General features: G+C 40.7%; 45 protein-coding genes, 2 tRNA genes, 1 other RNA gene and 1 pseudogene (2 of these 49 running past the window's edge). 21 read left to right on the forward strand and 28 right to left on the reverse strand.

Translation table 11 applies throughout. The features are described 5' to 3' along the window. The 5 genes in view from DRF63_RS04230 to DRF63_RS04250 are tightly spaced (at most 13 nt apart) and all read right to left on the reverse strand, a layout consistent with a single transcriptional unit that may run on beyond the window. On the reverse strand, positions 1 to 572 hold the 5' portion of the coding sequence (locus DRF63_RS04230; protein WP_005597236.1) for a peptide ABC transporter ATP-binding protein. It extends 466 nt beyond the left edge of the window; 572 of the gene's 1,038 nt are visible here — the first part of the coding sequence; it begins with the start codon at positions 570 to 572; its stop codon lies off the left edge, out of view. 13 nt (positions 573 to 585) lie between these two features. Continuing rightward, on the reverse strand, positions 586 to 1,473 hold the full coding sequence (locus DRF63_RS04235; protein ID WP_005597240.1) for an ABC transporter permease subunit: 888 nt from the start codon (positions 1,471 to 1,473) through the stop codon (positions 586 to 588). After that, positions 1,463 to 2,425, reverse strand: coding sequence for an ABC transporter permease (locus DRF63_RS04240; RefSeq protein ID WP_005597242.1), 963 nt, complete (start codon positions 2,423 to 2,425; stop codon positions 1,463 to 1,465). The genes DRF63_RS04235 and DRF63_RS04240 overlap by 11 nt, the downstream gene beginning before the upstream one ends. Beyond that, positions 2,425 to 4,122, reverse strand: a complete 1,698-nt coding sequence (locus tag DRF63_RS04245) for an ABC transporter substrate-binding protein (RefSeq protein WP_005597244.1) — start codon at positions 4,120 to 4,122, stop codon at positions 2,425 to 2,427. Before DRF63_RS04245 ends, DRF63_RS04240 begins: the two co-directional genes overlap by 1 nt. 9 nt (positions 4,123 to 4,131) lie before the next feature. After that, entirely contained in the window at positions 4,132 to 5,280 is a 1,149-nt protein-coding gene (locus tag DRF63_RS04250; RefSeq protein WP_005597253.1) for a sigma 54-interacting transcriptional regulator, read from the reverse strand. A gap of 204 nt (positions 5,281 to 5,484) precedes the next feature. On the opposite strand from DRF63_RS04250, the gene lpcA reads away from it, so the two are divergent. Then, a complete protein-coding gene (gene lpcA, locus DRF63_RS04255) occupies positions 5,485 to 6,069 on the forward strand; it encodes a D-sedoheptulose 7-phosphate isomerase (RefSeq protein WP_005597254.1) in 585 nt (194 codons plus the stop codon). 232 nt (positions 6,070 to 6,301) lie between these two features. Here lpcA and pckA read toward each other — a convergent pair whose 3' ends face one another. Then, entirely contained in the window at positions 6,302 to 7,912 is a 1,611-nt protein-coding gene (gene pckA / locus DRF63_RS04260; protein ID WP_005597255.1) for a phosphoenolpyruvate carboxykinase (ATP), read from the reverse strand. A gap of 272 nt (positions 7,913 to 8,184) precedes the next feature. On the opposite strand from pckA, the gene ftsB reads away from it, so the two are divergent. From ftsB to ffs, 4 genes are all read left to right on the forward strand, one after another. Beyond that, positions 8,185 to 8,463, forward strand: coding sequence for a cell division protein FtsB (ftsB, locus tag DRF63_RS04265; protein ID WP_005597256.1), 279 nt, complete (start codon positions 8,185 to 8,187; stop codon positions 8,461 to 8,463). A 15-nt stretch (positions 8,464 to 8,478) separates the two neighbouring features. Next, positions 8,479 to 9,165 (forward strand): 2-C-methyl-D-erythritol 4-phosphate cytidylyltransferase, encoded by a 687-nt coding sequence (gene ispD, locus DRF63_RS04270; protein WP_005597257.1) that lies wholly within the window; start codon positions 8,479 to 8,481, stop codon positions 9,163 to 9,165. Continuing rightward, a complete protein-coding gene (gene ispF, locus DRF63_RS04275) occupies positions 9,162 to 9,638 on the forward strand; it encodes a 2-C-methyl-D-erythritol 2,4-cyclodiphosphate synthase (protein WP_005597258.1) in 477 nt (158 codons plus the stop codon). The genes ispD and ispF overlap by 4 nt, the downstream gene beginning before the upstream one ends. Before the next feature lie 402 nt (positions 9,639 to 10,040). Further along, positions 10,041 to 10,138, forward strand: an RNA gene (gene ffs, locus DRF63_RS04280) — signal recognition particle sRNA small type. Between the two features lie 159 nt (positions 10,139 to 10,297). On the opposite strand, the gene DRF63_RS04285 is transcribed toward ffs, so the two are convergent. Continuing rightward, a complete protein-coding gene (locus tag DRF63_RS04285; RefSeq protein ID WP_005597259.1) occupies positions 10,298 to 12,274 on the reverse strand; it encodes an LTA synthase family protein in 1,977 nt (658 codons plus the stop codon). A 37-nt stretch (positions 12,275 to 12,311) separates the two neighbouring features. Further along, the gene (locus DRF63_RS04290) at positions 12,312 to 13,100 is read right to left on the reverse strand and encodes an MOSC domain-containing protein (protein ID WP_005597260.1); all 789 of its coding nucleotides are present in this window, start codon (positions 13,098 to 13,100) and stop codon (positions 12,312 to 12,314) included. Between the two features lie 144 nt (positions 13,101 to 13,244). Here DRF63_RS04290 and xseB point away from each other — a divergent pair, with 144 nt between their 5' ends. Further along, positions 13,245 to 13,469 (forward strand): exodeoxyribonuclease VII small subunit, encoded by a 225-nt coding sequence (gene xseB / locus DRF63_RS04295; RefSeq protein WP_005597261.1) that lies wholly within the window; start codon positions 13,245 to 13,247, stop codon positions 13,467 to 13,469. An 8-nt stretch (positions 13,470 to 13,477) separates the two neighbouring features. Next, entirely contained in the window at positions 13,478 to 14,371 is an 894-nt protein-coding gene (gene ispA, locus DRF63_RS04300; protein WP_005597262.1) for a (2E,6E)-farnesyl diphosphate synthase, read from the forward strand. 83 nt (positions 14,372 to 14,454) lie between these two features. On the opposite strand, the gene DRF63_RS04305 is transcribed toward ispA, so the two are convergent. The 3 genes from DRF63_RS04305 to rng form a co-directional block, all read right to left on the reverse strand. Continuing rightward, entirely contained in the window at positions 14,455 to 14,799 is a 345-nt protein-coding gene (locus tag DRF63_RS04305; protein ID WP_005597263.1) for a DMT family protein, read from the reverse strand. Positions 14,800 to 14,899: 100 nt separating this feature from the next. Next, positions 14,900 to 16,402, reverse strand: coding sequence for a lysine--tRNA ligase (gene lysS, locus DRF63_RS04310; protein ID WP_005597264.1), 1,503 nt, complete (start codon positions 16,400 to 16,402; stop codon positions 14,900 to 14,902). A gap of 134 nt (positions 16,403 to 16,536) precedes the next feature. Continuing rightward, on the reverse strand, positions 16,537 to 18,012 hold the full coding sequence (gene rng, locus DRF63_RS04315) for a ribonuclease G (protein WP_005597266.1): 1,476 nt from the start codon (positions 18,010 to 18,012) through the stop codon (positions 16,537 to 16,539). A gap of 229 nt (positions 18,013 to 18,241) precedes the next feature. On the opposite strand from rng, the gene ycaO reads away from it, so the two are divergent. After that, positions 18,242 to 20,005 carry a 30S ribosomal protein S12 methylthiotransferase accessory factor YcaO gene (gene ycaO / locus DRF63_RS04320; RefSeq protein ID WP_005597268.1) on the forward strand — a complete coding sequence of 588 codons (1,764 nt, stop codon included), beginning with the start codon at positions 18,242 to 18,244 and terminating at the stop codon, positions 20,003 to 20,005. Between the two features lie 32 nt (positions 20,006 to 20,037). Here the strand turns inward: ycaO and DRF63_RS04325 are convergent. Further along, positions 20,038 to 22,649, reverse strand: a pseudogene (locus tag DRF63_RS04325) (restriction endonuclease). A gap of 138 nt (positions 22,650 to 22,787) precedes the next feature. After that, a complete protein-coding gene (locus DRF63_RS04330) occupies positions 22,788 to 24,632 on the reverse strand; it encodes a site-specific DNA-methyltransferase (RefSeq protein ID WP_005597274.1) in 1,845 nt (614 codons plus the stop codon). Positions 24,633 to 24,841: 209 nt separating this feature from the next. On the opposite strand from DRF63_RS04330, the gene cmoB reads away from it, so the two are divergent. Further along, a complete protein-coding gene (gene cmoB, locus DRF63_RS04335; RefSeq protein ID WP_005597275.1) occupies positions 24,842 to 25,804 on the forward strand; it encodes a tRNA 5-methoxyuridine(34)/uridine 5-oxyacetic acid(34) synthase CmoB in 963 nt (320 codons plus the stop codon). Between the two features lie 145 nt (positions 25,805 to 25,949). Beyond that, entirely contained in the window at positions 25,950 to 26,285 is a 336-nt protein-coding gene (locus tag DRF63_RS04340) for a hypothetical protein (RefSeq protein ID WP_009875481.1), read from the forward strand. A gap of 66 nt (positions 26,286 to 26,351) precedes the next feature. On the opposite strand, the gene mltA is transcribed toward DRF63_RS04340, so the two are convergent. Beyond that, entirely contained in the window at positions 26,352 to 27,449 is a 1,098-nt protein-coding gene (mltA, locus tag DRF63_RS04345) for a murein transglycosylase A (RefSeq protein WP_005597277.1), read from the reverse strand. A 204-nt stretch (positions 27,450 to 27,653) separates the two neighbouring features. Here mltA and DRF63_RS04350 point away from each other — a divergent pair. The 3 genes from DRF63_RS04350 (at position 27,654) to DRF63_RS04360 (ending at position 29,653) form a co-directional block, all read left to right on the forward strand. After that, positions 27,654 to 27,730, forward strand: a tRNA-Met gene (locus tag DRF63_RS04350). 34 nt (positions 27,731 to 27,764) lie between these two features. Next, a complete protein-coding gene (gene xseA / locus DRF63_RS04355) occupies positions 27,765 to 29,318 on the forward strand; it encodes an exodeoxyribonuclease VII large subunit (protein WP_005597278.1) in 1,554 nt (517 codons plus the stop codon). A 249-nt stretch (positions 29,319 to 29,567) separates the two neighbouring features. Beyond that, a tRNA-Leu gene (locus DRF63_RS04360) sits at positions 29,568 to 29,653 on the forward strand. A gap of 40 nt (positions 29,654 to 29,693) precedes the next feature. Here the strand turns inward: DRF63_RS04360 and uraH are convergent. Then, positions 29,694 to 30,107 carry a hydroxyisourate hydrolase gene (gene uraH / locus DRF63_RS04365; protein WP_005597279.1) on the reverse strand — a complete coding sequence of 138 codons (414 nt, stop codon included), beginning with the start codon at positions 30,105 to 30,107 and terminating at the stop codon, positions 29,694 to 29,696. A gap of 198 nt (positions 30,108 to 30,305) precedes the next feature. Between uraH and purR the strand changes: the two genes are divergently transcribed. Then, entirely contained in the window at positions 30,306 to 31,316 is a 1,011-nt protein-coding gene (gene purR, locus DRF63_RS04370; RefSeq protein WP_005597280.1) for an HTH-type transcriptional repressor PurR, read from the forward strand. A gap of 22 nt (positions 31,317 to 31,338) precedes the next feature. Next, entirely contained in the window at positions 31,339 to 31,941 is a 603-nt protein-coding gene (locus DRF63_RS04375) for a DedA family protein (RefSeq protein ID WP_005597281.1), read from the forward strand. A 99-nt stretch (positions 31,942 to 32,040) separates the two neighbouring features. Here the strand turns inward: DRF63_RS04375 and gyrB are convergent, their stop codons facing one another. From gyrB to envC, 11 genes are all read right to left on the reverse strand, one after another. Further along, on the reverse strand, positions 32,041 to 34,473 hold the full coding sequence (gene gyrB / locus DRF63_RS04380; RefSeq protein WP_005597283.1) for a DNA topoisomerase (ATP-hydrolyzing) subunit B: 2,433 nt from the start codon (positions 34,471 to 34,473) through the stop codon (positions 32,041 to 32,043). A 211-nt stretch (positions 34,474 to 34,684) separates the two neighbouring features. Beyond that, positions 34,685 to 35,566 (reverse strand): 4-hydroxybenzoate octaprenyltransferase, encoded by an 882-nt coding sequence (gene ubiA / locus DRF63_RS04385; protein WP_005597285.1) that lies wholly within the window; start codon positions 35,564 to 35,566, stop codon positions 34,685 to 34,687. After that, a complete protein-coding gene (locus tag DRF63_RS04390; RefSeq protein WP_005597287.1) occupies positions 35,566 to 36,327 on the reverse strand; it encodes a DeoR/GlpR family transcriptional regulator in 762 nt (253 codons plus the stop codon). Before DRF63_RS04390 ends, ubiA begins: the two co-directional genes overlap by 1 nt. 67 nt (positions 36,328 to 36,394) lie before the next feature. After that, the gene (gene purB / locus DRF63_RS04395; protein WP_012262977.1) at positions 36,395 to 37,762 is read right to left on the reverse strand and encodes an adenylosuccinate lyase; all 1,368 of its coding nucleotides are present in this window, start codon (positions 37,760 to 37,762) and stop codon (positions 36,395 to 36,397) included. 56 nt (positions 37,763 to 37,818) lie between these two features. Next, entirely contained in the window at positions 37,819 to 38,451 is a 633-nt protein-coding gene (gene hflD, locus DRF63_RS04400) for a high frequency lysogenization protein HflD (RefSeq protein WP_005597292.1), read from the reverse strand. A gap of 164 nt (positions 38,452 to 38,615) precedes the next feature. Beyond that, positions 38,616 to 40,283, reverse strand: coding sequence for a heme ABC transporter ATP-binding protein/permease CydC (cydC, locus tag DRF63_RS04405; protein WP_005597294.1), 1,668 nt, complete (start codon positions 40,281 to 40,283; stop codon positions 38,616 to 38,618). A 10-nt stretch (positions 40,284 to 40,293) separates the two neighbouring features. Then, positions 40,294 to 42,036, reverse strand: a complete 1,743-nt coding sequence (gene cydD / locus DRF63_RS04410) for a heme ABC transporter permease/ATP-binding protein CydD (protein ID WP_005597296.1) — start codon at positions 42,034 to 42,036, stop codon at positions 40,294 to 40,296. 159 nt (positions 42,037 to 42,195) lie between these two features. After that, positions 42,196 to 46,155 (reverse strand): autotransporter assembly complex protein TamB, encoded by a 3,960-nt coding sequence (tamB, locus tag DRF63_RS04415; RefSeq protein WP_005597300.1) that lies wholly within the window; start codon positions 46,153 to 46,155, stop codon positions 42,196 to 42,198. Positions 46,156 to 46,215: 60 nt separating this feature from the next. Beyond that, the gene (gene tamA, locus DRF63_RS04420) at positions 46,216 to 48,042 is read right to left on the reverse strand and encodes an autotransporter assembly complex protein TamA (RefSeq protein WP_005597302.1); all 1,827 of its coding nucleotides are present in this window, start codon (positions 48,040 to 48,042) and stop codon (positions 46,216 to 46,218) included. A 15-nt stretch (positions 48,043 to 48,057) separates the two neighbouring features. Next, a complete protein-coding gene (locus DRF63_RS04425) occupies positions 48,058 to 48,906 on the reverse strand; it encodes a divergent polysaccharide deacetylase family protein (protein ID WP_005597304.1) in 849 nt (282 codons plus the stop codon). Then, positions 48,906 to 50,114 (reverse strand): murein hydrolase activator EnvC, encoded by a 1,209-nt coding sequence (gene envC / locus DRF63_RS04430; RefSeq protein ID WP_005597305.1) that lies wholly within the window; start codon positions 50,112 to 50,114, stop codon positions 48,906 to 48,908. The genes DRF63_RS04425 and envC overlap by 1 nt, the downstream gene beginning before the upstream one ends. Positions 50,115 to 50,283: 169 nt before the next feature. Between envC and DRF63_RS04435 the strand changes: the two genes are divergently transcribed. Beyond that, on the forward strand, positions 50,284 to 50,967 hold the full coding sequence (locus DRF63_RS04435) for a 2,3-diphosphoglycerate-dependent phosphoglycerate mutase (protein WP_005597307.1): 684 nt from the start codon (positions 50,284 to 50,286) through the stop codon (positions 50,965 to 50,967). An 83-nt stretch (positions 50,968 to 51,050) separates the two neighbouring features. Here DRF63_RS04435 and DRF63_RS04440 read toward each other — a convergent pair whose 3' ends face one another. Then, positions 51,051 to 51,686 (reverse strand): LysE/ArgO family amino acid transporter, encoded by a 636-nt coding sequence (locus DRF63_RS04440; protein ID WP_005620726.1) that lies wholly within the window; start codon positions 51,684 to 51,686, stop codon positions 51,051 to 51,053. Between the two features lie 117 nt (positions 51,687 to 51,803). Here DRF63_RS04440 and udk point away from each other — a divergent pair, with 117 nt between their 5' ends. Both udk and dcd read left to right on the forward strand, forming a co-directional pair. After that, entirely contained in the window at positions 51,804 to 52,457 is a 654-nt protein-coding gene (gene udk / locus DRF63_RS04445; protein ID WP_005597310.1) for a uridine kinase, read from the forward strand. 8 nt (positions 52,458 to 52,465) lie between these two features. Then, positions 52,466 to 53,050: a dCTP deaminase gene (gene dcd / locus DRF63_RS04450; protein ID WP_005597311.1), complete on the forward strand. Its 585-nt coding sequence runs from the start codon at positions 52,466 to 52,468 to the stop codon at positions 53,048 to 53,050. Between the two features lie 68 nt (positions 53,051 to 53,118). On the opposite strand, the gene DRF63_RS04455 is transcribed toward dcd, so the two are convergent. Next, positions 53,119 to 53,673, reverse strand: a complete 555-nt coding sequence (locus tag DRF63_RS04455) for a TetR/AcrR family transcriptional regulator (protein WP_005597312.1) — start codon at positions 53,671 to 53,673, stop codon at positions 53,119 to 53,121. A gap of 140 nt (positions 53,674 to 53,813) precedes the next feature. On the opposite strand from DRF63_RS04455, the gene DRF63_RS04460 reads away from it, so the two are divergent. The 3 genes in view from DRF63_RS04460 to DRF63_RS04470 are tightly spaced (at most 3 nt apart) and all read left to right on the forward strand, a layout consistent with a single transcriptional unit that may run on beyond the window. Next, positions 53,814 to 54,875 (forward strand): HlyD family secretion protein, encoded by a 1,062-nt coding sequence (locus DRF63_RS04460; protein WP_005597313.1) that lies wholly within the window; start codon positions 53,814 to 53,816, stop codon positions 54,873 to 54,875. Between the two features lie 3 nt (positions 54,876 to 54,878). Continuing rightward, positions 54,879 to 57,620 carry a ribosome-associated ATPase/putative transporter RbbA gene (rbbA, locus tag DRF63_RS04465; protein ID WP_005597314.1) on the forward strand — a complete coding sequence of 914 codons (2,742 nt, stop codon included), beginning with the start codon at positions 54,879 to 54,881 and terminating at the stop codon, positions 57,618 to 57,620. A gap of 1 nt (position 57,621) precedes the next feature. Further along, a protein-coding gene (locus tag DRF63_RS04470; protein WP_005597315.1) for an ABC transporter permease crosses the window boundary here: on the forward strand, positions 57,622 to 57,671 show its beginning. It continues 1,075 nt past the right edge of the window; only the first 50 of its 1,125 coding nucleotides appear in the window; it begins with the start codon at positions 57,622 to 57,624; its stop codon lies off the right edge, out of view.

Consider the following 57,671-nt stretch of genomic DNA (forward strand, 5'->3'; position numbering starts at 1 on the left):
TGCGTGGTCGCTTCCAGCGTGTGTGTAGGTTCGTCCGCAACCAATAAACGGGGCTGATTTGCTACCGCCATAGCAATAATCACTTTTTGCGCCTCGCCTTCGGTAATATCGAACGGATAGCTTTGCATCATTGTCTTATGATCGCGAATCCCGACTCGGTGCAATAATTCAATCGCTTTCTTTTTCTTCCAACCGAACCATTGCCACCACTTACCTTTAAAATTAATCGTTTGCATAAGTTGGGTGCCGATCGTCTTACTCGGGTCTAAACCGGACAGCGGATTTTGGAAAATCATAGAAATATGTTCGCTAACCAATTTACGTCTTTCCGTCGGAGTCAGTTTTAACAATTCAATATCATTAAAACGAAAACGGTCGGCGGTCACAATCCATTCGTCTTTCATTACGCCGCAAATCACTTTAGCGATTAAACTTTTTCCCGAGCCGGACTCACCGACTAATCCGCAGATTTCGCCTTCGTCTAAAGTCAGATTTATATTATCAACCATTCTGACTCTGCCGTTCGGCGTGTCAATTTCAATACTTAAATGGCGAATATCTAATAGAGCCATACTTTATTCCATGTTAATAACGGTATTTTTCTAATACGCGACTAATGCTATTACCTAACATACTAATAATCAGAATCACAAAAATAGTTGCCATACCCGGTAGAATAACCGTCCACGGCGCAATATAAATCAATTCTACCGAATCTTTAATCATCGTCCCCCATTCCGGCGTCGGGCTTTTAGCCCCTAATTCAATAAAACTCAGTGCATTGATGTCCAAGACCGCAATCACGAAAATATGAGAAATTTCTTTTACCGCAACCGGCGTAACGTTCGGTAACACCACTTCTTTCATTAAATCCCAACGTGATGCGCCGTCTAAACGCAAGGTAATCACATATTCTCTCTTCAACTCTTGCCGTACCGCTTGATAAATTTTGTGAATAAAATGCGGCAGCATCGCTAAAAATATGGCTAACATTGCATTGATTAAACTGGCTTCCATTAAGGTCGCGATCACAATCGCAATAATTAGGATCGGAATAAATAAAAAGGTATCGAATAAATGCCCTAGGAAAGAAAATGATTTTCGACTTGTTCCGGCAAAAATACCGATTACGCTGCCTATTACCGCTACCGCCGCACTAATAATTAATGCGGAACCGACCGTATAGTAAAAACCATAAAGAATCCGGCTGAAAATATCTCGACCTAAATCGTCCGTGCCAAAGAAAAAGCTAATTTGCCCGTTATCGTCCCAAGAGGGCGGCATCAATTCTTTTCCGATAAATTGCGTATCCGCTTGATAAGGCGCAATGACATAACCGAAAAAGACTAAAAAAAGCAAAAAGGCAAACAAATATATACTTGCTAAAGCGACTTTATCTTGACGCAGTTGCAACAAGAATTGTTTCAAGTAATCCGACTCTCTAAATTGTTCCGGTTCTTCTTTATTTAACATACCAATCCTTTTTCTGATACGGATCTAAAAGTGTCGTAATGATACTGACCAGCACATCAATACTTAAGATGAATAAACCGATGGCGACCACTCCGGCCGAGATCGCATTATAATCTTGTACTGACAGCGCATTGATTAACCACAAGCCGATACCGCCCCAGCTAAATATATTTTCAACCAACATAGAGAATGCAAAAATCAAGGTTAAATTATGCGCAATCATGGGAATGAGTGCCGGTAACGTGTTAGGCAAAATATGTCTTACCCATACTTTATAAGGCGACCAGCCCCGTGTTTGTGCGACTCGAATATAATTTTGTTTCATCACATACTCGGCGCGTTGATGGGTAAAGCGAATCACCTCTAATGTCGCAGGTACGGCTAAAATTAAGGTCGGTAACGCTAAGTGATGTAACATACTTTGCATCATTTTCAATTTATAGGGAGAATCCGCCAAGAAAATATCTAATAAACGGAAGCCCGTTAAAGAGGATATTTCATAAATCGGATGTAGCTCCCCGACGGCGGAAATTGCCCATTGATTATTCGAAGCATAATAAAGTACAACGATGGCAAGCCAAAAAACCGGGATCGCTAAACTTAACGAACCTAAAATAGCGAGCGTTTTTCCGAGCAAGTTCTCCCGAAATACGGCGGAAATAAATCCTAACGGCAAACCTAAAACAAGCGATAAAATCAATACCGCCAAACAAAGCGAAACGGTGGCGGGAAAGACATTTAAAATCTGATTGGCTATCGGCTCACCGTTCGTATAGCTAATGCCGAAATCACCTTGTAGTAAGCCTCGAATATAACTGAAATAAGCTTCTATTCCCTGTAAATCGACAAAATGATTCAAAGGATCGCGTAGTAAGATGTTATAGCTAATTAGTGTCAGCAAAATCAGCGTGATCGCTGTTAAAAATAATTTGCGAATAAATGCCAATAACATTATTTCTTCTCTTTATGTTTGAGTTTTAGTTCCGATAAATGCACTTGCCCGAAAGGACTGACTTTCGCATTTTCGATTTTAGGATTTACAAATAAAATTCGATTACTATTTACTAACGGCAAAATCGGTAATTCCCGTTCTAATAGGCTTTGCATTAATTTATAAATCACGATTTTAACATAGGGCTGTTCACTCAATCTCGCCAATTCCAACCAACGATCGAATTCTTGGTTGCACCAATTGGCTAAATTCGTCACCTCATAACGAGATCGGCAAGATAAAATAGGCGATAAAAACGCATTCGGGTCTAAATTATTGGCAAGCCATCCGGTCAGAATCAAATCATAATCCGCCTGCCCGTCTTCCGATAATTGCACGACATCCGTACGACTGACGGTACGAATCTCAACATCAATCCCCACGTTTTCCAAGTCCGCCCGAATCAATTCCGCCATTTTTAACGGATGTAAATTATAAACCCGCTTTTCATCCAATACCCATAATTTCAAGCGGTCCGTTTTTTCTCTTTTTTTACTATGCTCTTGCGTCGTATGATCTTGATAACGTTGTTGATTCGAATAAGGGAATAAGACGTTTGGCAATACGTTATTCGCAACATTGGCGGCACCGTAAAATAACGTGTCGGCAATTCGTTTGCGATTAATTGCACCGGCGATACGGCGACGTAACGCTATCTCTTTCATAGCCGGCTTTTGCATATTAAACGCCAAAAACGCAAGATTAGCTCCCGGGCTTTCAATAATTTCATTATGAGGAACGATCGTTCTTTGGCTCGGCTTCGGCAAAGCGACTACATCACACTCACCGTTTAAATATTTTGCCATACGCCCCGTATCATTACTGGACACATCCACCACCATATTTTCAATATTGGCTTTTTTGCCCCAATATTTAGGATGCGGTTTTAAACGCACATATTCATTCTGTACATAATTGCTCAGTTGATAAACACCGGTTCCAACCGGTAATAAATCTAGTTGTGCGAGGTTTTCATCCGCATTTAATTGTAAAGCATATTCTTTCGATAAAATAACCGCATATTGGCTTGCCAAATGCGCTAAAACGGATTGATCGGGCGAAACCAAATGAATCTTGACCGTATAGTCGTTTACTGCCGAAATACGCTCGATTTTATTTTTTAAGGCGATGCTTTCAAAATAAGGATAATGCGCCAAATTCGCTTTAAATTGATAAGCATAATACTGATTCTGATGGAATGCTTCTCTCTGACCGTCTTCATTAAAATCCAAAGCGGGAAGCTCTTCGACATTCCCGATCATTCTGTTCAATGAAAAAACCACGTCTTCCGCATTAAACGGACGAGTCGGCGTAAACCATTCCGTAGCATGAAAGGCGACTTTACGACGTAATTTTAAGGTAATGACTTTTCCGTCTTCGCTAATCTGATAACTTTCGACCAGTTTCGGTTTTAAGGAATTTGTCGCTGCGTCAAACTCGAACAACTTATCGTAAATTTGTTCCGTCACCACATTCATATTGGTGCCGACGTCCGCTTTTTGCGGATTAAAGCTGAAACCGGATACGCTGGTACAATAAATCAAGCTGTTATCCAATAACGCTTGCGGAATACGAGGCGCACTATAAGCGGTCGGAATCATCGCTAAAATTGCAAAAAAGCGGATAAAACCGACCGCTTGTCGCATACAAGAAACCATAGTCTTTCCTTATTTCCCAATGCCGTATGCACGTAACTTATTTGCAACCGCCGTATGAGAAACGCCTAAACGTTGGGCCAATTTTCTCGTACTCGGGTATTCATTATATAATTTACGTAACAATGAAGCCTCAAAGCGATTAACCAACTCGTCTAACGTCACATTCTCATCGACTTGAAAATCATCCGATTGGCCGACTTGATCCGGTAAGTTCAGATCTTTTACCGCTAGGCGATAACTATGAGAAAGCGTACAAGCGCGATAAACGGCATTATATAACTCTCGCAAATTACCCGGCCAGCGATACGCTTGCAACGCCTGTAAAAACTCATCGTCATATTCCAATTTACTGATACCTAACTGCTGACTGATACGCGTAATAAAATGATCCGCCAATAACGGTAAATCACCGTGACGTTCTCGTAACGGCGGTAATTCTAAGCTAAGTACGTTTAAACGGTGGTAGAGATCTTCCCGAACTTTTCCTTCCGAGACCAATAACGCCAACGGTTTTTGAGAGGTACAAATAACGCGTACATCCACTTTAATTTCTTGATCTTCACCGACACGACGAAAACAACCGTCATTTAAGAAACGTAACAGTTTCGCCTGCATTTCAAGCGAAAGTTCCGCAATCGAATCCAATAATACCGTACCGCCGTTAGCATATTCAAAGAAACCGATATTCTCTTTACCGTTACCGCGATGCCCGAACATTTCCGATTCCGCCTCATCAGCAGGCAACCCCGCACAATTTACCGCAATAAATTTATGCTCTCGACGCGTACTAAGTTCATGACAAGCCTTAGCAAAAACATCTTTTCCCGTCCCTGTTTCCCCTTGAATCAATAACGGAGCACTTAACATCGCAAATTTTTTAGCTTGCTCGACAACCGCCCGCATTTTGGGGCTTTCGGCAATAATATGATCAAAACAGTTTTGGGAAGAATCGCTGAATTCCGCATACTCAACACCTTCAAGCGGTCGAATTTGTTCAAGAATTTGCGATTGTTGGACGATATTTAACGGTGAAAACGCTATTTGAAGACCTAATTTGGTAAATTCAATATGGCGAACAGGCTGCTTTTGCACACCTAATAAATGTAGCGCTTGTTCTGCAACTGTGAATTTTTCCGTACATTTAATTGATAACAGCATGATCTTTTACCTTAATTCAAGATGATAAATTTTGCTTCATCATACTCTGAAAACATCTTTTTGGAAACTTTTGTTTACATTCGTTAATGTAAATATTATTCATTCTCTTGTTTACTTTAAGGTAACAATCTCATACACTTTCGAACGCATCGAACCATATCGATGGTAAATTAACCATTCTATGATTAAGTTAAGGATTTTCTTATGTATTTAGCACAAATAAAAGCAGAACTCCAAGAAGCGGCCGACGTTTTAGACAAGTTTATGTCTGACGAAAAAAATATCCAATTAATCCAAGATGCCGCATTATTAATTTCTAATAGTTTTAAACAAGGCGGAAAAGTACTGTCATGCGGTAACGGCGGTTCACACTGTGATGCGATGCACTTTGCCGAAGAATTAACAGGACGTTATCGTGAAAATCGCCCGGGTTATCCGGCGATCGCTATTTCGGACGTTAGCCATTTAAGTTGCGTAAGTAATGATTTCGGTTACGAATACGTATTCTCTCGTTATCTTGAAGCGGTAGGTCAAAAAGGCGATGTACTTTTCGGCTTATCAACTTCCGGTAACTCTAAAAACGTACTTAATGCAATTAAAGTCGCTAAAGAAAAAGGTATGAAAGTGATTGCGATGACGGGTAAAGACGGCGGACAAATGGCAGGGTTAGCAGACGTCGAGATTCGTGTTCCGCACTTCCGTTATGCTGACCGTACCCAAGAAATTCATATCAAAGTCATTCATATCCTGATGATGTTAATTGAATTTGAAATGGCAAAACAAGCGTAATATCCAATACCAAAAAGCTATTTTTAATTAATCTATTTAAGGGCTGATATCGTTTTCCGATTCAGCTCTTTTTTATATTTTTTATTTTCTTTATGATTTGAAAACTTGGCTAAATTTAGCCATAAAAAAATCTGCACCTTCATAAGTTGGGATATAAATCCTACTTTTAGGTGCAGATTATTATCGGCTATTAGCCTTGTTAAATATTACTCAATAAATGAAGATGTCGGCACTAAAGTTTCGGACCTGCCGCAACTAACGCTTTACCTTCATCATTTGTAGTATATTTTTCAAAGTTCTTCACAAAACGACCCGCTAAATCTTCCGCTTTAGTTTGCCATTGCGCTTTATCCGCATAAGTATCGCGAGGGTCAAGGATCGCAGGATCTACGTTCGGTAATGCGGTCGGAATCGCTAAATTGAAAATCGGTAATTCTTTTGTTTCCGCTTTTTCAATTGAACCGTCTAAAATCGCATCGATAATACCGCGAGTATCTTTAATCGAAATACGTTTACCCGAACCGTTCCAACCGGTATTTACTAAGTATGCTTGCGAACCGGCATCTTCCATACGTTTAACTAATACTTCCGCATATTTGGTCGGGTGAAGTGATAAGAATGCCGCACCGAAACACGCTGAGAAAGTCGGTGTAGGCTCGGTAATGCCACGTTCGGTACCCGCTAATTTAGCGGTAAAACCGGATAAGAAGTAATATTTGGTTTGTTCCGGCGTTAATTTAGAAACTGGAGGTAACACGCCGAACGCATCTGCGGTTAAGAAAATCACTTTTTTCGCATGACCCGCTTTTGAAACCGGCTCAACGATATTATCGATATGATGGATCGGATAAGATACGCGCGTATTTTCAGTTTTTGAACCGTCCGCAAAATCAACCGAACCGTCTTCACGCACCACAACGTTTTCTAATAACGCATCACGACGGATTGCACGATAGATATCCGGCTCGTTTTCTTCGGAAAGATTGATGGTTTTCGCATAACAACCGCCTTCGTAGTTGAATACGCCGTCATCATCCCAACCGTGTTCGTCGTCACCGATTAATTTACGTTTAGGATCGGTCGAAAGCGTTGTTTTACCCGTACCGGATAAACCGAAGAATACCGCTACATCGCCTTCCGCCCCCACGTTTGCAGAACAGTGCATTGACGCAATGCCTTTAAGCGGTAACCAGTAGTTCATCAGAGAGAATAAACCTTTCTTCATTTCGCCACCGTACCAAGTACCGCCGATAAGTTGGATTTTTTCAGTTAAGTTAAACGCAACGAAGTTTTCGGAATTTAAACCTTGCTCTTTCCAATTCGGGTTAGTTACTTTCGAGCCGTTCATTACAACGAAATCAGGCACAAAATTCAACAATTCTTCTTCCGACGGACGGACGAACATATTTTTCACAAAGTGTGCTTGCCACGCCACTTCCGTGACAATACGTACCGCTACGCGACTGTCTTTATTCGCACCGCAGAATGCATCCACTACAAATAAACGTTTGTTTGACAATTGGTGAGTTACCAGCTCTTTTAAACTTTGCCAAGTTGCTTGATTCATCGGTTTATTGTCATTTTTAACCGCATCCGATGTCCACCAAACATTATCTTTTGATGTTTCATCATATACGATATACTTATCTTTAGGCGAACGGCCGGTAAAGATACCCGTATCTACGGCAACGGCACCGGATGTCGTTAAACGACCTTTTTCAAAACCTTCTAATTCAGGTTTCATTTCTTCTTCGAATAATTGTTCATAACTCGGATTACGTACAATTTCTTTTACGTTAGTAATACCTAATTGTGCTAGTTCTTGTTCAATACGACTTAACATAGAATTACCTCATTCATAATATTAAAAGTTGAAATTTAAAAACTAAGTTCATTGTAACCAATTCTTACTAAAAAAAATGTTAAGTACTTCAAATTTTTTAGAAAAACTGGAGGAATTCTCTGTTTTATTTTGCGAGAAGTCAAAAATTTAATCAGCATTCCGTTTTCATTTGACTACTTTTAACGCATTCTATTTCCAATTAGGAAGATGTTTTTATTTTTAGTAAAAAAAGGTAGAATTGAACGAGTTTATTTATCACTTAGAGAAATTAAATGCGTGTACTTATTGTCTTTTTTGCATTCTTATTAGCCTTTTTCCAATATAGTTTTTGGTTCGGCAAAAACGGTTGGAGCGATTATCAAGAAGCGCAAACCGCCGTAGAGCGACTTAAAGACGAAAATACAAAACTGGAAGCTCGTAACAACTTGATTGCCGCCGAAATCAACGACTTGAAAACCGGCGTAAACGCACTCGAAGAACGGGCTCGCTTCGAACGTGAGATGGTGAAAAGTGACGAAACTTTTTATCGCATTGTACCTCGTAATCAATAAATCATAGAAACATAAATGACACGAAAAATTATTGCGGTAATTCCTGCCTCGGGTGTCGGTAGCCGTATGCAAGCCGGCTTACCGAAACAATATTTAAAATTACAAAATAAAACGATTTTAGAGCATACGCTTGAGATTTTTTTAAATCATCCGAGTGTTGAAAAAATCGTTGTTGCCGTTTCCGAAACCGATCCGTTTTATCCTCAAATCGAGTTGCTAAACTCACCTAAAATTAAAATAGTCTTCGGCGGAGAAACTCGAGCGCATTCCGTTTTTAATGCGTTACAAGTTATTGAAGACGATACTTGGGTATTGGTGCATGACGCCGCACGTCCTTGTTTAAAGCGGTCGGATTTAGATAAACTTTTACAAATCGATGATAAACAGGGTGCGATATTAGCGACTCCGGCAATCGATACGATGAAAAGAGCCGACGGTAACAAAATTATGCGCACTGAAGATCGTTCAACGCTTTGGCATGCACTTACCCCTCAATTTTTTCCTACTCGGCTACTGAAGCAAGCGCTTATTTCAGCATTTAAGAAAAATTTAACCGTAACGGACGAGGCTTCCGCAATGGAATTTAGCGGTTATCAGCCACGTCTTATTGCGGGGCGCAGCGATAACTTAAAAATTACTCGCCCTGAAGATTTAGCCTTAGCGGAATTTTACTTAACCCAAAACACGGAGAAAAAAATATGATTCGTATCGGACACGGTTTCGATGTACATGCGTTTGGACAAGACAGACCGTTAATGATTTGCGGTGTGGAAGTGCCTTATCATACCGGTTTTATCGCACACAGTGACGGTGATGTCGCATTACACGCGCTGACCGATGCGCTTTTAGGTGCTGTTGCTCTTGGTGATATCGGTAAATTGTTTCCCGATACCGATATGCAATATAAAAATGCGGACAGCAGAAAATTACTTATCGAAGCGTATCGTCAAGTGCGTGCGCAGGGATATAAAGTGGGCAATGTGGACGTCACTATTATCGCACAGGCGCCTAAAATGCGTCCTTACATTGATCAAATGCGTCAAACCATTGCGGATGATTTACAGTGCGACGTTATGCAAGTAAACGTCAAAGCGACGACAACAGAAAAACTCGGTTTTACCGGCAGAGGTGAAGGGATTGCATGTGAAGCCGTAGCTTTACTGATTAAGCAATAAATCTTGAGCAATAAAAAAGGCTAAACATCGTGTTTAGCCTTTTGATAAGCATAATGAATAAAATTTTTTGTCTCTACGACTGACCAAAACATTTTCCAATGTCTTAGCCTTTTGTATTCTAAACCTATCTTCTAAAATTGCAATGCAAAAAACAACTAATTGCTTAATTAAATAGCAGACAAGTAGTTAATCATCTAAAAAAGTAGCTAATAGTTTACTAGTTTGTTTTCGGACAATATTATATAAAATAATAACGTTTTTACTTTATACGGTATTTATTGCTAAAAATTGTAAATAATCTAACCACTCACGCCGTTCCATTAAATAATCGCTTGTCTTCTCGTAAAATATTCTTATAATGAAAACTCTTACGCATAATAGAGTGCGTAATCCTATGGGGCGTTATTAGTTCCTCGCAACGGTGTTCAGCTTACTTAGTCAGGTTCGGAAGAAAGCAGCTTGGGTTGAAATTTCCGTGTGCCGAGGGTTGCTGGTAACGCCCCACCCTTTTATGTCCTCTCAAAGATCTTTCCTATTCTTCTGTTACATTTTCATATCACGCAAAATAAAAGCGGTTAAATTCCAGTTAAAATTTACGACTTGCAAATTTATTGTGAAATTTAACTGCTTGTTACGATTTTTTGTAATCTAACTTAGCGCTACTCTTTTTCCGGCTTCGGTAATTTGTATAGCTGATTTTTATATAAATAGCTGCCGAGCAACGCATACGCTAACGCTTCTTTTTTCATCTCTTCCGGCTGTTCTCGTGCTTTCAAACTGTGATCCGCTTTATTATAAACAAAACCTTGAATCGGTGTATTTGGACGCATGACTACCACAGAGCCGTCACCTTTCATCATCGCTTGTGTTGCATCATATTGCATAAAGGCACGATTCGGATTCACGTCTTTAGTGAGATCATAACCTAGCATTGGATATTCTCCGCTTACACCGGCAAGTGAAAGTAAAGTCGCCGGCATATCAATTTGGCTGACTAAACGGCTATCACGTTTTGCTTCAATGCCCTCACCGATAAACAGTGCCGGAATATGGAAATGTTGAATCGGCACTAAATGCTCGCCTACCGCTCGAGAATCGTGGTCTGCAATCACAAGGAAAATCGTATCCTGCCAATATTCTGATTTTTTGGCTAACTCAAAGAAATGCCCAATTGCAAAATCAGCATATTTTGCCGCATTATTTCGAGTTTGTTTCGGCTGTTCATATAATTCGATTTTATCGTCCGGAAATTCAAACGGATCATGATTACTTGAGCTAAACACTAAGCTGAAAAACGGTTTGCCTTCTTTGTGCAACTGAGTGAACGTTTCATTCGCTTTATCAAACAGATCTTCGTCACTCATGCCCCAAGTGGCTTTAAACTTCGGATTTTTATAATCCTTTTCATCAATAATACGGGTAAAGCCATTGCCATAGAAAAAGCTCGCCATATTGTCGAAATGTTTTTCGCCGCCATAGATAAAGCTAGTGTCATAACCTTGACGACGTAACAATTCAGCAATGCTAAAGAAGTTATGCTGACTCTTGGTTAATTTTACCACCGCACGTGCCGGTGTCGGGGTAAAACCGGTAGTAACCGCTTCAATACCTCGTACCGAACGAGTTCCGGTGGCATATAAATTCTCAAATAACCAGCCTTCTTTTGCCAAACGGTCAAAATTCGGGGTAAGCGGTTTGCCGCCAAGCGTACCGACAAACTGCGCACCTAAACTTTCTTCTAAGACAATCACGATATTTTTCGGCTTGCCTTGATAGGTTGCTTGGTTATAAGTCAAAGTCGGGATCTCAGTCGAAATATAATCGGAATCCGCTCTGCCTCTCGCTTGTTTCACTAAAGCAAACATTTCCTCCGCCGACATTTTGCCGTACTGCTCGGAAGATTTATCTTCATCTTTTAATTGTTGTACCGCATACAGTACCGAATAGCCGGAACTCAATACCAGTGAATTCACTAACGGATCGCTTGAAAATGCGACCATTGCCGGATTTATACCTCGGTGAGCAAACGAAGAACGTCCGCCGACAAACACTAAAGCCGCAACCAGTAAGCCGATTAACGGGCGGAATTTCCAATTCGGAAAACGAAGATTATTGGTCGCCCAGCCGGAAAGTTTCCAATAAACCACTAGCGAAACAACCGCTAATAATGTGCTGATAATAACTGAGCTCAAATGCCCGTTAATCAGCATACTAAACACTTCTTTCGGGTGAACCAAATACTCAATAAACAGTCGATTCGGACGTAAATCGAAGGTCTCAATAAAGTTTGGCGTAGCCGCTTCCATAAACAGAATAAAAACCGAACCGGCGGTAAGCCAAATACGCAAAATAACACGCCATATTGCGCCTAATTTATTGTGATTTAAGAAAAGCGCGGTAAATAATGCGGGAACGCCGAATAGCCAACAAAGTGCGGAAATGTCAATGCGAATGCCTTGTAAGAAAAGCGGTAACCAACCATCAACGGCGGAAACGCGTTCAGCTTGCCATAGGCTAAGTCCTAAGCGAGATAAAGATAGTATGAGTAGATTGATCCCAACAAAAAACAGTATTGGGAACAACACAGAACGGCGTTGTTCCATAATTTCTCCTTTTAAATTTAAAATAAAGCGCATACCGATAATCGGCTGCGCGAATAATATAGAATGATTATTAAGATTTTATTAAAACTTGATCGCCTAAGCGAATTACACCGCTATTTTGAGGCACTAAATGAATACCAAAAACCGGCTTACCCTTTTCATTGGTATGCATTTGTTTAAGCGTTCGAAAAGGCTCAACGTTCGGGTCGAGTTCAAGTGTGGTTAAATCACGAGTAATCATTACACAACGAGTGCATAATGCAGACTTGGTGAATAAGACCTCACCGATTTGTACTTGTTCCCACTGTTCTTCTTCAAAAGCAATGTTTCCATCGATCACAATATTCGGACGAAAACGCTCCATCGAAATCTCAACCGGTGACCAGAGCTTAACTTGCTCAAGTGATTTTTCCGACATTAATGAAACCGGATTGCTATCGGCAAAACTTAGCGGATGTTGCTTAAAGTTCACCACTTCTCGTTGGCTCTTGCCTCCTAGCCAACGTAATTGCACTTCTCGCCCGAAAATTTCACTTAACCATTGATTTACTTCTGTTTTTGCTACTAAAGAATCAAAGTGGGTTCCCCAAACTTCACTCGTCTGAACGTACTGAAAATCCTGGTAAAGCACCACGCATTTTTGACCGCTTGCATGACAAATCACAATACCTGTTGCGTTCGGGAACACAGATAAATTGTATAATTCCGCATCTTTACGGGCGGTTATAAACTTGCCGTCTGTTTCGGTAATCATAAATTCCCGATCGAAGTTCAGTCCTTTAAGCTCAACAAAGGCTTGTTCGACACGATAAGCTGCCGTTGATTTAATCGGATAAAGATTGAGTTGTGTCACTTTCATTAGTAAAAATTCCTATAAATTTGACCGCTTGCTTAAATACGTTCGCACCATACCCAAAAGCGGTGAAAAAGTAAAAGGAATTTGCAAATAAAGAAGGTAAACGATAAACTTACGCCATTTATCGCCCTAAATTAGGTAATTAAAATGGCTAAAAAACCCACCCAAGATTTTGAATCAACCCTTAAAGAATTAGAAGCAATCGTCAGCCACTTAGAAACGGGCGAGTTGCCTTTAGAAGAAGCACTTAATGAGTTTGAAACTGCGGTAAAACTTGTGCAACAAGGACAAGAACGCTTACAAAAAGCGGAACAACGCATTCAAATCTTACTCAATAAAAACGACCAAGCCGAACTTTCCGATTACGAATAAAAATAACAATGAGCTATTCTCTCTCAACCGATCTTAGCGTTATACAACAGCGCATTAATGATTTCTTAAGTACCAAATTAAAAACCTATCCAGCTTATGATTCTGCGTTAATTGAAGCGATGTCTTACGCCGTATTACTAGGCGGGAAACGTGTTCGTCCGTTCTTAATTTATGCCACCGGCAGAATGCTCGACGTACCGTTTGAACAACTGGATCACAGTGCCGCCGCAATGGAAGCGATCCACGCTTATTCATTGGTACACGATGATTTACCAGCAATGGACGATGACAAACTTCGCCGAGGTAAACCGACTTGCCATATCGCTTTTGATGAAGCAACCGCCATTCTTGCCGGCGATGCGTTACAAAGTTTTGCCTTTGAACTGATTGCCCAAGACGAATCATTAACCGATTCGCAAAAAGTCCGCCAAATTCAATCGCTTGCCCAAGCTGCCGGTGCAAGAGGAATGTGTTTAGGGCAAAGCCTTGATTTGCTCGCCGAAGATACAGCGGTCAATTTAGCCGAATTGGAATTAATTCATCGTAATAAAACCGGCGCATTAATTATTGCTTCCGTATTGATGGGCTTTAATTTATCCGCACATTCGCAAAATTTAGCAATAAAACAACCGCTTGAACGCTATGCGCAAGCAATCGGATTAGCTTTCCAAGTGCAAGACGATATTTTAGATGTAATTGGCGAAACCGATAAAATCGGTAAAACCGTAGGTTCGGATGAAAACTTGCATAAAAGCACTTATCCTAAACTGCTTGGTTTAGAAGGCGCACAGCAGAAAGCGCAGGACTTATACCAAACTGCATTAAATGCACTTGAGGAATTGCCGTTTGATACCACTGCGCTTAAAGAATTAGCGCATTTTATTGTCAAACGTGAAAACTAATTTGCAAAAAATCGCGCGATTTTGACCTCTTACTTAAAGCATATAAAGGCGAGAATGACTCTCGCCTTTTTGTTTATTTACATTTACTTTTGAAAGGCAAAATAAACCGCACCTAAAATACAGATAAAACTGAGTAAATAGTTCAGTTTAAACCCTTCATTCAAATAAACCACCGCAAACACCGAAAAGACCACTAACGCAATCACTTCTTGCATAATCTTTAACTGAAACGGTTTGATTTGCCATTGTGCGCCTAAATTATTTGCCGGTACGGCAAGACAATATTCGAAAAAAGCGATTCCCCAACTAATCAGCACAATTTGCCATAAGGGTAACGGTGTCTCCGACGGTTTAATATGCCAATACCAAGCGAATGTCATCAAAGTATTAGAAAGCGTTAAAAGCAAAATGACGATTAACCAACTCATTGTTTTTCCTTCTCAATTTGTAAGATTCTAGTGATTTTTAACCTCTTATAAGATCAAAAAAGCACACTCGAAAGTGTGCTTTTTTCCGTATCAAATAAAATTATTTCTGACGCATCGCAGGGAATAAGATCACATCACGAATTGACGGTGCGTTTGCAAAAATCATTGCTAAACGGTCGATACCTAAACCTTCGCCGGCTGTCGGCGGTAAGCCGTGTTCTAACGCAACAACAAAGTCTTCATCTTTAAACATTGCTTCATCATCGCCCGCATCTTTTGCTGCAACTTGTGCATCGAAACGCTCTGCTTGGTCTTCCGCATCGTTTAGTTCTGAGAAACCGTTACCGATTTCACGACCACCGATAAATAATTCGAAACGATCAGTTACTTCAGGGTTCTCATCATTACGGCGTGCAAGCGGTGAAATTTCCGCCGGGTGTGCCATTAAGAAAGTCGGTTGAATTAATTGGTGTTCCGCTACTTCTTCAAAAATCGCATTAACCACAGAACCTAAGCCCCAAGATTTTTGGATTTCAATGCCTAAACCTTTCGCAATTTCTACTGATTTTTCAAAACTATCTAAATCTTCACGTGTAATGCCGTTACCGTATTTCACGATTGCATCGTGCATCGTGATACGTTCAAACGGTTTACCAAAATCGAACACGTATTCACCGTAAGGAACGGTTGTCGTGCCAAGAATATCAATCGCTAATTTACGTAATAATTCTTCGGTGTTATCCATTAAATCGTGGTAATCCGCATACGCTTGGTAGTATTCGATCATGGTGAATTCAGGGTTGTGACGCACTGAAACACCTTCATTACGGAAGTTACGGTTTAATTCGAATACACGCTCAAAACCGCCAACCACTAAACGTTTTAAATAAAGCTCAGGCGCAATACGTAAATACATATCCACGTCTAACGCATTGTGGTGAGTTACGAACGGTTTTGCCGCCGCACCGCCCGGAATCACTTGTAACATTGGCGTTTCAACTTCAATAAAGTCTTTTTCTAAGAAGAATTGACGAATACCTGAAACCACTTTTGAACGGATCATAAACGTACGACGAGATTCTTCGTTAGAAATTAAGTCTAAATAACGTTGACGATAACGTGTTTCTTGGTCGGTTAAACCTTGTACTTTGTTTGGTAACGGACGCAGTGATTTAGTTAATAATTCCACTTCCGAACAACGAACGGTTAATTCGCCCGTTTTCGTTTTGAAAAGCGTACCGGCAACACCAACGATATCGCCTAAATCCCACATACTAACTTTATCCGCATACACACCTTCCGCAAGGTTATCACGAGCAACATAAAGCTGGATTTGACCGCTTACATCTTGAATGGTAAAGAAAGACGCTTTACCCATTACACGTTTAAGCATAATACGGCCGGCTACTTTCACTTGAATATCTTGTTCTTTTAACGCTTCGCCTTCTACTTCGTCATATTGTGCGTGTAATTTTTCTGCATAAGCGTCACGACGGAAAGTATTTGGGAACGGATTACCTTGTTCACGTAATTTTGCTAATTTCTCACGGCGAGCTAACATTTCACCGTTAAGATCTAATTCTTGATGTTCAACTTCGGACATTTTTTAACCTTTTGTTTGATAAATTCGAAAAATAAAAGTAATTATAAGCGATTTTGCGGATTTTTGGTAGGAAACAAGCGGTCGGATTTTCGCAAAAAGTTGCAAAACTTTCGTAAAATCCTACCGCTTACCCATTACATCACGACAACATCAAATTGATCTTGATGATAGTAAGGCTCTAATTTGATTTCGATGGTTTTACCGATAAAGGCTTCGAGTTCGGCAATCGAAGCGTGCGTTTCTTCGTTAATTAAATATTCCGCCACTTCTTTTGAAGCGTACACTCGCACTTTTTCGATTTTAAACAAGTGATGAACACGCACAATCTCACGCAGAATTTCATAACACACGGTTTCAACCGTTTTAATCGTACCACGCCCTTTACACGCCGGACAATCGCAACACAGCACACGTTCTAAACTTTCACGGGTACGTTTACGGGTCATCTCTACTAAGCCCAGTTGAGTAAAGCCGTTCACATTGGTCTTCACTCGGTCGCCTTTTAACGCTTCTTGTAACGACTGCAGCACACGTTCACGGTGTTCTTCTTCTTGCATATCAATAAAATCAATAATGATAATGCCGCCTAAATTACGCAGTTGTAACTGATGTGCAATTGCTTGTGTCGCTTCAATATTGGTATTAAAAATCGTATGCGCTAAATTGCGATGACCGACAAACGCACCGGTATTAATATCAATCGTAGTCATCGCTTCGGTTTGTTCGATAATTAAATAACCGCCCGATTTTAAATCGACTCGTTTATCCAACGCTTTTTGGATCGCATCTTCCACACCGTAGGCATCAAATAACGTTTGGCTACCGCTATATAGACTCACGTTTTCAGTCAGTTCCGGCATAAACTCGGCTAAAAACTCTTTAACTTGTTCATAGGTCATTTTTGAGTCAATGCGAATCGAACTGATATGTGTACCGACAAAATCACGTAAGACTCGTTGTGCTAGAGCAAGCTCACCGTATAACATTGATTTAACCGGATATTTTGCCTTACGTTCTAAAATTTTACGCCATAACCGTTTCAAGAAAATCGTATCTTGTTGCAAACTTTCTTCCGAAACTTCTTCCGCCGCCGTACGCACAATAAAGCCGCCAAGTTCATCGCAATAAGGCTCAACCAACGCTTTTAAGCGATTACGCTCTTCCTCGCTTTCGATACGTTGCGAAACGCCCACGTGGCTATTTTCCGGCATAAACACCAAATAGCGAGAAGGCAAAGTAATATCGGTGGTTAAACGTGCACCTTTAGTACTAATCGGGTCTTTCACCACTTGTACGATAATGTCTTGTCCTTCACGTACCAGCTCTGCAATATCTTTTACGACAAACTGTTTCTTCTCGTTTTCATCGACACATTCCGTATGCGAAACAATGTCGGAAGCGTGTAAAAATGCCGCTTTTTCCAAGCCGATATCCACAAATGCCGACTGCATTCCCGGCAACACTCGTGTCACACGTCCTTTATAAATATTACCGACAATCCCACGCTTCGCTTCACGCTCAATATGAAGCTCTTTTAACAATCCGTTCTCAACTAACGCCACCCGAGTCTCACTCGGTGTCACGTTTACTAATAATTCTGCACCGCTCATTGTTATTTTTCTCTAAGTCGTTAAATCATATTCACTAAAGTTTAACATTGACGAAGTAAGAAAACAAAAACCAAGATCAAATAAGTAGTAAAATTTTGGCGTAAAACTTCTATATCCTCATCACTTATGATTAAAAAACTCATCCGGTGAATTTCACAAAAAATTTACTTATCTGTAGTGATTTTTGCTAGAATGTCGCACTTTTTTACGACAAGTCGAAGGTATTACAATGTCAGAACAAACTTTTATTACCGGTAAAGATGCTGCGCTTGAGGACAGTATTTCTACCTTTCAGCATAAATTAAAAACCTTAGGGTTTAACATTGAAGAAGCGTCTTGGTTAAATCCTGTGCCGAATGTGTGGTCGGTGCATATTCGTGATGCAGATTGTCCGCAGTGTTTCTCAAATGGTAAAGGCGCAAGCAAAAAAGCGGCGTTAGCTTCGGCATTAGGTGAATATTTCGAGCGTTTATCAACCAACTATTTCTGGGCGGATTTTTATTTAGGTCAAGAAATTGCGAATAGTGAATTTGTGCATTATCCATCAGAAAAATGGTTTCCAATTGAAGATGACGTATTACCGCCAGCAGATATGATGGACGATTATTTATGGGAATACTTCGATCCGAACGGCGAGCTTACGCCGGAATTATTGGTCGATCTCCAATCCGGTAACTACGATCGTGGGATTGTAACCTTACCCTATGTACGTCAATCGGATAACCAAACCGTGTATATTCCGCAAAGCATTATCGGCAACTTATTTGTTTCAAACGGTATGTCGGCTGGTAATACGAAAAACGAAGCGCGTGTACAAGGTTTGTCGGAAGTGTTCGAACGTTTTGTGAAAAACCGTATTATTACTGAAGCAATCAGCTTACCGGAAATTCCGCAAAGCGTGATTGACGGCTATCCGACAATCAAAGCGTCTATCGAAAAACTTGAGCAAGAAGGCTTCCCGATTTTATGCTATGACGCATCATTAGGCGGTGAATTCCCGGTTATTTGTGTGATCTTGTTAAATCCGAATAATGGTACTTGTTTCGCTTCATTCGGTGCACACCCGAATTTCCAAGTGGCGTTTGAACGTACGGTAACCGAGTTATTACAAGGTCGTAGCTTAAAAGATTTAGATGTATTTGCTCCGCCTTCATTTAATAATGAAGATGTGGCGGATCACGCTAACCTTGAAACGCACTTTATTGATTCAAGCGGTCTGATTTCGTGGGATCTTTTCAAGAAAGATGCCGATTATGAATTCGTTCATTGGGATTTCTCAGGTACAACCGAGCAAGAGTTTGCCAATATGATGGCAATCTTTAATAAACATGAGCAACCGGTTTATATTATGGATTATGAGCATTTAGGTGTGTACGCTTGCCGTATTCTTGCACCGGGTATGTCGAACATTTATCCAAGCGACGATTTAATTTATGCGAATAACAATATGGGTATGGATTGGCGTGAAATCTTGTTAGATCTGCCGCATTTCCATCACGATCGTGAAACTTATCAAGAACTTCTTGATGAATTAGATGAACAAGGTATTGATGATTTAACCCGTGTGCGTGAGTTTATCGGTTTAGTAGCAGAAAAAGGTTATGCAATGCAAACCTTACGTATCGGTGAGCTTAAATCGATGCTACATTTAGCTTTAGGCAACTTAGAGCAAGCGTTAGATTGGGCAAACTGGACAGCAAATATGAATGCGAGCGTATTCTCAGCAGAACGTAACAATTATTACCGCTGCTTAATTCAATCGATTGAATTGTTCTTAGATGAAGAACGTGATGCGGAACAATATCGTATGGTATTTGAGAAAATGTATGGTAAACAAGCGGTTGAATCTGCTTGGGGCGCAATCCAAGGCGGTAACCCGTTCCACGGTTTAACCGCATCGGATGAATCACTCGAAAATATGACCGCACATCAGAAATTACTTGATGCTTACCGTAAATTACAGGTGGCGAAAGTAAATCCGATTGCTAGTTAAGCTTTTCAAATGGTGGGCGAAAGCCCACCTTATTATCTACTATATCTTCCTGAAATCTCTCGCACACTTTCCACTACTTCATATTTCAAATCATTAAAATCTTGCTGAAGATAGTTGAAATTTTTACGTGCATAAGCAATTTTCATCTGCTCTGATTGATCCAACAAACTTTCATCTACACCAGCCTGAATGCCTTTACCCGTATTTTTGGTTTCTGCCACAAAATAAATTTTATTCTGTCCTTTAAACACTACCGCCCAATCGGGGTTATAATTACCTAATGGTGTTGGAATTTTAAACTTTTTCGGTAATTTGAAATAAAACTCAACTTGTTCACTATTTTCACAATCTCTTGCAAACGAAGTTTCCGTATTTGAATCTAGGGAAATATATTCTTCGTGAATTGTTTTTTCTTGCTCATTCACTTTAAAAGTGAATTGATTTGGATAAAACTCAAAATCTTCGAATAAAGTCATCTCATAGGTTTTACCCGCAATACGTCGATACTGTACACCTTCCGCCATAATTTCTTGCAAAGCAAAGTTAATTTTCTCTGCAACTAAGTCAATAAAACGCTGTGGATTAGCAAAGATCTCCTGTAAGCGGTCAGATTTTTGCAAAATATTACAAAGCGTTTCACGGGTTAGTCCCGTTTTCTTTTGGAGCATATTCAATACATCAGGAATTGCCCATTCCACTTTTGTTATATCACTTCCTTCACCTCGTAAATCTGTCTGTACCCCTGTTTCATCAAAACGTAATTTAACTTTCGTATGCTGAATTTTAACCGCTTCCACTCTCTGCATTTTGGCAATTTTCGCTATGGCATTTTCAATTAAATCAGCTTGTGCAAACGCCACTCGATAAGTGGTTTTATATTTGATTCGCTCCCATAAGGTTTGAAATTCAGGGTGTTGGCTAAAATCTTTCCGATAACGCACAACCTTACGTTCTGCTTTATTTTTGATTTGGCTTTTTTCAAATGTAACGCCACAATCTTCTTCAATTTCACGTTGTAATTTCGAAGCAAATTCCTCGTAGCTTTCATTGGCTATCACAGTCAAAATATTTTTACTTTTATCTCGTAAACGCTCGCCTTTTTGATCCACTGGTAAACGCAAACCACGTCCGATTTCTTGGCGTTTTTTTAGCTCACTTGCTGTATCGTTAAGGGTACAAATTTGAAATACATTAGGATTATCCCAGCCCTCTCTCAACGCTGAATGGGAGAAAATAAAACGCAATGGATTATCTAATGATAACAAGCCTTCTTTATTTTTCATTATAAGTTGGTAAGTATCATTATCTGCCTGCGTTGTGCCACTGGTATCTTTTACTACACCTTTTTTATCTTTCGAAAAATAGCCATCATGCACACCTTCGGGGGACTCATTTACCAATTCTTGATAAATTTCTTCAAACCACTGGTAGAATTTCCCACCATTGCGATAGTTATCCACCTTATCAATAAAAAACAACGATAAAACCTTCACGCCAAGCGGTCGAAATTTCTTTTCTTTTTACAAATGCTCTTCAATCGTGCGGCGAATCTGCATTTTCTGCAAATCGTCTTTTAAAGCAGAATTATTTGCGCCTGCGAAAACTTGCATACCACTATTAAATTCAATCATTTGAGCATCAAAATCCATTCCACTCAAAATATAGCCACTGCGATACATCTCATTTTGGTTGGAAAGCTCAAACAAATCTTGATTTGGCTTAATGGTAACGACTTTTTTCTTCATCGCTTTCTTATCATTAAACAAAATTTCCATCTTTGCCGACCAACTTTTTGCCGTTGTTTTAAGTTCTTTTAATGCGACATAAGCACCATTTACCTCATTTTCTGCCAATACGCCATCCACCTCAATTTGTTTCACATAGCCCTGTTCATAGGCTTGCACAGGATTGAAACTAAAAATTGGGTGATAAGCATTTTTATGCGTTGCTGAATATCGTAAAGTAAACAATGGCTTAAGGCTCTCGATCGCTTTACGGCGAATCTCGGTTTCCATATTCTGCGGCTCGTCAATCATCACAATTGGACGGGTCTGCTGAATATAGTGAATCGGAGCTACACCACTTTCGTTAAGTGTATTGATAATATTGCTATCTTTGGCGAATGAGTCGATATTAATCACTAAAATTTCAATATTGTGATTTTCTGCAAACTGTTTCAAACGTGAAAGTTGGTTACTTTTATACTCAAATTTTTGGTTTACACTCACATTATCGAATAATGTGGCGAAATGCTGACGTGTAGTTTCTAACGTATGCAATACGCCCTCACGAATCGCCACGCTCGGCACAACAATTACAAATTTTTGCCAGCCATATTCACGATTTAGCTCAAAAATTGTGCGTAAATAGACGTAGGTTTTCCCCGCCCCGTTTCCATTTCGACGGTAAAATTTAAACCGTGATCAGAAAGTGTCGTTTTTTGTTTAATTTGTTGGGTCTTCTGCTGATTTGCCAAATTTTCGGCAAGAGGTAAACCCGTAGCTAACTCTGCATTTGGGCAAAATTGGAAATGGTTTGTTAGCTGTAAATCATTTGTCTGTTGATTCGGCTGCCCAACAAATAAATTTAATACCGAACGCACAGCTTGTTGTTGATAATCTAACGTTTCAAATTGGAGTTTCATTTTAAATTCTTCTCGATCTACTCCCCTCTTTATAAAAGAGGGGCTGGGGAGATTTAATAACGATGTCTCATTTCGTATGAGCATAAATCACTTCTGCCAAATCTCCCCTTCCCCTCTTTGCTAAAGAGGGGTTTTAATTTAAATCACAAAAAATGCAATATTCGCATCTTTCATCTGCAATTCGGCATTTTTTTTCAATGCGTCATTGCCAGCAAACGATCTAATGCCACCACTTTTTGCGGTTGTACATTTGATAACACTATCAAGCAAATTCTCATCGATATGCTCCAATAAAATGGCATAGTGCTGTGATTTTTCATCTTCAATCCAAAATATGTTGTTTTCATAACGCACATTACAGGTTAGTTTCAGCCCCAAACGTAACAGAATTTCATACAGCATTGCTTGCAGTTCGGTATTTTCTTTAACGTTGTCGATAAACATTTCTAATTGTTCCGCAAGGCTTTCTGCTGTGGGCGATTGCCACTGTTTAAAATGACTGTCGGTTAATTTAAACACCTTAAGTCCTACATCAAGCGGTCGATTTTCCTCATTTTTTTGCAAAATTTGCGAGCCCGCTCGGCGAATACGTTCTTTGGTAATTTCGGCAATAGTTGCAGGAACCCCTAAATTTAAACAAAATTCAACGGCTTCTTTTTGATCTTCATTATCTACATTTAATGATTCAGCTAATTGAACACTTATAAATGTATTCTTTTTACCTTCTGCTAAATTAGTCTCTAATATCGCATGAGCAGTGGAACCACTCCCACTAAAAAAATCCAAGATAATATCCGCCCTCCCCGTAAACCAACGAATAAAATCACTTAACATTGGTAATGGTTTAGGATTATTAAATACTGTTGCATTCATCAACTCTTTTAAATTGTCTGTATGTAAACTGCTCATACCATATTTAGGTAATAAGGTAGGAGGAGTTATTGATGTTCTCTCTTTTCTACATTTCAACTTTCCTGTTGATGAAAAATAGAACTCAATAACCTTTTGACCTTTAGTGTCATAAACTTCATTTCCTGCAAAAAACTCTGTCATTTGTTTCTTCTGTGTCCAACCTGCAGATAATGTAACTTCTTCTAGGGTTCTGCCATTTATTGCCCTAAAGCATCCTTTAACAACAGTAACTTTTTCACTATCTCCAAAAGTTCCTTTTAGTTCTACACCATCTTTTGCTTCAAATTTTACTCCAGCAGGAAATGTAAATTCACTTTCAGGATTAGATTTAGAGATTTTCTTTATTGCTCCAGCATCAATAACACCTGTCCCACCTTTAATATTCTTATGATTATTTATATTCTTAGCATAAAGTAAAACGTATTCATGATATGTCTTGAATAGCCCTTGCTGTTGAGAATGCTGCTTATCCCAAATAAGTTCTGCCACAAAATTTTCCTCCCCAAACACTTCATCGCACAATAATTTCAGCTGTGCTTGTTCGTTATCATCAATGGAGATAAAAATCACACCGTCATCTTTGAGCAAATTACGGGCAAGGTGTAAACGAGGGAGCATCATATTTAGCCAGTTGCTATGGAAATGCCCATTCTCTTTGGCATTTTTGCGGAAGGCTTTTTTGAGAAAGCCATCTTCGCCTATTTCGCCAGTTTGAGCCTGATAATCTGTTTGGTTTTGGGCGAAATTGTCGTTATAAACGAAGTCATTTCCCGTGTTATAAGGTGGGTCAATGTAGATCATTTTGATCGAATTGAAATAGGATTTTTGCAACGCTTTCAATACTTCAAGATTTTCTCCCTCAATAAAGATATTTTGCGTTTGCTCGAAATCTACGCTCTCTTCTACACAAGGTGTAAGCGTTTTTTGCGTAGGAATTTGTAATTGCTGATACGCCTGCGATTTGCCTGCCCAGTTGAGATGATAGCGGTCAGGCTTAGTAGAAATGTTGCCAGAGAAAAGTTGTTGGAACTTATCAAAATCAATTTTGCCCTCGCTAAAAATTTCAGGCAAGAGTGCTTTTAATTGAAAAAGTTGTTGATCTTTAAGCGAAAAGTTGGCAAGGCTGTGCTGTTAGGCATTATGATGTCCCTTTGAAAAAATTCAAGGGGCTTATTCTACAAATCTTATCATTTTAAACAAAGAGTAAGCGGTTAAATTTTTAGATTTTTTTGCAAATTTTGCTAGAATGTCGGCTTTATTTTAATGACACAAAAATTTCTATGATTGACTTTCGTCCTTTTTATCAACAAATCGCAACAACGAATCTGTCCGCTTGGCTGGAAACTTTGCCTTTACAATTAAAACAATGGGAAAAAACCACACATGGTGATTATGCCAAATGGGCAAAAATTGTCGATTTTATGCCAAATTCGACCGCTTGTATTAATTTGAAAGATAAGGTGGAATCTATTCCGCACTCACCACTTTCCATTGGTGAGGCCAAACAACTTACTCATCACTTAAAACAGCTGATGCCTTGGCGTAAAGGGCCTTATCATTTGCACGGAATTCATATTGATACCGAATGGCGTTCCGATTTTAAATGGGATCGTGTCCTTCCGCACCTTGCTCCGCTGAAAGACCGTACTATTTTAGATGTCGGTTGTGGTAGCGGTTATCATATGTGGCGTATGGTCGGTGAAGGCGCAAAAATGGTAGTTGGAATTGACCCAACTGAACTATTCCTTTGCCAATTTGAAGTGGTACGCAAATTACTTGGCAATGACCGCCGTGCAAATTTAATTCCGCTTGGTATTGAGCAAATGCAACCGTTAGCCGCTTTTGATACGGTTTTCTCAATGGGCGTGCTTTATCACCGTAAATCACCGTTAGATCATCTTTCACAACTTAAAGCGCAACTGGTGAAAGGTGGTGAATTGGTATTAGAAACGCTAGTGATTGATGGCGATGTGAATACTTGTCTTGTTCCAGCCGATCGCTATGCGAAGATGAAAAACGTTTATTTCATTCCGTCGATCGATTGCCTGATTAACTGGTTGGAAAAAGTTGGTTTCAAAAATGTCCGCTGTGTTGATCAAGCAGTTACAACATTAGAAGAACAGCGTAAAACCGATTGGTTGGAAAATGAAAGTTTGGTCGATTTCCTCGATCCAAATGATCATAGTAAAACCATTGAAGGCTATCCTGCACCGAAACGTGCAGTAATTTTAGCCAACGCCTAACACATATACCTATCTGCTAAAGCCTCACATTGCTGAGGCTTATTCTTTTGAACTAAATCAAACTCGTTCCAATTTACCCCATTTTTTGTATATCCCCCTATTTTCGTCAGTTTTAAAATTTTAAAAAACGAATGGAGTATAAATTATGTCGAACCCTTTTACTGTCGCTTGGAGTCGTAAACAACAAGTTATGTGCTTAGGTCATTGGATTATTCATTACAATGGTCGAGAACTTACCCTGCCTAAAGACCGTCAAGATAAAGATATGGGCACAAAAGGGATTTATAACTATATGGATCCGGATGATGAGCTTTACTTAGAAGGATTGGATGAAGATGATTGGATTGTAGAAAATATTGAATGGCTAAGCGATTGGTTTATCGAACAAGAGATTCCGTTAGAAGAAGAGATTATTCGCTATTTCTACCAAGCAGTAAATAAAGAAGACTGGCGATGCGGCAGTTGCGGAGGCTGTATCTAGAAGCTAACAAGCGGTCAAAATTTGCAAATCTTTTGCAAAAATCAACCGCTTGTGTACGATGAGTAATTAGTTTAATACCCAAACACGTCCGTAGTGTTTCATTAAACCAGCTTTATGACCAGCCTCATCACCGATACCTTGGTATAAATCAAAGTGATGACCTTTTACCGCACCGCCGACATCTAACGCTACCATTAAACGTAATTCGTGTTTGCCCGTCCAGTTACCGGCACGATCGATTAACGGTGTTTCAACCAATAACACGCTGCCTGACGGTACAAGGCTTTTATCGGAAGCGACTGACGCCAATGCGACTAACGGTACGCCTGCCGAACCTTTTACTTGACCGGTCGGATCATTTTTAAAGAAAACGTAAGACGGGTTACGTTCTAATAAGCCTTGTACACGATGCGGATTACGTTCTCCCCATTCACGAATCGCTTGAATAGACATTTTCTCTTTTGGAATTTCACCGTCTTCAACTAATAAACGACCGACACTCGCATATTTAAAGCCGTTTTGACCTGCATAAGCGAAATAATTTAAACGACCGTCACCGAAATCAACATAACCGCTCCCTTGCACGCCAAGTAAGAAGTTATCCAACATTGAATCACTATAAGCGAGTTCTAAACCTTTACCTTCTAACGCACCGTCATAAATTTGCGAACGGGTAAAGCGTTTCTGACTTGGCATTGCATAAATCGGGTGTTGATATTGACCTTGAGGCGTACGGCGTGCATGAATAACCGGAGAATAGTAACCGGTCATTAACACGTTTTGGAAACCGTCTTCACCACGCATTTGTAGCGCGTGAATATTGTAACGGGCTAAATCCGATACCTTACCGCCTGAAGCGATCCATGAGGAAACTTTACCGTAAGTGCCTGCATAACGGCCGGTAATACCGCCGGCATACGCGCGTACATTATTTAACTGTTTTAAGAAATCTTGGAAATTAACAATCGATCCGTTTGCCGCCACTCTCGGAGTGCTGACAAAATTATGCGGAATATACTGACGACCTTTATATACCGCACCAAACTTCGCGTGTTCCGCCTGATAATCACTCTGTCCTTTGCTTACTCTATCCGAAGAACAACTTGCAACTAAAAGTGCGACGGCAGTCACCGCCGCCCACTGTTTATACGCCTTCCAATTCATAAAAAACCTTAGAAATTTAATTGATGAGAAAAGTGATTAGCCTATCAAAATTCATGCTAAAACGATACTAAATTTTGAACCTTTACACAGACTACACTTACGATATTTTATGCTATTTCTGTTTCAAATTCAGTCAAACAAATTCATTTCCGGAAATTATGCTTGCAATGAAATGAAAAAAAAGTATTATACATCACATCCAGACGCGGGGTGGAGCAGCTTGGTAGCTCGTCGGGCTCATAACCCGAAGGTCGTCGGTTCAAATCCGGCCCCCGCAACCAAAATTCCTAGCCCTCGATAATATCGAGGGCTTTTTTGTATTTGCAAAAAATAACTGAAAATTTACCGCTTGCACCTTATCTTCCTTTACCAGTAAACTTTCCTAAAATCTTCGGCAACTTTCTAGATATGAATAATATTCTTACCATCACGCAACTTAACTATTCGGTACGCAATCTGCTTGAAACGGAATTAGGGCAAGTTTGGCTTACCGGTGAAATTTCCAATTTTAGCCAACCCGTTTCCGGACATTGGTATCTCACCCTTAAAGACGAAAACGCCCAAGTGCGTGGTGCGATGTTCAGAATGAAAAACCAACGAGTCACTTTCCGTCCGCAAAACGGTATGCAAGTGCTGGTACGTGCGAGTGTCAGTTTATATGAGCCGCGTGGCGACTATCAAATCATTATTGAAAGTATGCAGCCTGCCGGTGACGGCTTATTACAGCAACAGTTTGAACAGCTGAAAATGAAACTGGCCGCCCAAGGACTTTTTGCACAAGAGAAGAAAAAAGCCATTCCGCCTTTTGCTAAGCGAGTCGGTATTATTACCTCTTCAAGCGGTGCGGCATTACAGGATATTCTGAATATTTTAAAACGCCGTGACCCGAGTCTGGCGATCATTATTTATCCGACTCTAGTACAAGGTAAAGAAGCGACGCAAGATATTGTAAATACGATTGATTTAGCCAATCGCCGCCGAGAATGCGATGTGTTAATTGTCGGTCGTGGCGGCGGTTCGCTAGAGGACTTATGGTGTTTTAATGAAGAAGCTGTCGCTCACGCCATTTTCCGTTCGGATATTCCGATTATCAGTGCAGTAGGTCACGAAACCGATGTGACGATTGCCGATTTTGTTGCAGATTTAAGAGCGCCAACCCCCTCTGCCGCAGCAGAATTGGTTAGCCGAGATCAACAAGAGTTAGTACGTCAGTTACAACATCAATTTGACAAATTAAGCCTTGCTTTTGACCGCTTGTGGACGGAGAAACAAACATATTTCGAACGTTTAAAACTACGTTTAAATGCGCAGCATCCTGCTCGTCAGGTTCAAATGCAGCAGCAACGATTAGCTCAATTTAGCTATCGCTTAGAAAATGCGATACATAAAACTTATTTAACCGAAAAACAGAAACTCGAACAATTATTGCTACGCTTAACCAATCAGCATCCGCAACGTCAGTTACAACAGCAACAAATGCAATTAAAGCAAGCAGAATATCGTCTGGCGCAAGCGATAGAACAAACCTTAATCCGCAAACAAAACCAGTGGAAACATATTGTCGAACAAGTGAAACGTAATCCGTTGCCATACTATGTAGAAAAGAAAAATCAGCAGTATGCGCAATTAGCACAACGACTTCAGTTTGCGATTGAAAAGAAATTAACCAAAGAACAGCAAGCATTTCAGGAACTTTGCACGAGAATAGACGGTTTAAGTCCGCTAAAAATTCTAGCGAGAGGCTATTCCGTGACACAAACCTCTAAAGGCGAAATCTTGCGTTCAACCGAAAATCTTAAGGTAGGCACGCAAATCACCACTAAACTTTCGCAAGGCGAAATCGTGAGCGAAATCATTAAAATCAATTGATTAAAATACAAACAAACCTAATCAATTTGCTTTTTTCTTTTTCAAATCAAGAAGTTAATCATTTATACTCTATATTGTTCACGAAGTTATCCACAATTAATGTGAATAACTTCGTGAGTTTTGATTGCAAAAGTGTTGCTTTTTACGGCAAACAATGATTCTCTGCTTTTTATTCCTTGCGCAAGCGGTCTAATTTACCTATAATCTTACCCAACCTAGTTCTTAGGTTATTCAAAATCACACACCTTTGCCAGTGTGGCGAAATCGGTAGACGCAGCGGATTCAAAATCCGCCGTTGAATAAACGTGTCGGTTCGAGTCCGACCACTGGCACCATTAAAACTTTTCTTATTCGATATTCATTAATCTTAGCATATTAACTTCCTCTATAAGTCGAGTAACCATAAGGCGATAAAGTGATCGGAACATGGTAATGCGAACTATCGTTCAATTCAAATGAGACTTCAACAAAAGGGTAAAAACTTTGTTCCTGCAGACGATTAAAATAATCTTTTACCTGAAATTTCAGCTTATAAACACCCTTGTTATTTAAACCTTCTCGAATCGGTAGAAATGCTGTAATTCGCCCGTTTGCATCGGTAGCTTCTTTCGCAATTTGTTGCCAGTTCCCGTTTTCGTTATTAAGTTTGTAAAGTTCAACTTGGACATCCGCAGCAGGCTTTCCTTTGTTAATATCCAAAATATGAGTACTTAATTGATAAGGGCTAGCAGCACAAACGGAAGCGGTAAACATTGCAATCCCTCCGATAATATAACGATTTAAATTCATTTTTCCTCCTGATAATGAAATTCATCGTTTCATTAGACTTATACTAATAAATTAACTTTCATTTATTCTGCCTACAGTTGCTTGTCTTATCTTTAATCTCCCTATTCTTTACATATTTATTTGCAGAATTTCCTCTCTTAGCCGATTAATTTTCGTTATAATAAGAGATTATTTTGATATTAAAAAGAGAACAAAATTATGGCTACAATTAAAGACGTTGCTAAATTAGCCGGTGTTTCGACCACCACCGTTTCACATGTAATCAATAAAACCCGTTTTGTAGCAGAAGATACCAGTAAGGCTGTATGGGATGCAATCCAACAATTAAATTATTCCCCGAGTGCCGTTGCTCGCAGCTTAAAAGTCAATACCACTAAATCCATCGGAATGATCATCACGACCAGCGAAGCGCCTTATTTTGCCGAAATCGTATTAGCCGTAGAAGAACATTGCTATCAACAAGGCTATTCTCTTTTCTTATGCAATACCCAAAACGAGCCGGAAAAAATCCAAAACCATTTGGATATGTTAATTAAAAAACGAGTGGACGGCGTATTGGTAATGTGTTCCGAATATACTCGAGATTCTTTAGAACTATTCAACGGTACAAATATCCCGATGGTGGTAATGGATTGGGGTAAAGCCGATGATCATAGCGATCGTATTTTGGATAATAGCTTTGAAGGAGGATACTTAGCTACCCAACATTTAATTGAAAACGGTCATAAAGATATCGGCGTTATCGCCGGTCACCTAAGCAAAACCCTTTCCAAAGAACGTTACGAAGGTTTCTTAAAAGCGATGCACGAAGCAAATTTACCTGTGCGCCAAGAATGGATTTATGAAGGCGACTTCGAACCGGAAAGCGGTTTTGAGCAAATGAATAATTTATTACGTTTGGAAAAATTACCGACGGCGATTTTTTGTTTCAGTGATACGATTGCATTAGGCGCCATTTCGGCATTAAGTGAAAAAGGGTTGTCTGTACCGAGCGATATGTCAATTATCGGATACGATAATATTCATTCGTCGCGCTTTTATTCTCCGCCGCTTACGACGATCCACCAATCGAAATCACGTTTAGGCGTAAAAGCGCTCAATATTTTACTTGAACGAATTAAAATAGATAAAACCCAATATCAACCTCAAACGATTGAGTTTCACCCCGAGTTAGTCTTACGTCGTTCTGTGAGAAACCTAAATAAATAATCCGTTTATAGAAGGAGTAAATATGGAATTCTTAATCAGCTTTTTCAGTAGCTATGGCTATTGGGCTGTATTTTTGGTTTTGTTGGCTTGTGGCTTCGGCGTACCGATTCCGGAAGATATTACTTTGGTTTCCGGCGGCGTGATTTCAGGCTTAGGCTATACCAATGTACATTGGATGTTAGTCGTCAGTATGCTCGGCGTACTCATCGGCGATAGTACGATGTATTGGCTCGGACGTATTTACGGCGAAAGAATTCGCCAGTTTCCGCTAATTCGTAATATTGTGACCGAAGAACGTTACCAAATGGTGCAGGAACGTTTTGAAAAACAAGGCAACCGTTTATTATTCTTAGCGCGTTTTTTACCGGGATTACGTGCGGTGGTGTATCTGGTATCCGGTATTACTCGCCGTGTAAGTTATACTCGTTTCGTGTTGGTTGATTTCTGTGCGGCAATTATTTCCGTACCGATTTGGGTCTATTTAGGCGATTACGGCGCACAAAACCTCGATTGGCTACACGAACAAGTAAAAAACGGACAGCATATTATTTTTGCCGGTTTAGGTGTGATTGCCATCTATGTAGGCTGGAAATGGCGTAAATCTCGTAAAAATAAACAAGCTTAATTTGATGAAAAAGACCACTTACACAAGCGGTCTTTTTTTACATAAAATGCCAAAACAAACCCCAAAGCAAAATACTTTGGGGTTTTTATTTAGCTTAGATTAAATATCTAACTGAGCATATAACGCATTGCTTTCGATAAAGTCGCGACGAGGTTCAACTTCATCGCCCATTAAGGTACTAAACAATTTGTCTGCCGCAATCGCATCGGTGATATTTACTTGTAACATCTTACGTGCAACCGGATCCATTGTAGTTTCCCATAATTGCTCCGGATTCATCTCGCCTAATCCTTTATAGCGTTGAATGGTTAAGCCTTTACGAGATTCACGCACTAACCAATCTAACGCTTCGGCAAAGCTGCTCACTTCTTGGCGACGTTCACCGCGCATTACATAAGCACTTGGTGATAATAGGTCGTTTAACTCGTTACCTAATGCGGTAATTTTGGCGTATTCGTTACTGCTGATAAAGTTAAAATCAAGACGATAAGTCGTATCCATACCGTGAGTCGTTACCACAATTTCCGGCTCATATACTTGACGCTCGGTATTGAAGAAAACTTCACTACGGTAGAAACTACCGCCGGTTTCTTTTTCCATTAACTTCGCCACAAACTGCTCATTCCAAGCGGTCACTTTTGCCTGAACTTTTGCAAATTCAGCCGATAACGCCGGGCTATAAATTAATTCGTTTAATAACGCCACCGGATAACGGCGACTTAAGCGATCAAATAATTTTTGCACGCCGTTATATTGTGAAATGAGACTTTCAAGTGCCACACCGCTTAATGCCGGCGCGCCTTCACTCACAAATAAACCTGCACCTTCCAAAGCAATATCAATTTCATATTGCGACATTTCGTCGTTATCTTGAATATAACGCTCTTGTTTACCTTTTTTCACTTTATAAAGCGGCGGTTGAGCGATATAAACATAACCGTTCTCAATCAATTCCGGCATTTGGCGGTAGAAGAAAGTTAATAACAAGGTACGAATATGCGCACCGTCCACGTCCGCATCGGTCATAATAATGATTTTGTGATAACGTAATTTCTCAATATTGTAATCATCACGACCGATACCGGTGCCTAATGCAGTAATCAAGGTTGCGACTTCTTGCGAAGAAAGCATTTTATCGAAACGTGCTTTTTCAACGTTTAAGATTTTACCTTTTAACGGCAGAATCGCTTGGTTTTTACGATCACGACCTTGTTTTGCCGAACCGCCCGCAGAGTCACCCTCCACTAAGTAAAGTTCCGACAACGCTGGGTCTTTTTCTTGGCAGTCCGCTAATTTACCCGGTAAGCCGCCTAAATCCAGCGCACCTTTACGACGTGTCATTTCACGCGCTTTACGTGCTGCTTCACGCGCTCGTGCCGCATCAATAATTTTGGTGACAATATTTTTCGCATCGTCCGGATTTTCCGCTAAGTATTCGGATAACGCTTCGTTCATTGAACTTTCCACCGCTCCACGCACTTCCGATGACACTAACTTATCTTTCGTTTGTGATGAGAATTTCGGATCCGGTACTTTGACCGAAATTACCGCAACCAAACCTTCACGCGCATCATCCCCTGACGCATCAATATTCGCATCCGCTTTCTTCACTACACCGCTGTTATCCATATAGTTTTTTAATGCGCGGGTTAATGCACCACGGAAACCGGCTAAGTGCGTACCACCATCACGTTGCGGAATATTATTAGTAAAACAGTAAACATTTTCGTTATAACTGTCGTTCCACTGTAATGACACTTCAACACCGATACCGTCTTTCTCGGTTGAAAGATAAAACGGCGTGTTATGAATATGGGTTTTACCTTCGTTTAAATACTCAACGTACGCTTTAATACCGCCTTCATATTTGAAATGTTCTTCTTTGCCGTCACGTTCGTCAATTAATCGAATTGATACGCCCGAGTTTAAGAAAGAAAGCTCACGTAAACGTTTTGACAGAATTTTATATTCGAATTCGGTTTTATTTTTGAAGATATCTAAGCTTGGCCAGAAACGCACCATCGTACCGGTTTTGTCGGTATCGCCGATAACGGTTAATGGCGCATCCGGCTCGCCTAAACTATAAAATTGCTCGTGAACATGACCTTCTCGACGAATGGTTAATTGTAATTTTGATGAAAGCGCATTTACCACCGATACGCCCACACCGTGTAAACCGCCCGATACTTTATAGGAGTTATCGTCAAATTTACCGCCGGCGTGCAATACCGTCATAATCACTTCCGCTGCCGATACGCCTTCTTCCGGGTGAATACCGACCGGGATACCGCGGCCGTCATCTTGTACGGAAACCGAATTATCCGAATGAATGGTTATGATAATATCTTTACAGTGTCCCGCTAACGCTTCATCGATCGCATTATCTACAACTTCAAACACCATATGGTGTAAACCTGTGCCATCATCGGTATCACCGATATACATACCCGGACGTTTACGTACCGCATCTAAGCCTCGTAAGACTTTAATGCTCGAAGAATCATAACTATTTGTTTGATTTTGTTCAGACATTCGTTATTCCTATACTTTATGAAATGGAAAAGGCTTTATTCTTAAATAAATTTAAAGCCAAAAATTATTGAGATTATAGCAGAAAAATGCGGAAAAGTATTGAAAACAAGCGGTTAAAAAAGGAGGGAAATTTGTAAACTTAGGAAATCAAAAAGCGGCTAACTTTTCTTGGCAAAAATCTCAGAAAATTCAACCGCTTACTCTTTTTGCATTAAGCATAGATGCCGACTAAAATCGCAAAAAACACACCTAAACCGAAATAGTGATTATTCAAAAACGCTTTAAAACATTGCTCTCTGACTCGCTGTTTGGTCAGCCAACATTGATGGCTAAACAAACTTGCGCTCAAGCCGAGCACGACAAAATAACCCCAATGATATTGACTTATCCAACCAAAAATAACTAATAGCACTAACGTAATAAATTGCAATAAGGCGATAATTTTATTGTCGTATTGCGCAAACAAAATCGCAGTGGATTTTACCCCGATACGCAGATCATCGTCACGATCAACCATCGCATATTGCGTATCATAAGCAACCGTCCAAAAAATATTGGCGAAAAATAACAACCAACACTCCAACGGCAACGATTCGCTTACCGCACCATACGCCATCGGGATCGCCCAACCGAACGCCATGCCTAATACCACTTGCGGTAAATGGGTAAAGCGTTTCATAAACGGATAAATAATCGCTAACGCGACCGCAACAAACGACAGTAAAAAAGTATATCGGTTAAGCAATAAGTCCAAAACAAAAGCGATACACAACAATAATACGAACAGTATTTTTGCTTCCGCCGTCGTCACCCGCCCGGTGGCAAGCGGGCGCTGTGAGGTACGTTTTACTTCACCGTCAATATGGCGATCGGCATAATCGTTAATCACACAGCCGGCGGCACGCATAACGATTACGCCTAACACGAAAATCACTAACACGGACAACGGCGGCATACCGCCTGCGGCGGCAAATAACGCCCATAATGTCGGGTAAAGCAAAAGTAAAGTTCCAATCGGCTTATCAAAGCGCATTAATTGTGCATACGCCAGCCATTTATTCCGAGAAAAATGTTGTTGAAAAAAAGTTGTCATTAATTACCGCAGATTTGTACTGCTACTTTGGTTGAAACTAATCGTTGCTGTAATTCTAAAGGTAACGGCAAATCTGTAAACAAATAATTCACTTCGGTAATATCGCCTAAACGCACAATTGCGCTACGACTGAATTTTGAATGATCGGTTACCAAAATCACTTGGCGGGAACTCTGCATCAAAGCGCGTTTCACTTGCACTTCGTGGTAATCGTAATCGAGCATTGAGCCGTCACTATCGATCGCACTAATGCCCAAAATACCGAAATCCAAGCGGAATTGGCTGATAAAATTCACCGTTGCTTCACCGATTAAACCGCCGTCGGTACGCAAATTACCACCGGCTACCGTAATATGGAAATCTTCCTTCTGCATTAAAATATGTGCGGCATTCAGATTATTGGTCACAATACGCAAATTTTGATGCGATAACAGTGCATAAGCCACAGCTTCAGAGGTTGTACCGATATCTAAGAATAATGAAGCACCGTTCGGGATCATTGCCGCTACGTGGCGCGCAATTTCATTTTTTTGTTCCGAAAAAAACTGTTTACGTTCGGTATAATCGCTGTTTTCGCTGTTAGACGGCATACCCGCACCACCGTGATGGCGGCGAATCAAATTCTTTTCGGCTAATTCGTTTAAATCACGGCGAATCGTTTGAGAACTGACATCTAATTGGGCAACTAATTCTTCCGTACTGACATAACCTAACTGATTAACCAGTTCGATAATTTTATTGTGACGAATAGATTGTTTCATTTACTTATTCCTCCGCAAAGTTTTCAAAAAAATGACCGCTTACCAGCGGTCATTTTTAACTTAAATTTTACAATTTTTCAACAAGTTCTACCGCATAACCGATATAACTTGCCGGCGTCATCTCTTTTAAGCGCACTTTTTCTTCCGCCGGAATCTCAAGTTTCTCGATAAACTCTCGCATCACCGCTTCATCGACACGTTTACCGCGAGTTAATTCTTTCAGTTTCTCGTATGGTTTTTCGATACCGTAACGGCGCATTACCGTTTGAATCGGCTCTGCTAATACTTCCCAGTTTTGATTTAACTCGTCACGTAAATGTTGTTCGTTTACTTCCAACTTACTTACGCCTTTTAAGGTTGCCGCATAAGCGATTAAGCAATAACCTAAACCTACGCCTAAATTACGTAATACGGTTGAATCGGTTAAGTCGCGCTGCCAACGAGAAATCGGTAGTTTTTGACCTAAATGGTTCATTACCGCATTCGCTAAGCCAAGGTTACCTTCCGAGTTTTCAAAGTCGATCGGGTTCACTTTGTGCGGCATGGTGGACGAACCGATTTCACCGGCAATCGTGCGTTGTTTGAAGTGATTTAATGCAATATAGCCCCACATATCACGGTCAAAATCAATTACGATCGTATTAAAACGTGCCACACAATCAAAGAATTCCGCAATGTAATCGTGCGGTTCAATTTGTGTGGTGTACGGGTTCCAAGTTACGCCTAACGATTCTACAAACTCTTGGCTGAAAGTATGCCAATCCACATCAGGATAAGCGGACAAATGCGCATTGTAGTTACCCACCGCACCGTTGATTTTCGCTAAGATCTCTAAGTTTTCAAGTTGTTTGTATTGGCGTTTAAGACGATACGCCACGTTTGCCATCTCTTTACCGATGGTTGTCGGGCTTGCCGGCTGACCGTGCGTACGAGAAAGTAACGGAATATGTTGATAACGTTTTGCCAGTTCCACCACCGCATCAATTACTTTTTTCCATTCTGGTAATAGTACTTCTTCACGTGCCGTTTTTAGCATTAGTGCGTGTGAAGTATTGTTAATATCTTCCGAGGTACAAGCAAAGTGGATAAATTCGTTTACCGCTTGTAATTCAGGTAACGCTTCACATTTTTCTTTTAAGAAATATTCAACGGCTTTTACATCATGGTTCGTGGTACGTTCAATCGTTTTGATGCGGTTTGCATCTTCAATTGAGAAATTTGCTACGATCTGATTTAAGTAATCGTTTACTTTTTCAGAAAAAGCTGGAACTTCTTTGATTTGTGCCTGAGAAGCCAATTTTTGTAACCAACGAACCTCTACCGTGACACGGAATTTTAGTAAACCGAATTCACTAAAAATCGGACGTAATGCGGCAGCTTTGTCTTGGTAACGACCATCGATTGGGGATAATGCTGTTAAAGCGGTAAGTTCCATTGTTTTCTCCAAATAAATAAATGTTCGGAACAAGTTCTCCATTACGGAGAACTTGTTTAAATACTTTTGTAAAACTGTTGTGCCTGATTAAGAATCTTTCTACGGGAAAATAAGAATTGCCAGCGAGTTCCGCCGACTTGTTGCCATAAAATACCGGCTCGAATACCAGCTAATAGACTGGCTCGGATTTTTTGCTGAATATCCGGACGCACCAGATAATCTTGTAAACCTAATACGTGAATTTTTGAACCGAGTGGGCTAATCACATCGCTATAAATCGCAGCTAAATTCGCAATCATTTGATCCGCCATAATATCATTTTCATAGAGCGGTAATTGACGTTCGATTTGCTGTAAACGCTCTGCCAATTTTGCTTTGGCTTCAGGATTTTTATTTAGCTTTTGACTTAAGGCGAGTACATTAATCCAATAACGGCCAATTTCGGTATCTAATTTACCGTTTGGGCTACCCATTTGTGCTTGAACCGTTTCCAAGCCTAGTTTTAAATTGGCTAACTGACCGTCAAAAACCGCTAAGGTCGAATCCGGCTGAGTAACGAGTAAACTTTTAATTGAATTTGCAAAAATCTCACGATCTGCGGAACCTTTGTGAGCAAATTGTTGAACTAAACTAACCGCTTGGCAAACACCTGCAAAAGCAATCGTAATATCGTGATAATTGGTAGCCATAAATCCAAAATAAATGAAATGATTAAGAAAAGATAAAATCAAAAATTGATTGTCAATATAACACTTTTTTGTTTATTTTTGAATGAAAAAACAAGAAATTTATTGTTGAAAAGAATAGAAAAGACGCCAACGTAACCGTTTGCGTCCTTTTAAAGCGTATTGGCTTAATTAATAAATTTACCGTTGTCCATTCGATAGACTTTATCGAATTTATCCAAGCCGTGTAAGCGATGAGTAATCATTAATAGGGTTCGATTTTGACAATGAGTCAAAATTAACGTCAAAATTTGTTGCTCGGTTTCACGATCCAAACCTTCGGTCGGTTCGTCCAATAACACGATTTCCGCTTGGCTTAGTAATAAACGCGCCAAACCTAATCGGCGTTGTTCACCACCGGAAAGCGGACGACCGCCCTCTCCCAACCATAAATCCAAACCTTGTTCGTCTAGCAAATAAGATAATCCCACTTGATTTAACACCGTAATTAACCGGGAGTCCGTCGCCTGCGCATCACCGAATAATAAATTATCTCGCAAACTACTGTTAAAAATATGCACTCGCTGACTTAACGTCACGATATGCTGACGTAACACGGGTTCCGCATAATCGGCAATATTGCAAGCATTTAGACGAATTTGACCGCTTGTCGGGTCATAATTACGATTAAGTAATTGGAAAATAGTACTCTTACCGCTACCCGTTTTACCTAAAATCGCCACTTTTTGTCCGGCACAAATTTCAAATGAAATATTTTGTAACACCGGATCAATCCGATTCGGATAGGTAAACGTCACGTTTTCAAATTGGACAAGCGGTCTGTTTTGCTCGATTTTTTGCCAATCGTTTTTACTGCCGAAACTGACCGACGGCTGTTGTTCGGTAATTTCATTTAAGCGTTCTGCCGCAGTAATCACTTGTCCTAAATGTAAAAAAGCCAAGCCAATCGGCATTAAAATTTCCGCCGATGCCATTACACAAAAAACCACAAGTGCAATCAACGCTTCCGGATATTCGGCGGAAGGTACGTTAATTGCGGTGGACGCTAAATAAATCACCACACATACTAAAATCCCGTTTGAGAAAATCAGCAAGGCGTTGGATAGCCCCGTCAATCGGCTTTCTTTACTCTGTGCATTAAGCCATTCTTTTTCCGTTTGATTCAGTTTGTTAGTTGCTTGCCCCACCACATCGAATAATAAAAACTCAGCATGCATTTGGATCCATTCAATAAATTGACTGCGATAATTTGCTCGCGCTTGTATAACGATTGCACCGGATTTTCGCCCTAAACGATAAAACAACATAGGGAAAATAATCAGTAATACGGTTAGCGATCCGCAAATAACTAAAGCAAGCAATGGAGAAACAAAAGTTAAACCGATGCCCATAAATACAATGAGCATAATCGCACTGACAAACGGAGACATTAGATTTAGATATAACGTATCTAAAGTATCGACATCCGCGACTAAACGGTTAAGCAACTCACTGTTTCTAAAACGATTTAAACCTCTCGGGCTAAGCGGAATCAGCTTACGAAATACGGTAACGCGTAAATTAGCCAATACTCGGAATGTGGCATCATGCGTCACCAAACGCTCAAAATAACGTGAGATCGTCCGTCCGATTGCTAAGCCTCTTACGCCTGACGACGGATAAAAGAAATTAAAAATAATTGCCGAACCGGCTAAAAAGGATGCGGATAAAAACCAACCGGATAAACTTAATAAACCGATACTTGCGGTTAAACCTGCTATTGCTAATACAATACCCAATAATAAACGTCCCCAATGGGTACGATAAAGAGAGAGGAAAGGAAAAATTGATTTCATGTATCACCTATCAGTATTGCTGCAATTCTGCAAAATAACCTTCTTTTTCAACCGCTTCAAAACGCCCTTTTTGTACGATCTCGCCTTGTTTCATCACCCAAATTTCATCACATTGTTTAAGATCTTCAATACGGTGCGTAATCATTAAGGTGGTTTGCGTTTGGCTTAAATGTTGCAATGCGCTTAATACTTGTTGTTCGGATTGCATATCCAAGCTGGCGGTCGGCTCATCTAGCAAAAGCAATTCATAATCTCGTAGCAATGCACGGGCAATCGCAATACGCTGTGCCTGTCCGCCGGAAATCCCGGCATTCGCATCTTGCACTTGGCTGTCTAAACCTAAACGATAAACGAATTCGTCCGCTTTGGATAAAGCCAACGCTTGTTTGAGATCAGATTCGGTCGCATTCGGATTACCTAATAAGATGTTTTCGCGCAGCGAACCTTTAATCAACTGCGGATTCTGCCCGACCCATGCCAGTTTTCGGCGATATTGCGCTAAATTCAATTCACGTAGTTCGACACCGTTTACCGTGACCGAACCTTGATAAGGTAAGAATCCCAATAACATATTCATTAACGAGCTTTTACCCGCACCGCTTTGTCCGACTAGCGCAATATGTTGTCGAGCGGCAAGAGTAAAGTTTAACGGTTTGGTTAAGACTTTACCTTGCGGCGAAAGAATTACACAATCTTTCGCGGTAATTACAAGCGGTTGATTCGGCAAATCTTTTTGCAAATCGGTTTGTGCTTGTGTAACTTGTTGATTTAAAAATTTTTCAATATCGTCCGCCGCACCGATTGCCGCCGCTTTATCGTGATAAAACACGCCTAATTCACGTAGCGGTTGATAAAACTCCGGTGCCAACATTAAACAGAAGAACCCGATAAACAGACTCACTCCCGTGCCGTAATACCCGAAATCCAACTCGCCCAAATAAATAAAGCCGAAATAAACCGCCATGACCGCAATCGATACCGCAGTAAAAAATTCCAATACCGCCGAGGAAAGAAACGCCATTTTCAGCACGTCCATCGTACTTACACGAAATTCTTCGGTACTTTGATAAATTTGCTCGGTCTGCTTATTCGCCTGACCGAACAAACGAATAGTTTCCAAACCTCTTAATTTATCCAAAAATTGACCGCTAATTCGAGAAAGTACCCCGATATTACGCTGGTTCGCTTCCACCGCTTTAATGCCGGCTAACGCCATAAACAGCGGCAATAACGGTAAGGTTGCAAATAAAATAAGCCCCGCCGCCCAGTTAATCGGAAATACGAAACAGAGAATAATCATCGGCACTAACAACGATAAAAATTGTTGCGGCAAATAACGCGCGTAGAAATTATGTAGGTTTTCCACTTGTTCCAACATTAATGTCGCCCAGCTTCCCGCCGGCTTTTGTTGCATACTCATCGGTCCGATTTCAGACAGTTTTGCCATAATTTGTTCACGTAAATGTAAACGCAACGTCTGACCCGCCTTAAATCCGGTGCGCTCGCGTAGCCAAGTCAGCAACGCACGTCCGCTAAAACAAACAAATAACAAGCCAAGCTCTAATAAGAAAGTTTGCGGACTTTGATGTTCGATAATCATTTTATGTAACATCGTTGCCAATAATGCCATTTGTCCGATCATTAATACGGCACTCAAGCTACCGAGCAAGACATTGAGGTACATCCACTTCTTAATGATTTTTTGCTGTCCTCGAAGCCACTTTTGCAACTGCTTTTGTCGTTGTTTTTCCATGTTTAATCAATTTCTGTTTAATTTGAGATAACGCTTTGAATTAAATTGGATTTTAACACGATATTTGTCGTTTTTGGGGGAGGTTGATCGAAAAAATAAGCGGTCCGTTTTGCCAAAAAATTCACAAAACGAACCGCTTGCTCAAAATAGTTGATAAAATTACTCAAACATTTCATCAAATTCAAAACGATACATTAAATCCACCGCTTGATTTACGCTGGAAACCCATTGTAAATACAGTCTCGGCGCAAGATTGTAACGTAACGTTAATTCGGTAAGTGCGGCAAAGATCCCGACACCGTATTTTACTTTAAACTTAGGCGTTAAACTCGCACTCACTTCCACTTTCGTATTATTGCCTATACCGGCGGTCGTTACGTTTAAATCTTTCAAACCGAACGTACTACCTACCGCTCCGACGGTTTTACTGCTTTTCGATAAGCTCATACTGATTAATGCCGCCGCCATAGAATTGCTCGATCCGGCATCACCGCTATTATCTAACGAGCGACCGGTCAGCACATGCGAAAGCGCTTCATTTTGCGACATCGCCGGTTCGGAAAATACTTTTACCTCCGGACTATCCGCCAAACCGATCACTTTTACCCCTGCGGTGATACTCGGATCTTCCATTGCTTCCGGATTACGAATCGCTTCAATATTTAAGGAAGGTTGTGACGGAAGTCCGGCAAAACTGATTACCCCTTTACGAATCAGTAAGTCTTGACCGAATGAGGAATAACGACCGTTTTTCAAATTGACTTGCCCGTATAAACCAAGCCCTTGTTTGCCTTGGCGTACCGCAATCGTACCGTTTAGGTGGCTTTTCAAACCGTAAGCATTAATACTGACGTCATCGCCGATATGAATATTGATATTTGCCTTTATCGCCATACCGCCTGCGGTTTTCTCCGGGATCTGACGCTGAGCCAACGGAATTTTTTGTTTTACCGAACCGTCCATAATCACTTCATCGCCGCTCACGCTTACCGCACTTTCCGGCAAGGACTCCACCGCAATTCGCGCCCAAGGAATATCGATATTACCGCCTAAAACAAGCTCGTTCGGCATTGCGGTTACCTCAATATTCGGGCTAAATTCGACTTTTGCCATATTCGGCACGTTTACGCGGAAGCGATGCGCTTGAGCGTGTACTCTGGTTTTCCACGCATCTAAACGTCGCCAATCGGCATCGCCGTCTAAACGCAATTCACTTTCCGTGGTTTGCACCCGACCGGAAAGCGTTGAAGTCGCACCGTGGAAATTTAACGCTAAATGACCGTCGGTAACGTCAAACGGCATTGCACTCGCTTTCGCCCGTAACTCGCTAAGATTTAACGTGCCATTTAATAACGGTGCGGCTACTGTGCCACCGACTGACAAACGCGCATTGATATTACCAGCAACCGATTCACCTCCGGTTAATAACGGTTTAATCAGTTTAAGCGTCAGTTGATCAATATAAATACTGCCGGATAATTTGCGTGTATTCGCCACATCATTCATCACAAGATCGGTAGTCAGGCGACCGTTATTTTCCACTTTAATATCGGTTTTTAATTTCAGATTATTATCCGCTAAATTCGCATTCACTTTGACCGGACTTAACGTCAACGGGAAGCTGTTGCCGCCATCAAGTTTTTGTACCAATTTCAATGTTTTTGAATCAAGCTCAACATTCACTTGCGGCTGTTTGTTTTTAAACCAAGCCGCATCGCCTTTTACATTGATAATACCGGCTAATTGCGTATTTTGATCCAAAAATTCTTGAATTGTCGCCAAGTTAAATTGCTTGATTTCAAACGGTACTTTACCTTCTTGACCGGCATTAAACGCTTGCGGGAAACACAAATTAATTTTTGGATTATTCCAACAATGGGCAGAAACATTCGCATTGACTTGCTTGTTATCGTAGCTAACATTTACCGCTTGGTTGGTTTTAAACGACCCGAAATCTTTGCTCTCAATCGCAACTTGGCTTAATTGACCTCGCCAAACTTGTTGCAAGCGGTCAAATTTTCCGGAAAGTTGTAAATTTGCGCCAATAGGATTTCCTTTCGCACTCAATTTTAAGTTGTGATTCGCTTCGCTACCGCTTACAGCTAAGTCGGCGTTTTCTACCGTTACATCGCCGTATGCCAACTGTGCCAAGCTCACATCCAAATTACCTTGAATCGTTTTCTCGGTATTTACTTTTCCTTTTGCGACTAAGTTTTTTAGACTCAACTGATCATAACTTAAGCTTTTAGCGGTTAAATCCACATCTAAATTCGGCTCGGCCACTTTACCGCTCAACTTGATATTTCCTTGAATATTTGCCGCCAACTTAGGTAATAAACCGGTTAAATTCGGCGCATTAATTTGCGCGGAAAAATCCGACTGATCACTTAAGACGCCTTTCAGGGCAATATTATTTTCGCCGTAAATCAACGTGGCGGAAGGCACGTCCAATAAGGTTTTATGATTGGATTTAATCTCGCCTTTGAGCTGTAAATTTTTTTGCAAAAGCGAACCGTGTAGATCTAAATTCGAAACTTCAACATTCCAATCCGAGCCGTTTTTCCCTCGTCCCGCATAACCTTTCGACTGTAAACCGCCGGAAAGTACCGCCGTCCATTCCGGCGCAAGCGATTTGGTATTGATGGTATTTAGCTCGGTTTTCGCATTCCATGCAACGCCCTTTTCCCAATTCACATTTCCGCTTAGATTTGCTTTACCCTCTAAGGCATTCAGCGCAAGCTGATCAATATTAAATTGGGTAATTTCGCCCTGTCCTTTTAAATGCGCACGGCTCGCCGGAATGCCTATCCCCGTCGCACTCACTTGCGTATCTAATTGATAATTGAGTAAATCTCCGCTGAGTAACAAATCGATTTTTTCTAATTTCAGCGGATCAGAGCCCTTTTCCGGCATAAACGGATAAGAAACCGCATCAGCGGTTAAATGCAGATTAAGCGGTGTTTTCGGCTCGGCAAGTTGAACATTCCCCTTTAAATTTGTTTTCACTGCGCCGCTTGTTTGAATATCGAGCGACGTTTTACCGAATAATTCGCCGTTTAGCGCAATTTTTGCTTGGCTTGCCGGAATTTTTAGATCCGTTAATAATGGCGAATCCGCATTTAACGCCCAATTAAGCGGATAATTTTCCGCGAGAGTCAGTAAACCGTTGCCGTGAATATTACCGCGATCACTTTTAAGCGATAATTGCGATAATTCGACCGCTTGTTGATCCGCCTTGGCTTGCAACAACAACGACGCTACTTTCACAATCGATTGAGCTGTCGTTAGCTTTCCTTCTTTATCTTTTACTTTCCGTTCAATATGAATATTTTTGGCTTCCAATTGCGGAATTGACGCATCTAACGGTAATTTAATCGGCGCTTGTTTGGTCAATAGCGGTTGAGCCAATTTGGCTTTAATTTCCGCCCAATCAATTTCGGAAGCGGTCTGTTTTTCCGATTTTTTTGCAATTTCCTGTGTTTTTTCGACCGCTTGCTCCGCACTTGACGGTGCGAGCGAAAGAGTTAAACCGGCTAATTCGGTCGGTGCTAAATTAACCGCACGCCCTTTACCGAAAATCCCCGAATGAAAATGTGTTAAGGCAATATCCATTTCATCGACTTTGACTTGAATATTATCCAACGCAATATTTTTCACCGCGATGCCTAACGGTAAATTCAGCTCGGTAAAAGGTTCGCGCTCTTTATCCGGCTGAGAAGGCGGTAATTTCACCGTATCAATTTTAACTTCGGTGTCTTTTAGGGCGATATTTTCAACGCAACTTTGCAACTTGAGCAAACAACTCAAATCAAGCTGTAGATCCGCTTGCCCGACCGTTACATCCACTCCGTCCGTAACAAATTTGGTATCGGTTAGAGTTAAACCCTCTTGTAAACTGCCTTTGATGTTACCGACGGTTAATGGTTCGAGAAATTTATCCGCCAGCTCAAAAGCGGTTCGTTGCCCTTTGCCCGTCATTAAAAATAACAGAGGAATTAAAAGCAGGCATAATAGACCGAAACCGATACGGCGCAACCAACGCCATCGACTTTTTTTAGTTATGACGGGAGTTTGCTCCGTTTGAACGCTTTCTACTTGTTGATTATGCTGTTCACTCATGAGTTTTCACCATTTACCTGATACAAAGAAAGCGGATAAATTTATCCGCTTGAATAATATTTATAATTCCGAACCTAAACCGATATAAAATTTTACGCCTTTTTTATTATTCGGCGATCTTACCGGCGTTGCCAAATCCAACTTAATCGCACCGATTGGCGAAGCCCAACGTACGCCGATCCCCGCTCCGGCGTGTAAATCTTTCGTTTCGAATTTATTTGAAGCCAGCCCCGTATCATAAAACAGTGCCGCCCACCAATCCGGATAAAGCTGATATTGATATTCGGCGGTTGCAGTCGCTAGATGAGAACCGCCAATCAACTTACCGTTTTTCGGATCTCTCGGAGAAATATCCTTATAACCGAATCCTCGTATGCTCATATCACCGCCGGCGAAATAACGTAATGCGGGTGGAATACGATAGAAATCTTTAGAATGAATATGACCGACTTCGGCACGTAAGAAGAAACGATGATTCTTAAAATAGGTTCTGATCCAAGTGGTGGATGCTTTCCAACTATAGAAATTTACATCCGAAGCTAACGTTTTTGTCCCCCAGTTCACCGTTAATCTTTGGCTGTCCCCCCAAAGCGGAAAACGATTGCCGTCCGAACGAGTACGATTTAAGGCAGCGGTCGGATAAACTAATAAAGTACGATGCGATTCACCCGCTTGAGTAAAAGAATCGTAACGCGTTTTTATACCGGCGGAAAAAGACCAACCGGTTTCATGCGTCCAAAAACGCTGAAAACCTAAAGTTGCAGCTGTCGATTCGGTATCGTTTTGATCTTCGTTTTCTAACGAACCTGAAAACTGATAATAGTAATGCAGCGGATCTTCACGCAACGGAATATTATAGCCGAACTCAAAACGCTGTTCCGGTGCGGAAATATACGTACGCGATTCAATATTATGACCGCGGCTATTCAGCCAAGGTTTTTTCCAGTTCAACTGAAAACGAGGTCCTACATCGGTTGCAAAACCGATCCCGACTTCTACGTCATTTTTTTTCTTCGGCTGAAATAAAACATTTAAATCGACAACTTTTTGCTCTTCGTTTAAATGCGGCTCAACCAATACTGAAGAAAACCAATTGCTTGACGAATAATCCGAAGTCATTTGCGATAGGTCATTAGCGTAATAATGTTCGCCGGATTTCACTTTTAAAATATTGCGCAGATATTCTTCTTTAATTTGATTATCCGTAAACGTAATTTCACCGTAACGATAACGAACGCCGCTGTCGTAACCTAAACGCCAATCCGCCGAATGATCCTTCGGATAAATTTCTAAGCGATGATATAGCCAGTTTCCGTCAAAATAGCCTTTTTTAAATGCTAAACTTTCAAGATTACTTTTAAAACCGTCATACTGTTCATGATCCAAATCCGTTCCTTGTTTCGGAGCTGAAGCGACCAATTTAGTAAAATCTTCGTCTTTACTCGCCTCACCGCTGATTCGGATATCCGTTTCATCAATCTTGACTTTTTGACTATCCAGCTCGACATTTAACGTCAGTAACGGCTTTTTACCGGCGCGAGGCGTTTGCGCAAATTGATAGCGAGTGTTGTAATACCCTTTGGCACGCAACGCTTTATCTACCGCCGTTTGTACCAGATATTGATGACGTTCCGAACCGTCCGCATATTCTTTTGCGATCTGCCCAAGATAAATTTGGACATTCGCCCAAGCATCTTTATCTTTGTCCGCAATCCCTTTTACTTCCAAATCGACGGCGGCTTCAATCTTTGAATCTTGTACGGCTTCCTCGCTATCTTGCGGTGATTCGAGCGAGTGATTTTCCGGTTGTACGGATTGTTGAGCATTAGCAATATGAGCAAAGGCGCATAAGCAACAAACGGTTAAGAAATGCGGTTTAAAATTCACAATAACGTCCTAATCTTAATCTTGTGGTACGCCTCTTAATAGCGGTACGACGTTAAAAGGGGCGGCGGAAGTCGGCGCGGGCATATCGTCAAACACCATAATAAACGGTGTTTTCGGCACGACAGTATCATTACGCCATAAGCTGCCCATACTGACTAATTGAATATCTTCGGGTAAGTTTGCCAAACCTTTTTCTAAGACCTCGATACTGTTTTTACGCGGGTGACCGATTAAAATCGCACTACCGTGTTTTCGAGCGTAATGTAAAGCAAGATGAAACTGATTCTGCACTTCGTGCAACGCATCGTTATCATCTAAAAACAAGTTTCTTTCCAAGGCGTTTACCCCTAATTCACGGGCGACTTTTGCCGCAACGCTCGGACCGGTTTTACTGTCAAGAAAGAAAAGTTGTTGTTTAGACAACTCCGTCATTAAATGCTCCATCGTTTGACGATCCGCCGTCGCACCGCTTCCCATATGGTTATTCAAACCGATGGCATAAGGCACTTGATTACGAGCGGCTTGAATTAAGCGAGCGACGTTTTCTTTACTTGCCCCGACCATTAGCGCCCCCGATTCAATCGGTTGATGTCTGTTTTTCGGTTGCATCGGTAAATGGATCAACACGTCCCGTTTTTGTTCGTAGGCTTTTTGCGCTCTCGCCGTCGCATACGGTGCAACGGGAATGATTGCCACACTCACTTCTTTAGGCAATGCGTAAATCGCATTATCTTCTTTTGCACGATAGCCGATATCATCTATCACAATCGCTAATTTTCCCGCTTGAGCAAGCGGTGAAATCAGCAACAAAATTTGCCAAAAAACCGAAAAAATAGACTGCTTACTTTGAAATAAATTCCACATTATTTTACCCAACCCATCGGATTTTTCGGATTGCCTTTACGACGGATTTCAAAATATAACGCCGAACGATTTTGACCGCCGGAGTTACCTACGCTGGCAATTTGTTGTCCGGCGGAAACACGGCTGCCTTTACGTACCGAAACCGATTGATTATAGCCGTATAACGACATATCGCCGTTACCATGATCGATTACGACGACTTGCCCGTAACCTTGCAACCAATCGGCTAAAATTACACGCCCGCCGGCAATCGCTCGTACCGGCGCACCTGCGCTTGCCGCAATAACGACACCGTGCCAAGTCACTTCGCCCATTTGACGAGAACCGAAACTGTTTACCACTTTCCCCGCCACCGGCATACTAAATTGTTTCTTCGGCGAACCTAAACCTCTACCGGCTCTAACTTGTTGCTTTTCTTGCTCGGTCGCTTTACGTTTTTCCTCACTATTTTTTTTCTGCTCCAATTTGGCAATTTCCTGCTCTTCTTGGCGTTCGGATTCCGCCGTCGCTTTGGCTAATTGATTACGTAACGCCGCCTCATTACTTTTTAACGATTCTAAACGGCTTTCGTCTTGTTCTAAGGTTTTATTAATTGAGCGCAACGTGGTTTCACGTTCGTTTTGTACTTTCTTTAAATCTTTTTCTTGTTTCTTTTGTTCGCTTAATTGTGTCTGTTGCCCTTTCTGCTGACCTTTCAGCTCGTCGCGACGATCTTTTAATTCCTGTTGCGTACGTCTTAAATCGTTAATCGTATCGATTCTTACTTGATTGATATGCGCATAATAAGCGGTCATTCTGTCCGCATTTTTAGCACTTTCCGACATCAAGCGTTCCAATACCGAAGGATGAATACCGGAGCGATAAGCGGAATCCAGCTGCTCTTTCAATTTCTCTTTTTGTTCTTTTTCTTGCTTTTCCAGCCTTTGAATTTCCTGCTCGGTACGCTTAATCGCTTGGCGAGTTTCGGTTAAAGACATTTCGGTTTCTTTAAGTTTACCCAATACCTTACCCATCTCGATTTCTTGCGTTTTCAACGTAGATTGCAGCACACTACGTTTTTGACGTTGTTCGTTAATTTTACTTTGTTGTTGTTTAATTTTTTGCTGAATACTGGAAAGCTCAGTCGCATAAGATGACTGAACGAATACGCTAAAACAAATCAATAGCGGAATGACATAAAACGAACGAAAGACTTTCACAAAATCCACCTACGGAACTCAATTAAAGACGACAAAATAGCTTATTCTATCAAATATTTGAGGAAAATCAGCTTTTCTCTCGCTTTTCTAAAAAGAAATCGGCTAACTATTTCAAAGTAAGTGGATTTTTGCTATAAATACACGGTTTTCAAATCAACTTAAATACATAGGAGTCTTTATGGAATTAGTATTTATTCGTCACGGTTTCAGTGAATGGAATGCTAAAAACTTATTTACAGGCTGGCGTGATGTTAATTTAACCGAACGTGGTATCGAAGAAGCGAAATCGGCAGGTCAAAAATTAAAAGCCGCCGGTTATGAATTCGATATCGCATTCACTTCGGTTTTAACTCGTGCAATTAAAACTTGTAATATCGTATTAGAAGAATCTAATCAATTATGGATTCCACAAGTGAAAAACTGGCGTTTAAACGAGCGTCACTACGGTGCGTTACAAGGTTTAGACAAAAAAGCGACCGCCGAACAATACGGTGACGAACAAGTTCACATTTGGCGTCGTTCTTATGACATTTCTCCACCCGATTTAGATGCGGCGGATCCGAATTCTGCGCATAACGATCGTCGTTACGCACACTTACCGAAAGATGTCATTCCAAACGCGGAAAACCTCAAAATCACTTTAGAACGTGTTTTACCGTTCTGGGAAGATCAAATCGCACCGGCGTTATTATCCGGCAAACGCGTACTGGTAACTGCACACGGTAACTCTCTTCGTGCGTTAGCAAAACACATCATCGGTATTTCTGATGCTGAAATTATGGATTTTGAAATCCCTACCGGTCAGCCGTTAGTATTAAAATTAGATGATAAATTAAACTTCGTAGAAAAATTCTATTTATAATTTAGTTTGTTCCTCAAACAAAAACGCTCGAAGCCAAAACTCCGAGCGTTTCTTTTTGCAAAAATTCAATAAAATTTAACCGCTTACCAAGCAAAAATTTGTTTAGCCAGCTGAAAAGCATATGCCGTCAAACTGATTGCAATCGCATACATAATCACACCGGTAAGAAAATCTAAAATTTGCCATGTTCTGCGCTTTTCAAAATAAGGCGATAGAAAACCGGCTCCGTAACCGACACCAAAAAACCATAAGAACGAACAACTTAATGCGCCGGCAAGAAACGCCATTTTGCCGTCAAAATCCAAATGCCCGCCGATTCCGCCCAAAATCACTACCGTATCGATGTACACGTGCGGATTTAAAAAAGTAATCGCAAAGGTAATCATCAATGCTCTTTTCAAACTCGTCGCATTTTCATTACTTGCTTTCAGTGCTTCTACGCTCTTGAAAATACTGATAAACGAGCGACTGCCGTAGGTAAATAAGAAACAGGCTCCCAGTAAAGCGATGGCTAAACTTAACATAGGCAAATTCGCTACGATGGAACCTAACCCTAGTACACCTAACGTCATTAAAAATACATCACCTAAAAAACAGAGTAAAGCGACCCAAAATACGTTCTGTTTTAAGATACCTTGTTTCAGTAAAAAAGCATTTTGCGCACCGATTGACACAATCAACCCGAAGCACACAATAAAACCTTGAATAAAAACGTCCATTTTTCCTCTCGATTGACCCCACAAGCGGTCGATTATACGCAAAATTTTACAAAAATGCGGTATAATCTCCCGAATTTTATCCTTTTCTTTGAGCATGAATATATTTAGGAACCGATTATGTCTGAAACCATTGAAAACCAAGCTTGTATCGTGATTGCTATCGCAGGTGCCTCCGCATCGGGTAAAAGTCTTATTGCTTCAACAATTTATAAAGAATTAAAAGAAGAACTTAACTCGGACGATATCGGTATCATTTCGGAAGATGCTTATTATAAAGATCAAACCCATTTGACCATGGAAGAACGGGTGAAAACGAATTACGATCATCCGAACTCAATGGATCATCACCTACTCGTTGAACATCTCCGTCAATTAAAACAAGGAGAAGCGATTGAGATCCCCGAATATGACTATTCGGAACATAACCGTAAAACGACAACCAAAAATTTCACACCTAAAAAAATCATTATTCTCGAAGGGATTCTGTTACTTACCGATGAAGAAATTCGTAATGAAATCAACGTTTCTATTTTCGTAGATGCGCCGTTAGATATTTGCTTTATTCGCCGTTTACAGCGCGATATGCTAGAACGCGGCAGAACGATGGATTCCGTTATCGCTCAATATCGTAAAACGGTGCGTCCGATGTTTTTACAATTTATCGAACCGTCAAAACAGTATGCGGATATTATCGTCCCGAAAGGCGGTAAAAACCGTATTGCGATCAATATTTTAAAAGCTCAAATTAAACAGTTATTATCTAAACGATAGGATTTACTATGCGCTTATGTGATACCGATATCGAACGTTATTTAGACGAAGGGATTATTGAAATAATTCCCCGCCCTTCAAATGAAAAAATTACCGGCGCAACGGTTGATGTGCGTTTAGGTAATTCTTTCCGCGTCTTTCGTGAACACGCCACACCTTATATAGATTTAAGTGGCCCTCGTGAAGAAGTGACCGCGCAGCTTCACAAAGTGATGAGTGAGGAAATTATTATCGCCGACGGCGAAGCCTTTTTCTTACATCCGGGTGAATTGGCACTTGCCACGACATTAGAATCGGTTACTTTACCGGATAATGTCGTCGGCTGGTTAGACGGTCGTTCCTCTTTAGCTCGCTTAGGTTTAATGGTACACGTAACGGCACACCGAATAGATCCGGGTTGGCAAGGTAAAATCGTATTGGAATTTTTCAATGCCGGAAAATTGCCGCTTGCTTTACGTCCTAATATGGCAATTGGCGCATTAAGTTTCGAAATTCTAAGCGGTCATGCGGCAAAACCTTATAATGCCCGTAAAGACGCCAAATATAAAAACCAGCAAAGTGCGGTTTCCAGCCGAATTAATCAAGATGATTAGCAGATTTTTACCAGTTTTCGGCATAGTAGTACAGTTGTACTTACTATGCCGAAAACGACCTCTGTGCATCATCCCATATTAAAAAACGATAACACATCCTCAATATTTTGATGTTCGATGTCAGGGTCGATAGTTTCCGTACCTTGAATGATATGCTCAAACATTCCAACCGAAATATAGGCAAATAATGTGCCTTGAAATTCCAGTTCTGCACTTGTGCGATCAAATTTGTGCCGTGACACACTGATATATTTATTTTTTACTAAGTTAAAAAAGTCTTTTTTCAAACTAATACGCCGAGTATCAACTTGCCAAAGTCGCCTAAATACCGAGCGGTGTTCGCTAATAATCGGCACGGCTACCAGAGCGAATGCTTTGGTCGGAATACTAAATCGTTGTTCTAATAAAGGTAAAATTATCGTTTCTTTAAGCTGTCCGATTATTTGCCCAATCAACTTTTCTTTGTTGAGATAATGCTTATAGAATGTAGAACGATTTACCTCGGCAACATCTAAAATATCTTGTACCGTAATTTCTTCGTATGCTTTAGTTTCCAACAATTTTAGGAAAGCGGTCTGAATCAACATTCGAGTACGCTTAATGCGAGGATCTTCTTTTTTCATATTTTCTCCTAAAAAGTTATTTAAGCGACAATTTAGCCAGTTTTGTCAGCTTAAGCAACATTATATTGATTATTATTGATTGCAGATAAGCGGTCATTTTTTTAGAATTTTTTACATACTTTTTAAGCAAGAGAAATTCTATGAAAAAATTTGCCATTGTCATTTTAATTGCCGCCGCATTAGCCGGAAGTTATTTTTTACAAAAAAATTGGCATACCGAGAATGGGTTGCAAGGCATCGCCAGCGTTAATGGACGTATAGAAGTGGAGCGTCTTGATATTGCTTCTCTTTATGCCGGTCGAGTAGAGGAAATTTATATCCAAGAAGGACAAGATGTAAGTAAAAATCAACCGCTTGTACGTCTTTCATCCAGCCAGTCGCAAAGCCAAGTTAATTCTGCTCAAGCACAAATTGCGGCAGCCGAAGCCTCTGTGAATAATGCTCAAGCACAAAAACGTCGAGCGACAGAAGCGGTCAGCCGTGCAAATGCAGAAATCGCAGCCCAACAGCAAAAAGCCAATATCGCTAAATTAGAATTGAGTAATGCGAAAAATTTGCACCGTGATAATTTAATTTCAAGCAGCGAATTAGAACGTCGTCAAGCTAATTACAAAGCGTCACTCGCAGCCGTAGAAACGGCTAAAGCTGCTAAGGCGGAAGCTCAAGCGACAATAACACAAGCGCAAGCAACCATCTCGCAAGCCGAAGCTACGGTAAATCAAGCGAAAGCATTCGCTGAACAAGCCGATTCACAAAACGATGATATGTTAATCAGAGCCCCGTTAGACGGTCGTATTGAATATAAAATCGCTATGTTGGGTTCTGTAGTTGGCATTGGTGGAAAAGTCGTCAGTTTACTCGACACTTCAACCGTTTACCTCAATGTATTTCTGCCCGCCCATCAATCCAATTTAGTCCGCTTAAATGATGAAGCTCGTATCAAAATTGACGGATCTGATATTGTGTTTCCCGCTAAAGTGGTCTTTGTAGCTTCGGAAGCACAATTTACGCCGAAATCGGTAGAAACCAGTGAGGAGCGAAGTAAGTTAATGTTTAAAATCAAATTACAAATTCCAACGGATATTGCTATACAACATAAAAACCTGCTTAAAGGTGGAATGACTGCAATGGGTTATGTCAAATACGATGCGCAAGCAAGTTGGTCGGACGATTTAGCTATTAAACTGCCAAGCGATAATTAAATTATGCAATCGAAAACTATTGTCCTACGCCTAGAAAACGTCAGCCATTTTTACGGCAAAAAAGCGGCACTCGAACAGATTTCTTTTGAACTGGAAAAAGGTACAACCGTTGGGTTAATCGGTCCTGACGGCGTGGGCAAATCAACCCTCTTATCACTCATTGCAGGTGTAAAAATCCTACAATACGGGTCTATTACTGTCTTTGGTCAAAATATCGCGAACCAAGCCGAACGTGAAGCTCTTACTCACAAAATCGCCTTTATGCCGCAAGGTTTAGGCAAAAATCTCTATCTCACGTTGTCGATTTACGACAACGTCGATTTTCATGCGCGCCTCTTCGGTCTTCCTCCGTTACAACGACGAGCTAAAATCCAACGTTTACTTAAAGCGACCGGCTTATTACCCTTTGCCGATCGTCCTGCAGGAAAATTATCTGGCGGTATGAAACAAAAGCTTAGTTTATGCTGTGCTTTAGTACACAATCCGGATTTACTGATTTTAGATGAACCGACTACCGGCGTAGATCCGCTTTCTCGCCGCCAATTTTGGCAATTAGTAAAAGAATTACGTGCCGAATCGCCTGAAATGACGGTAATTGTTGCAACCGCTTATATTGATGAAGCCGAAAATTTTGCGCACGTTTTAGCGATGGATAACGGCAAAATTATTGCGCATAAACCCACTCAACAACTCATTGCAGAAATGCAAGTACAAAATCTTGAACAGGCATATATCAAATTATTACCGCCAGAAAAACGAGGAGCGGAAAACGGTATTGAAATTCCGCCATTCCAATATTCACCGAATGAACCGCCCGTTATTATTGCTAAAAATTTAACCAAAAAATTCGGTAATTTTATTTCTGTAGATAATGTCAGTTTTGAAATTGCCAAAGGTGAGATCTTTGGCTTCCTCGGTTCAAACGGTTGCGGTAAATCCACCACAATGAAAATGCTAACCGGTCTACTAGATCCTACCGAAGGCGAGGCGACATTGTTAGGTCAGCCTATCAATGCCGGCGATATTGATACTCGTAAGCGGGTAGGCTATATGTCGCAAGCCTTTTCGTTGTATGAAGAGTTGAGTGTCAAAGAAAACCTTGCATTACACGCTAAACTTTATCAACTGCCGAAAGATGAATGGTCAAGCAGAATCCAAGCGGCATTAATGCAATTTGATTTATTAGAGACGGCAGAATATACACCGGCCGATTTACCGCTGGGGATTCGCCAACGATTACAACTCGCTGCCGCCTGCTTACACAAACCTGAAGTCTTGATTCTAGACGAACCTACATCAGGTGTGGATCCTGCCGCTCGCGATATGTTTTGGTCCTATTTGATTAAACTTTCACGTGAAGATCACATCACCATTTTCGTCACCACCCATTTTATGAATGAAGCGGCACGTTGCGATCGGATTTCTCTTATGCATCGAGGCAAAGTTTTAGCGGTTGGTTCGCCTGAAGCGTTACGCCTTGAAAAACAATCCGCCACATTAGAACAAGCCTTTATTAAATATTTAGAAGAACAGGCGGACGACATCACAATGCCAACCGAATCCAACGAAGTGCAGGAAATTCAAGAAGAACCGGTACAAGCGGCCAAATTTTGGCAAAAATTTACCCATTACTTTTCTGTTATCACCACCTTTGCTTTACGAGAAAGTAAAGAATTACTCCGAGATAAAATCCGCTTATTATTCGCATTACTCGGGCCGCTGATTATGTTGTTGGCAATGGGTTCCAGTATTTCCTTCGATATTAATCCGTTAAAAATGGCAGTATTAGATCACGATAATAGTTCGGAAAGTCGTAAATTAATTGAAAGTTTTCGAGGCTCACGTTACTTCATCTTGCAAGAGAATTTATATTCGATCGATGAAATTAGCTCCGTCCTACAAGCCGGTAAAGTACGTGCTGTTTTAGAAATTCCGGCACACTTCGGACGGAATCTACTCCGCCGACAACAACCGGAACTGGGCTTGTTTATTGACGGGGCTTTCCCTTCCACTGCAGAAAATTTAAAAGGTTCGGCCGCCGGTGTTATCTTACAATATGTAAAAGATATGCAAAAACAAGCGGGTTTTACTATCACGCAAAATAATCTGATTGAGCCAAGAATGGTTTATAACCAAGATTTCAAAAGTATTTTTGCAATGACGCCGGGCATTATTATGTTAGCCATGGTGATGATCCCAACGATGATGACCGCACTAAGTGTAGTGCGTGAAAAAGAGATTGGTTCTATTATGAATCTATACGGCTCGCCGGCTTCGCCTTTTCAGTTTTTACTTGGCAAGCAACTACCTTATATCGTTTTAGCCTTTGTAAGCTATTTAGTGTTGGTGCTCACCGCAATAATAGTATTTGGTGTTCCGATTAAAGGCTCAATTCCGGCAATGTTTTTAGGTGTATTGTTAGGCATCTGCGCATCCACCGGTTTTGGTTTGCTCGTTTCAAGTTTTGTGAAATCACAAGTCGCTGCAATTTTTGTAGCGGCAATTGTATCAATGATCCCGTCGGTTAATTTTTCTGGTGTGATGTATCCTGCTTCACGGCTGGACGATAGTGTTCAATTGGTTTCTAAAATCTTCCCAGGAGCATGGTTTCAACAAATCAGCTTAGGCGGTTTTACTAAAGGATTAAGTTTTACTCAATTTGAGCAGAGTTATTTAGCTCTAGCCCTCATTTATTTTGTTTACCTCACACTTGCCACTTTGGCATTAAAAAAACAGGAAAAGTAATATGTTACGTTGGTTCAAAAATGTGGCATTTCTTTCAGCCAAAGAATTTAA

Origin of the sequence: Actinobacillus pleuropneumoniae, assembly GCF_003290385.1 — a bacterium.
Classification (GTDB): Bacteria; Pseudomonadota; Gammaproteobacteria; order Enterobacterales; family Pasteurellaceae; genus Actinobacillus; species Actinobacillus lignieresii.

Excerpts from the sequence above, each read along its gene's own strand:
- udk (WP_005597310.1), top strand. The coding sequence starts at position 51,804 with ATGTCTGAAACCATTGAAAACCAAGCTTGTATCGTGATTGCTATCGCA.
- cydD (WP_005597296.1), bottom strand. The coding sequence starts at position 42,036 with ATGGAAAAACAACGACAAAAGCAGTTGCAAAAGTGGCTTCGAGGACAG.
- DRF63_RS04250 (WP_005597253.1), bottom strand. The coding sequence starts at position 5,280 with ATGCTGTTATCAATTAAATGTACGGAAAAATTCACAGTTGCAGAACAA.
- pckA (WP_005597255.1), bottom strand. The coding sequence starts at position 7,912 with ATGTTAAGTCGTATTGAACAAGAACTAGCACAATTAGGTATTACTAAC.
- ubiA (WP_005597285.1), bottom strand. The coding sequence starts at position 35,566 with ATGACAACTTTTTTTCAACAACATTTTTCTCGGAATAAATGGCTGGCG.
- lpcA (WP_005597254.1), top strand. The coding sequence starts at position 5,485 with ATGTATTTAGCACAAATAAAAGCAGAACTCCAAGAAGCGGCCGACGTT.
- tamB (WP_005597300.1), bottom strand. The coding sequence starts at position 46,155 with ATGAGTGAACAGCATAATCAACAAGTAGAAAGCGTTCAAACGGAGCAA.
- ftsB (WP_005597256.1), top strand. The coding sequence starts at position 8,185 with ATGCGTGTACTTATTGTCTTTTTTGCATTCTTATTAGCCTTTTTCCAA.
- DRF63_RS04235 (WP_005597240.1), bottom strand. The coding sequence starts at position 1,473 with ATGTTAAATAAAGAAGAACCGGAACAATTTAGAGAGTCGGATTACTTG.
- DRF63_RS04460 (WP_005597313.1), top strand. The coding sequence starts at position 53,814 with ATGAAAAAATTTGCCATTGTCATTTTAATTGCCGCCGCATTAGCCGGA.
- DRF63_RS04425 (WP_005597304.1), bottom strand. The coding sequence starts at position 48,906 with ATGTGGAATTTATTTCAAAGTAAGCAGTCTATTTTTTCGGTTTTTTGG.
- ispA (WP_005597262.1), top strand. The coding sequence starts at position 13,478 with ATGAGCTATTCTCTCTCAACCGATCTTAGCGTTATACAACAGCGCATT.
- dcd (WP_005597311.1), top strand. The coding sequence starts at position 52,466 with ATGCGCTTATGTGATACCGATATCGAACGTTATTTAGACGAAGGGATT.
- purB (WP_012262977.1), bottom strand. The coding sequence starts at position 37,762 with ATGGAACTTACCGCTTTAACAGCATTATCCCCAATCGATGGTCGTTAC.
- rng (WP_005597266.1), bottom strand. The coding sequence starts at position 18,012 with ATGAGCGGTGCAGAATTATTAGTAAACGTGACACCGAGTGAGACTCGG.
- DRF63_RS04290 (WP_005597260.1), bottom strand. The coding sequence starts at position 13,100 with ATGAAAGTGACACAACTCAATCTTTATCCGATTAAATCAACGGCAGCT.
- DRF63_RS04340 (WP_009875481.1), top strand. The coding sequence starts at position 25,950 with ATGTCGAACCCTTTTACTGTCGCTTGGAGTCGTAAACAACAAGTTATG.
- hflD (WP_005597292.1), bottom strand. The coding sequence starts at position 38,451 with ATGGCTACCAATTATCACGATATTACGATTGCTTTTGCAGGTGTTTGC.
- DRF63_RS04375 (WP_005597281.1), top strand. The coding sequence starts at position 31,339 with ATGGAATTCTTAATCAGCTTTTTCAGTAGCTATGGCTATTGGGCTGTA.
- DRF63_RS04455 (WP_005597312.1), bottom strand. The coding sequence starts at position 53,673 with ATGAAAAAAGAAGATCCTCGCATTAAGCGTACTCGAATGTTGATTCAG.
- mltA (WP_005597277.1), bottom strand. The coding sequence starts at position 27,449 with ATGAATTGGAAGGCGTATAAACAGTGGGCGGCGGTGACTGCCGTCGCA.
- DRF63_RS04390 (WP_005597287.1), bottom strand. The coding sequence starts at position 36,327 with ATGAAACAATCTATTCGTCACAATAAAATTATCGAACTGGTTAATCAG.
- gyrB (WP_005597283.1), bottom strand. The coding sequence starts at position 34,473 with ATGTCTGAACAAAATCAAACAAATAGTTATGATTCTTCGAGCATTAAA.
- ispD (WP_005597257.1), top strand. The coding sequence starts at position 8,479 with ATGACACGAAAAATTATTGCGGTAATTCCTGCCTCGGGTGTCGGTAGC.
- rbbA (WP_005597314.1), top strand. The coding sequence starts at position 54,879 with ATGCAATCGAAAACTATTGTCCTACGCCTAGAAAACGTCAGCCATTTT.
- lysS (WP_005597264.1), bottom strand. The coding sequence starts at position 16,402 with ATGTCCGAAGTTGAACATCAAGAATTAGATCTTAACGGTGAAATGTTA.
- xseB (WP_005597261.1), top strand. The coding sequence starts at position 13,245 with ATGGCTAAAAAACCCACCCAAGATTTTGAATCAACCCTTAAAGAATTA.
- DRF63_RS04240 (WP_005597242.1), bottom strand. The coding sequence starts at position 2,425 with ATGTTATTGGCATTTATTCGCAAATTATTTTTAACAGCGATCACGCTG.
- DRF63_RS04245 (WP_005597244.1), bottom strand. The coding sequence starts at position 4,122 with ATGGTTTCTTGTATGCGACAAGCGGTCGGTTTTATCCGCTTTTTTGCA.
- DRF63_RS04435 (WP_005597307.1), top strand. The coding sequence starts at position 50,284 with ATGGAATTAGTATTTATTCGTCACGGTTTCAGTGAATGGAATGCTAAA.
- cydC (WP_005597294.1), bottom strand. The coding sequence starts at position 40,283 with ATGAAATCAATTTTTCCTTTCCTCTCTCTTTATCGTACCCATTGGGGA.
- cmoB (WP_005597275.1), top strand. The coding sequence starts at position 24,842 with ATGATTGACTTTCGTCCTTTTTATCAACAAATCGCAACAACGAATCTG.
- ycaO (WP_005597268.1), top strand. The coding sequence starts at position 18,242 with ATGTCAGAACAAACTTTTATTACCGGTAAAGATGCTGCGCTTGAGGAC.
- uraH (WP_005597279.1), bottom strand. The coding sequence starts at position 30,107 with ATGAATTTAAATCGTTATATTATCGGAGGGATTGCAATGTTTACCGCT.
- DRF63_RS04285 (WP_005597259.1), bottom strand. The coding sequence starts at position 12,274 with ATGCGCTTTATTTTAAATTTAAAAGGAGAAATTATGGAACAACGCCGT.
- ispF (WP_005597258.1), top strand. The coding sequence starts at position 9,162 with ATGATTCGTATCGGACACGGTTTCGATGTACATGCGTTTGGACAAGAC.
- purR (WP_005597280.1), top strand. The coding sequence starts at position 30,306 with ATGGCTACAATTAAAGACGTTGCTAAATTAGCCGGTGTTTCGACCACC.
- DRF63_RS04305 (WP_005597263.1), bottom strand. The coding sequence starts at position 14,799 with ATGAGTTGGTTAATCGTCATTTTGCTTTTAACGCTTTCTAATACTTTG.
- DRF63_RS04440 (WP_005620726.1), bottom strand. The coding sequence starts at position 51,686 with ATGGACGTTTTTATTCAAGGTTTTATTGTGTGCTTCGGGTTGATTGTG.